The 57671-nt window shown below is 66.6% G+C and carries 52 protein-coding genes and 1 pseudogene; 39 read left to right on the top strand and 14 right to left on the bottom strand.

Annotation, left to right across the window (positions count from 1 at the left end; all coding sequences use genetic code 11):
* Positions 1-34 precede the first annotated feature (34 nt).
* Both A5636_RS18665 and A5636_RS18660 read right to left on the bottom strand, forming a co-directional pair.
* Positions 35-577, bottom strand: a complete 543-nt coding sequence (locus tag A5636_RS18665) for a fasciclin domain-containing protein (protein WP_253900641.1) — start codon at positions 575-577, stop codon at positions 35-37.
* A 121-nt stretch (positions 578-698) separates the two neighbouring features.
* Positions 699-2414: a cytochrome c biogenesis protein DipZ gene (locus A5636_RS18660; protein ID WP_065160119.1), complete on the bottom strand. Its 1716-nt coding sequence runs from the start codon at positions 2412-2414 to the stop codon at positions 699-701.
* Between the two features lie 186 nt (positions 2415-2600).
* On the opposite strand from A5636_RS18660, the gene dxr reads away from it, so the two are divergent.
* From dxr to A5636_RS18595, 13 genes and pseudogenes are all read left to right on the top strand, one after another.
* Positions 2601-3803: a 1-deoxy-D-xylulose-5-phosphate reductoisomerase gene (gene dxr, locus A5636_RS18655; RefSeq protein WP_065160118.1), complete on the top strand. Its 1203-nt coding sequence runs from the start codon at positions 2601-2603 to the stop codon at positions 3801-3803.
* Positions 3804-3822: 19 nt separating this feature from the next.
* Positions 3823-5037, top strand: a complete 1215-nt coding sequence (locus tag A5636_RS18650; RefSeq protein ID WP_065160117.1) for a M50 family metallopeptidase — start codon at positions 3823-3825, stop codon at positions 5035-5037.
* A gap of 19 nt (positions 5038-5056) precedes the next feature.
* Entirely contained in the window at positions 5057-6238 is a 1182-nt protein-coding gene (gene ispG / locus A5636_RS18645) for a flavodoxin-dependent (E)-4-hydroxy-3-methylbut-2-enyl-diphosphate synthase (protein ID WP_065160116.1), read from the top strand.
* 48 nt (positions 6239-6286) lie between these two features.
* Complete coding sequence (locus A5636_RS18640; RefSeq protein ID WP_065160115.1) at positions 6287-7141, top strand: GNAT family N-acetyltransferase; 855 nt, start codon at positions 6287-6289, stop codon at positions 7139-7141.
* Between the two features lie 139 nt (positions 7142-7280).
* Positions 7281-9092 carry a penicillin-binding transpeptidase domain-containing protein gene (locus tag A5636_RS18635; protein ID WP_065160114.1) on the top strand — a complete coding sequence of 604 codons (1812 nt, stop codon included), beginning with the start codon at positions 7281-7283 and terminating at the stop codon, positions 9090-9092.
* 57 nt (positions 9093-9149) lie between these two features.
* The gene (locus A5636_RS18630; protein WP_065160113.1) at positions 9150-9737 is read left to right on the top strand and encodes a DUF1707 SHOCT-like domain-containing protein; all 588 of its coding nucleotides are present in this window, start codon (positions 9150-9152) and stop codon (positions 9735-9737) included.
* 237 nt (positions 9738-9974) lie between these two features.
* On the top strand, positions 9975-10832 hold the full coding sequence (map, locus tag A5636_RS18625; protein WP_065160112.1) for a type I methionyl aminopeptidase: 858 nt from the start codon (positions 9975-9977) through the stop codon (positions 10830-10832).
* 15 nt (positions 10833-10847) lie between these two features.
* Entirely contained in the window at positions 10848-12353 is a 1506-nt protein-coding gene (locus A5636_RS18620; RefSeq protein ID WP_065160111.1) for a cobyric acid synthase, read from the top strand.
* A 118-nt stretch (positions 12354-12471) separates the two neighbouring features.
* Positions 12472-13023: an alpha/beta hydrolase gene (locus tag A5636_RS18615; protein ID WP_065160110.1), complete on the top strand. Its 552-nt coding sequence runs from the start codon at positions 12472-12474 to the stop codon at positions 13021-13023.
* A 7-nt stretch (positions 13024-13030) separates the two neighbouring features.
* Positions 13031-14391, top strand: a pseudogene (locus A5636_RS18610) (glutamine synthetase family protein).
* Positions 14372-15118 carry a gamma-glutamyl-gamma-aminobutyrate hydrolase family protein gene (locus tag A5636_RS26255; protein ID WP_155763889.1) on the top strand — a complete coding sequence of 249 codons (747 nt, stop codon included), beginning with the start codon at positions 14372-14374 and terminating at the stop codon, positions 15116-15118. The pseudogene A5636_RS18610 and the gene A5636_RS26255 overlap by 20 nt, the downstream one beginning before the upstream one ends.
* A complete protein-coding gene (locus A5636_RS18600; protein ID WP_065160109.1) occupies positions 15115-16491 on the top strand; it encodes an aldehyde dehydrogenase family protein in 1377 nt (458 codons plus the stop codon). Before A5636_RS26255 ends, A5636_RS18600 begins: the two co-directional genes overlap by 4 nt.
* A gap of 8 nt (positions 16492-16499) precedes the next feature.
* The gene (locus tag A5636_RS18595) at positions 16500-17273 is read left to right on the top strand and encodes a 3-oxoacyl-ACP reductase (RefSeq protein WP_065160162.1); all 774 of its coding nucleotides are present in this window, start codon (positions 16500-16502) and stop codon (positions 17271-17273) included.
* Here the strand turns inward: A5636_RS18595 and A5636_RS18590 are convergent.
* The 5 genes from A5636_RS18590 to A5636_RS18570 form a co-directional block, all read right to left on the bottom strand.
* A complete protein-coding gene (locus A5636_RS18590; RefSeq protein ID WP_065160108.1) occupies positions 17270-18208 on the bottom strand; it encodes a PPE family protein in 939 nt (312 codons plus the stop codon). The two genes, A5636_RS18595 and A5636_RS18590, sit on opposite strands and share 4 nt — an antisense overlap.
* A gap of 116 nt (positions 18209-18324) precedes the next feature.
* On the bottom strand, positions 18325-19440 hold the full coding sequence (locus tag A5636_RS18585; protein WP_065160107.1) for an alkaline phosphatase family protein: 1116 nt from the start codon (positions 19438-19440) through the stop codon (positions 18325-18327).
* 5 nt (positions 19441-19445) lie between these two features.
* Entirely contained in the window at positions 19446-20222 is a 777-nt protein-coding gene (hypB, locus tag A5636_RS18580; RefSeq protein ID WP_065160106.1) for a hydrogenase nickel incorporation protein HypB, read from the bottom strand.
* A 117-nt stretch (positions 20223-20339) separates the two neighbouring features.
* A complete protein-coding gene (mtr, locus tag A5636_RS18575; protein WP_065160105.1) occupies positions 20340-21719 on the bottom strand; it encodes a mycothione reductase in 1380 nt (459 codons plus the stop codon).
* Positions 21720-21727: 8 nt separating this feature from the next.
* Positions 21728-22720 carry an alpha/beta hydrolase gene (locus tag A5636_RS18570; protein ID WP_065160104.1) on the bottom strand — a complete coding sequence of 331 codons (993 nt, stop codon included), beginning with the start codon at positions 22718-22720 and terminating at the stop codon, positions 21728-21730.
* 115 nt (positions 22721-22835) lie between these two features.
* On the opposite strand from A5636_RS18570, the gene mqo reads away from it, so the two are divergent.
* The 8 genes from mqo (at position 22836) to A5636_RS18530 (ending at position 33634) form a co-directional block, all read left to right on the top strand.
* Positions 22836-24320, top strand: a complete 1485-nt coding sequence (mqo, locus tag A5636_RS18565) for a malate dehydrogenase (quinone) (RefSeq protein ID WP_065160103.1) — start codon at positions 22836-22838, stop codon at positions 24318-24320.
* Positions 24321-24422: 102 nt separating this feature from the next.
* The gene (locus A5636_RS18560) at positions 24423-24893 is read left to right on the top strand and encodes a GNAT family N-acetyltransferase (RefSeq protein WP_065160102.1); all 471 of its coding nucleotides are present in this window, start codon (positions 24423-24425) and stop codon (positions 24891-24893) included.
* On the top strand, positions 24890-26737 hold the full coding sequence (locus A5636_RS18555) for a magnesium chelatase subunit D family protein (RefSeq protein ID WP_065160101.1): 1848 nt from the start codon (positions 24890-24892) through the stop codon (positions 26735-26737). The genes A5636_RS18560 and A5636_RS18555 overlap by 4 nt, the downstream gene beginning before the upstream one ends.
* Position 26738: 1 nt before the next feature.
* Positions 26739-27362, top strand: coding sequence for a cob(I)yrinic acid a,c-diamide adenosyltransferase (cobO, locus tag A5636_RS18550; RefSeq protein ID WP_065160100.1), 624 nt, complete (start codon positions 26739-26741; stop codon positions 27360-27362).
* Positions 27359-28729, top strand: a complete 1371-nt coding sequence (locus A5636_RS18545; protein ID WP_155763888.1) for a cobyrinate a,c-diamide synthase — start codon at positions 27359-27361, stop codon at positions 28727-28729. Before cobO ends, A5636_RS18545 begins: the two co-directional genes overlap by 4 nt.
* Positions 28730-28891: 162 nt before the next feature.
* Positions 28892-30118 (top strand): uroporphyrinogen-III C-methyltransferase, encoded by a 1227-nt coding sequence (gene cobA / locus A5636_RS18540; RefSeq protein WP_065160098.1) that lies wholly within the window; start codon positions 28892-28894, stop codon positions 30116-30118.
* A gap of 22 nt (positions 30119-30140) precedes the next feature.
* Entirely contained in the window at positions 30141-31733 is a 1593-nt protein-coding gene (locus A5636_RS18535; protein WP_065160097.1) for an MFS transporter, read from the top strand.
* A 149-nt stretch (positions 31734-31882) separates the two neighbouring features.
* The gene (locus A5636_RS18530; protein ID WP_065160096.1) at positions 31883-33634 is read left to right on the top strand and encodes a proline--tRNA ligase; all 1752 of its coding nucleotides are present in this window, start codon (positions 31883-31885) and stop codon (positions 33632-33634) included.
* A 65-nt stretch (positions 33635-33699) separates the two neighbouring features.
* On the opposite strand, the gene A5636_RS18525 is transcribed toward A5636_RS18530, so the two are convergent.
* Together A5636_RS18525 and A5636_RS18520 are read right to left on the bottom strand one after the other, a co-directional pair.
* Complete coding sequence (locus A5636_RS18525) at positions 33700-34188, bottom strand: ferritin-like domain-containing protein (protein ID WP_065160095.1); 489 nt, start codon at positions 34186-34188, stop codon at positions 33700-33702.
* On the bottom strand, positions 34185-34721 hold the full coding sequence (locus A5636_RS18520) for a hypothetical protein (RefSeq protein WP_437339844.1): 537 nt from the start codon (positions 34719-34721) through the stop codon (positions 34185-34187). The genes A5636_RS18525 and A5636_RS18520 overlap by 4 nt, the downstream gene beginning before the upstream one ends.
* Positions 34722-34883: 162 nt before the next feature.
* Here A5636_RS18520 and rimP point away from each other — a divergent pair, with 162 nt between their 5' ends.
* From rimP to A5636_RS18485, 7 genes are all read left to right on the top strand, one after another.
* Positions 34884-35426: a ribosome maturation factor RimP gene (gene rimP, locus A5636_RS18515; protein ID WP_065160094.1), complete on the top strand. Its 543-nt coding sequence runs from the start codon at positions 34884-34886 to the stop codon at positions 35424-35426.
* Positions 35423-36460 carry a transcription termination factor NusA gene (nusA, locus tag A5636_RS18510; RefSeq protein WP_065160093.1) on the top strand — a complete coding sequence of 346 codons (1038 nt, stop codon included), beginning with the start codon at positions 35423-35425 and terminating at the stop codon, positions 36458-36460. Before rimP ends, nusA begins: the two co-directional genes overlap by 4 nt.
* Before the next feature lie 101 nt (positions 36461-36561).
* Positions 36562-36927, top strand: a complete 366-nt coding sequence (locus tag A5636_RS18505; RefSeq protein ID WP_216638855.1) for a YlxR family protein — start codon at positions 36562-36564, stop codon at positions 36925-36927.
* A 72-nt stretch (positions 36928-36999) separates the two neighbouring features.
* On the top strand, positions 37000-39816 hold the full coding sequence (infB, locus tag A5636_RS18500; protein WP_065160092.1) for a translation initiation factor IF-2: 2817 nt from the start codon (positions 37000-37002) through the stop codon (positions 39814-39816).
* 44 nt (positions 39817-39860) lie between these two features.
* Complete coding sequence (gene rbfA / locus A5636_RS18495) at positions 39861-40364, top strand: 30S ribosome-binding factor RbfA (RefSeq protein WP_065160091.1); 504 nt, start codon at positions 39861-39863, stop codon at positions 40362-40364.
* Positions 40339-41352 carry a DHH family phosphoesterase gene (locus A5636_RS18490; RefSeq protein WP_065160090.1) on the top strand — a complete coding sequence of 338 codons (1014 nt, stop codon included), beginning with the start codon at positions 40339-40341 and terminating at the stop codon, positions 41350-41352. Before rbfA ends, A5636_RS18490 begins: the two co-directional genes overlap by 26 nt.
* Positions 41345-42658: an MATE family efflux transporter gene (locus A5636_RS18485; protein WP_065160089.1), complete on the top strand. Its 1314-nt coding sequence runs from the start codon at positions 41345-41347 to the stop codon at positions 42656-42658. The genes A5636_RS18490 and A5636_RS18485 overlap by 8 nt, the downstream gene beginning before the upstream one ends.
* A gap of 126 nt (positions 42659-42784) precedes the next feature.
* On the opposite strand, the gene A5636_RS18480 is transcribed toward A5636_RS18485, so the two are convergent.
* On the bottom strand, positions 42785-43837 hold the full coding sequence (locus tag A5636_RS18480) for a beta-propeller fold lactonase family protein (RefSeq protein ID WP_172827269.1): 1053 nt from the start codon (positions 43835-43837) through the stop codon (positions 42785-42787).
* Between the two features lie 170 nt (positions 43838-44007).
* Here A5636_RS18480 and A5636_RS18475 point away from each other — a divergent pair, with 170 nt between their 5' ends.
* From A5636_RS18475 to A5636_RS18460, 4 genes are read left to right on the top strand one after another with little or no spacing between them, the layout of a single operon-like run.
* Entirely contained in the window at positions 44008-44904 is an 897-nt protein-coding gene (locus A5636_RS18475) for a carbohydrate ABC transporter permease (RefSeq protein WP_253900640.1), read from the top strand.
* On the top strand, positions 44901-45719 hold the full coding sequence (locus A5636_RS18470; protein ID WP_065160087.1) for a carbohydrate ABC transporter permease: 819 nt from the start codon (positions 44901-44903) through the stop codon (positions 45717-45719). Before A5636_RS18475 ends, A5636_RS18470 begins: the two co-directional genes overlap by 4 nt.
* Before the next feature lie 2 nt (positions 45720-45721).
* The gene (locus tag A5636_RS18465) at positions 45722-47035 is read left to right on the top strand and encodes an ABC transporter substrate-binding protein (RefSeq protein ID WP_065160086.1); all 1314 of its coding nucleotides are present in this window, start codon (positions 45722-45724) and stop codon (positions 47033-47035) included.
* Complete coding sequence (locus tag A5636_RS18460; RefSeq protein ID WP_065160085.1) at positions 47028-48116, top strand: ABC transporter ATP-binding protein; 1089 nt, start codon at positions 47028-47030, stop codon at positions 48114-48116. Before A5636_RS18465 ends, A5636_RS18460 begins: the two co-directional genes overlap by 8 nt.
* A 103-nt stretch (positions 48117-48219) precedes the next feature.
* Here the strand turns inward: A5636_RS18460 and A5636_RS18455 are convergent, their stop codons facing one another.
* Complete coding sequence (locus A5636_RS18455) at positions 48220-48969, bottom strand: enoyl-CoA hydratase (protein WP_065160158.1); 750 nt, start codon at positions 48967-48969, stop codon at positions 48220-48222.
* Between the two features lie 104 nt (positions 48970-49073).
* On the opposite strand from A5636_RS18455, the gene A5636_RS18450 reads away from it, so the two are divergent.
* Together A5636_RS18450 and A5636_RS18445 are read left to right on the top strand one after the other, a co-directional pair.
* On the top strand, positions 49074-49343 hold the full coding sequence (locus A5636_RS18450; protein ID WP_065160157.1) for a DUF2277 domain-containing protein: 270 nt from the start codon (positions 49074-49076) through the stop codon (positions 49341-49343).
* A complete protein-coding gene (locus A5636_RS18445) occupies positions 49340-49885 on the top strand; it encodes a DUF1802 family protein (RefSeq protein WP_155763886.1) in 546 nt (181 codons plus the stop codon). Before A5636_RS18450 ends, A5636_RS18445 begins: the two co-directional genes overlap by 4 nt.
* On the opposite strand, the gene A5636_RS18440 is transcribed toward A5636_RS18445, so the two are convergent.
* Both A5636_RS18440 and A5636_RS18435 read right to left on the bottom strand, forming a co-directional pair.
* A complete protein-coding gene (locus A5636_RS18440; RefSeq protein ID WP_065160083.1) occupies positions 49844-51538 on the bottom strand; it encodes a CocE/NonD family hydrolase in 1695 nt (564 codons plus the stop codon). The genes A5636_RS18445 and A5636_RS18440 overlap by 42 nt on opposite strands.
* A gap of 22 nt (positions 51539-51560) precedes the next feature.
* Entirely contained in the window at positions 51561-52142 is a 582-nt protein-coding gene (locus A5636_RS18435) for a DUF3558 domain-containing protein (protein WP_065160082.1), read from the bottom strand.
* A 127-nt stretch (positions 52143-52269) separates the two neighbouring features.
* Here A5636_RS18435 and A5636_RS18430 point away from each other — a divergent pair, with 127 nt between their 5' ends.
* The 4 genes from A5636_RS18430 (at position 52270) to A5636_RS18415 (ending at position 56242) form a co-directional block, all read left to right on the top strand.
* The gene (locus A5636_RS18430; RefSeq protein ID WP_065160081.1) at positions 52270-53238 is read left to right on the top strand and encodes a metallophosphoesterase family protein; all 969 of its coding nucleotides are present in this window, start codon (positions 52270-52272) and stop codon (positions 53236-53238) included.
* The gene (pptT, locus tag A5636_RS18425; protein WP_155763884.1) at positions 53235-53915 is read left to right on the top strand and encodes a 4'-phosphopantetheinyl transferase PptT; all 681 of its coding nucleotides are present in this window, start codon (positions 53235-53237) and stop codon (positions 53913-53915) included. The genes A5636_RS18430 and pptT overlap by 4 nt, the downstream gene beginning before the upstream one ends.
* Positions 53912-54799 carry a tRNA pseudouridine(55) synthase TruB gene (gene truB, locus A5636_RS18420; RefSeq protein ID WP_065160080.1) on the top strand — a complete coding sequence of 296 codons (888 nt, stop codon included), beginning with the start codon at positions 53912-53914 and terminating at the stop codon, positions 54797-54799. The genes pptT and truB overlap by 4 nt, the downstream gene beginning before the upstream one ends.
* 243 nt (positions 54800-55042) lie before the next feature.
* Positions 55043-56242, top strand: coding sequence for a lipid-transfer protein (locus A5636_RS18415; RefSeq protein ID WP_065160079.1), 1200 nt, complete (start codon positions 55043-55045; stop codon positions 56240-56242).
* Here the strand turns inward: A5636_RS18415 and mntR are convergent.
* Positions 56239-56943, bottom strand: a complete 705-nt coding sequence (gene mntR, locus A5636_RS18410; RefSeq protein ID WP_065160078.1) for a manganese-binding transcriptional regulator MntR — start codon at positions 56941-56943, stop codon at positions 56239-56241. The genes A5636_RS18415 and mntR overlap by 4 nt on opposite strands.
* 100 nt (positions 56944-57043) lie before the next feature.
* Between mntR and A5636_RS18405 the strand changes: the two genes are divergently transcribed.
* Positions 57044-57671 (top strand): bifunctional riboflavin kinase/FAD synthetase (locus A5636_RS18405; protein ID WP_155763883.1); only part of this gene is annotated, 628 nt, incomplete at its 3' end.

The following is a 57671-nucleotide window of genomic DNA, read 5'->3' as shown; positions in this document are numbered from 1 at the left end:
GCAGGTCTGCTCCCGGGGGACCGCCGCGACCGGACTATGCAGGCGGCATCAGCACCGTGTCGATCATGTACACCTGCGCGTTGGCCGTTGACACCCCGCCGCAGACCAGGCCGGCGTTGTTGACCCGGATGTTGTTGCCCTGGCCCGTCACGGTCACGCTGGCGCCCTGCAGGGTCCGGTGCGTCCCGAGCACCCGGGCCGGACTGGCCTGACCTGCCACCACGTGGTAGGTCAGGATGTTGTTCAGCATCGCCGAATCCGTCTTGAGCTGGTCAATCGTGGCCGGCGGCAGCTTGTTGAACGCGGCGTCGGTGGGCGCGAACACCGTGTACTGGCCGCTGTTGAGGGTGTCGACCAGGTTCACCTGCGGGTTGAGCTTGCCGGACAGCGCCGAGGTCAGCGTAGTCAGCATGGGGTTGTTCGCCGCTGCCTCGGTGACCGGCACCTGCGACATGCCCTGCACGGACGCCGGCCCGCTGGGATTCATCGCGGCGTAGTCCGCGCAGCCGGGCCCCACCAGGTCACTGGCCGACGCGGTGGGGGCCAGGGCCACGCCGAAGGCCACCCCGCCGGCCATCAGTGCGGCCGCGAAACCGGTTGGTGCAATTGACTTTCTAGCGTTCATGGTCGTTCTCCTCGCTGAGTGCTGGCTATCCCCGACATAGCTGCTTCGGAGCGAACCCCGTTCCGGATGGGTGTCAGCCGTAAGTGAACGAAAAAAGCTGCAGTCCTTTGGTCGGACGCACCTCGATGGTTCCGCCGGACTGCGCGGCATCGCCGACGATCTGGTGAGAGGTCGGCGGCCCGCTGATGGGCAACACGGTGGGTTTGCCGTTGCGCAGCACCGTGAGCGTGCCGGTGCCACCGACGACGGCATAGATGTTCTTGGCGTGGTAATTGAGTTTGAGGCCCGAATTGTCTCCAGCCGCAGTCGCGCCCTGGTAGTCCAACGACCACTGACCGTTCAACGCGAAGCTGTCCGAGGACAGGCTCGGCGGATAGCTGAACGTCGCCGTTCCTTCGTCGTAGCCGCCGCCACCGCCGTAGTTGACGGCCTTGCCCACGGCCAAGTAGGTCTCGGCGGTGGTGAACGATTTCGGTGTCAGATCGGGCGCACCCACCGGGGGCGGCAGCTTGACGCCCGGGTTGGCGTCGGTGAGCAGTTGTCGGATCAGCTGCTCAGTGGTGTCGTAGTCGCCTTCGCCGAACTTCAGGTGCCGCACTGTGCCGCCGGCGTCGATCAGGTATTCGGCGGGCCAGTAACTGTTGTGGTAGTTCGTCCATGTCGAGAAGCTGTTGTCCAGTGCGACTGGGTATCTGATGCCCAGATCGGCTGCGCCTTTGGCGACATTTTCCGGCACTTTCTCGAACGCGTACTCCGGGGTGTGCACGCCGACGACTTCCAGACCGCTGTCGTGGTACGCCTGATACCAGCCCACCACGTGCGGTATGGCCCGCTGGCAGTTGATGCACGAATAGGCCCAGAAGTCGATCAGAACCACCTTGCCGCGCAACGCATTCAACGCGATCGGCTGACCGCCGGGAGTGTTCAGCCAGTCGGTAATGCCTCTGAGATCCGGTGCGGTGCCGCAATTCATCAGCCGGGGGCCGCCATTGGTGCAGGTGGACAGCAGTGCGTTTGCGTCGATTCCGCCGCCGAGCTGTTGCCGGATCTGTTCGGTGCCACCCACCTTGTCCTGCAGCGGCGCGGTGTAATCCGGGAGAGCGCGTTGCAGCGCGGCCGGGAGGTTGAACACCAGCGCGACCGCAAGCAGTATCGTCACGATTCCGGCACCGATCCGAATTTCGCGTTGATGACGTCGAAACGCACTGACGCGCTGGGCTACCCGTTGCCCGGCCAGTGCGAAAAACAGCAGTGGCAATGCCGCGCCGCAGGCGAACGTAGCGGTGAGCACGACGGTTCCCACGCCGATCTGTGCGGTTGCGCCGGCCACGACGATCGCGGCCAGCACTGGCCCCGCGCACGGCACGTACAGCACTCCGAGTGCCAGGCCGAGGCCGAAACCGTTGCCGCGAGTGATGATTTGCTGCCGCGGTATCCGCGCGAACGGCCGCTCGATCAACTGCTCGAAGCGCGGGAAGATGAGTCCGACACCGATCGCCACCAATGCGATCAGTGCCACCCAGCGGATCACGTCCTGCGGGAGGTGCAGTGCCGACAGCATCGCCGAACCGAGCAGGGTGACCACACTGAAGCTGAGCACCAAACCACCGATCACCCGGTAAGGGCGAGACGCCTCCGGTTTGGTCTGGACGGCTACCGCACCCTCGGATTGCGTTGGCGCAGCGCTGTTTGCGCCGGAGAAGAAGATCACCGGAAGCACGGGCAGGATGCACGGCGATATCCCGGTGATGAGTCCACCGAGAAAGCCGATCAGCGCGAGAGTCCACATGTCGTTTATTCGTTACGGCGCGCGCTTCGGATTGGTTCAGCAGCCGGCCGAAACGTCGGTGACCGATCTCCGGCCGGTGGGTTCTGCGTGGCGTATTCAGAGCATTGGGAGTGGGGCGCGGCCACAGGGAAGCAATCGATAGAAAGCGGCACAAGCGGAATTGAAAGAAAGCGGCACAATGGGTGGGTGACTATCTCTGGCGACCGGTCCCCGCAAGGCCGGGTGCGCGTGTTGGTGCTGGGCAGCACCGGCTCCATCGGTACCCAGGCACTGCAGGTCATCGCCGAAAACCCGGACCGCTTTGAGGTCGTCGGACTCGCCGCCGGGGGTCGCAATCTCGACACCCTACTTCGGCAACGCGCCGCCACCGGGGTGAGCAATATCGCCGTGGCCGATTCCGCGGCCGCCGAACACGTCGGTGACATCCCGTTCACCGGCCCCGAGGCCGCGACCCGCTTGGTAGAAGAGACAGAGGCCGAAGTAGTGCTCAACGCGCTGGTAGGGGCGCTGGGTCTGCGCCCCACGCTGGCCGCGCTGGAATCCGGCGCCCGGCTGGCATTGGCCAACAAGGAGTCCCTGGTCGCCGGCGGACCACTGGTGCTGCGCGCGGCCCGGCCTGGCCAGATCGTGCCCGTCGACTCCGAGCACTCCGCGCTGGCGCAATGCCTGCGCGCGGGCGCCGCCGGCGAAGTCGCCAAATTGGTACTGACCGCGTCCGGCGGTCCGTTCCGCGGCTGGTCGGCCACGGAACTCGAGCACGCCACCCCCGAACAGGCCGGCGCCCATCCCACCTGGTCGATGGGTCCGATGAACACGCTGAACTCGGCGTCGCTGGTCAACAAAGGTCTCGAACTCATCGAGACACACCTGTTGTTCGGCATCCCGTACGACGCCATCGACGTCGTCGTCCACCCGCAGTCGATCGTGCATTCCATGGTGACCTTCAACGACGGGTCAACGATCGCCCAAGCCAGTCCGCCGGACATGAAACTGCCGATCTCGCTGGCGCTGGGCTGGCCGCACCGGGTCGCCGGCGCGGCCTCAGCTTGCGACTTCAGCACCGCCGCAAGCTGGGAATTCGAGCCGCTGGACAGCGACGTCTTCCCAGCCGTCGAGCTCGCGCGGCACGCCGGAGAGGCCGGCGGTTGCATGACCGCGGTCTACAACGCGGTGAACGAGGAGGCGGCGCAGGCCTTTCTCGAGGGTCGGCTCAAATTCCCGGCGATTGTTGCCACCATCGCCGACGTGCTGCACGGCGCCGACCAATGGGCCGCTGAACCAGCTACCGTGGATGACGTACTCGAGGCGCAGCACTGGGCCCGCTCGCGGGCGCACCGTGCGGTCGCGACAGCAAGCTCGGCGCCCATCAGAGTCTCCGGCTTGGCATGAGAAAGGTCGTAACAGGCGGATGATGTTCGTTATCGGCATTGTGCTGTTTGCGCTGGCCATCCTCATTTCCGTAGCACTGCACGAATGCGGACACATGTGGGCGGCGAGGGCTACCGGTATGAAGGTGCGGCGCTACTTCGTCGGCTTCGGTCCCACGCTGTGGTCCACCCGGCGCGGGGAAACCCAATACGGCGTCAAAGCCATCCCGGCCGGCGGTTTCTGCGACATCGCCGGCATGACCCCGGTCGAGGAACTGGCGCTCGACGAGCAGGATCGCGCCATGTACAAGCAGGCGACGTGGAAGCGCGTCGCGGTGCTGTTCGCCGGGCCGGGCATGAATTTCGTGATCTGCCTCGTGCTGCTCTACGCCATCGCGCTGATCTGGGGGCTGCCGAACCTGCATCCGTCCACCCAGGCCATCGTCGGCGAAACCGGCTGTGTCGCCCAGGAGGTTTCCCAGGGCAAGCTGGACCAATGCAACGGACAGGGCCCCGCGGCGCTGGCCGGAATCCGGGTCGGTGACGTCGTCGTCAAGGTCGGTGACACCCCCGTCACCACCTTCGAGGAGATGGCGACCGCCGTGCGCAAGCAGCACGGCACCGTTCCGGTCGTCGTCAACCGGGACGGCAAGACCATCACCACCTACGTCAGCGTCGAGAACACCCGCCGCTACGTTCCCACCGGGCAGGGCAAGCAGTTCGAGCCCGCCACCGTCGGTGCCATCGGGGTAGGGGCGCCGCGCAACGAGCCGACGCAGTACAACGCGCTCACCGCGGTGCCCGGCACCATCGCGTTCACCGGCCAGTTGACCGTCGAGGTCGGCAAGTCGCTGGCCGCCATCCCGACCAAGGTCGGCGCGCTGTTCAATGCGATCGGTGGCGGGGAGCGTGACCCGCAGACCCCGATGAGCGTGGTCGGGGCCAGCATCATCGGCGGCGACACCGTCGACCACGGGCTGTGGGTCGCGTTCTGGTTCTTCCTGGCGCAGCTGAACCTCATCCTCGGTGCCATCAACCTGCTGCCGTTGTTGCCTTTCGACGGCGGCCACATCGCGGTCGCGGTGTACGAAAAGATCCGCAACATGATCAGATCGGCGCGCGGCAAGGTGGCCGCGGCGCCGGTGAACTACCTCAAGCTGATGCCGGCGACCTACGTGGTGCTGATCTTCGTGGTCGGCTACATGCTGTTGACCGTCACCGCTGACCTGGTCAACCCCATCCGGCTCTTCCAATAGAGAGAGAAGGCGAAATCAAGTGACCGTTGGCCTGGGCATGCCGCAATCGCCGGCGCCCACGCTGGCCCCTCGGCGCACCACCCGTCAGCTGATGGTTCGCGACGTCGGGGTGGGCAGCGACTACCCGATCTCGGTGCAATCGATGTGCACCACCAAGACGCACGACGTCAACGCGACCTTGCAGCAGATCGCCGAACTGACCGCTACCGGCTGCGACATCGTCAGAGTGGCCTGCCCCCGGCAGGAGGACGCCGACGCGCTGGCCGAGATCGCCCGGCATAGCCAGATACCCGTCATCGCTGACATCCACTTCCAGCCGAAGTACATCTTCGCCGCCATCGACGCCGGGTGCGCGGCCGTCCGCGTCAACCCGGGCAACATCAAGGAATTCGACGGCCGGGTCGGCGAAGTCGCCAAAGCCGCTGGCGCCGCGGGCATCCCGATCCGCATCGGCGTCAACGCGGGGTCGCTGGACAAGCGGTTCATGCAGAAGTACGGCAAGGCCACCCCCGAGGCGCTGGTCGAATCGGCGCTCTGGGAGGCCTCGCTGTTCGAAGAACACGGCTTCGGCAACATCAAGATCAGCGTCAAGCACAACGACCCGGTGGTGATGGTCGCCGCTTATGAGCAACTCGCCGCCCAGTGCGACTACCCGCTGCACCTGGGCGTCACCGAGGCTGGGCCCGCGTTCCAAGGCACCATCAAGTCCGCGGTGGCCTTCGGTGCGTTGTTGTCGAAGGGCATCGGCGACACCATCCGGGTCTCCCTGTCGGCCCCGCCGGTCGAAGAAGTCAAGGTGGGCACCCAGATACTCGAGTCGCTCAACCTGCGACCGCGGTCGCTGGAGATTGTGTCGTGCCCGTCGTGTGGGCGCGCCCAGGTGGACGTGTACACCCTGGCGAACGAAGTCACCGCGGGCTTGGACGGTCTGGACGTTCCGCTGCGGGTCGCCGTGATGGGTTGCGTCGTGAACGGTCCGGGCGAAGCTCGCGAGGCCGACCTGGGTGTTGCCTCCGGCAACGGCAAGGGTCAGATCTTCGTCAAGGGTGAAGTGATCAAGACCGTGCCCGAGGCGCAGATCGTCGAGACCCTGATCGAGGAAGCCATGCGACTGGCGGAGCAGATGGGTTCGGAAGTCGAAACATCCGAAACCGATCCCGGGACGGCAACAAGCGGTTCGCCTATTGTGACCGTAAGCTGAGAACCGCCAAGTTCACTGCCTTCGGTTCGCACCACAGAGAGTTATGCGATGTCGGCTCCGCCCATCTTGCGCCTTGTCGGCGAGCGACGGGTCTCGGTGGTGCGTGACGCCGCCGCCGTGTGGCGGGTGTTGAACGACAACCCGGTCGAATCCTGCATGGTGGCCGCGCGCGTGGCCGACTACGGCGTCGAACCGAATTCGATCGGTGGCGAACTCTGGACGGTTCGCGGCGCGCACGAGTCGCTCTGTTTTGCCGGTGCCAACCTGATTCCGCTGCGCGGCAACCTGATCGACCTCAACGCGTTCGCCGACGAGGCGAAGAGCACGGCGCGTCGCTGTTCATCGCTGGTCGGCCGAGCGGACTTGGTGCTCCCCATGTGGCAGCGGCTGGAGCCGGCCTGGGGGCCGGCGCGTGACGTGCGCGCCGACCAACCCCTGATGGCACTCAACACCCATCCCAACTGTGCGCTCGACACCGAGGTCCGACAGGTGCGTCCGGAAGAACTCGACGCTTACCTGGTCGCCGCGGTGGACATGTTCATCGGTGAAGTCGGGGTCGACCCGCGCCTCGGCGACGGGGGCCGTGGCTACCGCCGCCGGGTGGCCAACCTGATCGCGGCCGGGCGCGCCTGGGCCCGCTTCGAGCACGGGCAGGTGGTCTTCAAGGCGGAGGTCGGATCTCAGTCGCCGTCCGTCGGGCAGATCCAGGGTGTGTGGGTGCACCCGGAGCGGCGCGGGCTGGGCATGGGCACCGCGGGGACTGCGACGCTTGCCGCCGTCATTGTCGGCAGCGGGCGGATCGCCAGCCTTTACGTCAACGACTTCAACGCGGTGGCCCGCGCCGCCTACGCGCGAGTGGGTTTCAAAGAAGTCGGCACGTTCGCCACGGTCCTGCTCGACTGAGCCGACCGCGAATCGCCGTCCGAACCGCACCGGCAAATCCGGCTGAGAACCGCAGCCATGTTCGGTTGGTGGCGCATAACGGTTGCATCTCGGTGTGTCGGCGCTGTTGTAACCGAATAAGTTCTTAACATCAGTAACGATGGCAACTAAGACAACTCTGGCCTCATCTGTCGCAGGCATGATGCTGCTCGCAGTCGTCGCGCTGCCAGGATGTACGCCCAAGCCCGAGGGTCCCGGTCCGGCAGCCGAGAAGTTCCTGTCCGCGCTGTCCGTGGGTGACACAGCCACGGCCGCCCAGCTCAGCGACAGCCCCAACGACGCCCGCGAAGCGCTCAACGCCGCCTGGTCGGGTCTGCAGGCCACGCATCTGGATACGCAGGTGCTCAGCTCGAAGTACGCCGAGGACACCGGCTCGGTCCGGTACCGCTTCACCTGGCACCTGCCGAAAAACCGGACGTGGACCTACGACGGCCAGCTGAAAATGGCTCGTGACGAGGGGCACTGGCACGTGCGGTGGGCAACTACCGGGTTGCATCCCAAACTCGGCGAGCACCAGACGTTCGCGCTGCGGGCCGACCAACCGCGGCGAGCCTCGGTGAATGAACTCGGCGGCTCCGACGTACTGGCGCCGGGCTACATCTATCACTACGCGTTGGACGCCAGCAAGGCCGGACCCGCCCTGATCGGGACGGCGCATGCGGTGGTGGACGCGCTGCGCCCGTTCAACGACACCCTGAACGACCCGCAACTCCTCGCCGAAACGGCCAGCTCGGCGACCGAACCGGTGGATCTGGTGACGCTGCTGCCCGACGACAGCAATCGGGTCTTCCCGGCCATCGGCACCCTGCCCGGCGTGGTGATCACCCCCCAAGCCGAACTGCTGCCCACCGACCCGCACTTCGCGCCGGCCGTGATGGCCGAAGTGAAGAAGGCTGTTGTCGACGAACTCGACGGCCAGGCAGGATGGCGGATCGTCAGCACCAACCAGAACGGTGTCGACGTCGCGGTGCTGCATGAGGTGGAGGGGTCGCCGGCACCCTCGGTTTCGATCACGCTGGACCGGGCGGTGCAGGACGCCGCCCAGCATGCGGTCGACACCAGGGGCGGCAAAGCGATGCTGGTCGTGCTCAAGCCGTCGACCGGGGAAATCCTGGCGATCGCGCAGAACGGCGGCGCGAACGCCGAGGGCCTGCCCGCCACCATGGGCCTCTATCCGCCAGGGTCGACGTTCAAGATGGTCACCGCGGGCGCGGCTGTCGAACGCGACATGGCCACCCCCAACACGATGCTGGGCTGCCCCGGCCACCTCGACATCGGCCATCGCACCATTCCCAACTACGGCGGTTTCGACCTCGGCGTGGTGCCGCTGTCACGAGCGTTCGCCAGTTCGTGCAACACCACGTTCGCCGAGCTGAGCAGCAAAATGCCGCCGCGCGGACTGACCCAGGCCGCCGCCCGCTACGGGATCGGACTGGACTATCAGATCGAGGGCCTCACCACGGTGACCGGTTCGGTGCCGCCGACGGTCGACCTGACCGAGCGCACCGAGGACGGTTTCGGCCAGGGCCGCGTGCTGGCCAGCCCGTTCGGCATGGCACTGGTGGCTGCCACCGTCGCCGCGGGTCAGACCCCGGTGCCCCAGCTGATCGTCGGCCGGCCGACCACCGTCGCCGGCGACAACACCCCGATCAGCCCGAAAATGGTCGAGGCGTTGCGGCCGATGATGCGGCTGGTGGTCACCAACGGCACCGCCAAAGAGATCGCGGGCTGCGGCGAGATCTACGGAAAGACCGGTGAAGCCGAATTCGCCGGCGGATCCCACTCCTGGTTCGCCGGATACCGCGGCGACCTGGCTTTCGCGGCGCTCATCGTCGGGGGTGGCAGCTCCGAATACGCGGTCCGGATGACCAAGGTGATGTTCGACTCGCTGCCACCCGGCTACCTGGCTTAACGCAGCTACCAGCCCTGCATTGCGGGTAAATTGCGAGGGTGAGTTGCGGGGACGGCGATGACTGAGACCGGCGGGGACATGCTGCCAATGCGGGTGTCGGACGCCGACCGCAACGGCACGATGCGGCGGCTCAACGACGCTCTGGCGCTCGGCTTGATCGACATCGACGAATTCGAGCAACGGTCACGGCAGGTCTCCTTCGCCCGGACCCGAGACGAACTGGACGGGTTGGTCGGCGACCTGCCCAGGCCGGGGTCGATCGTCACCTCTGCCACCGACCGGGTGGAACTGCGTGGCTGGGCGGGTTCGCTCAAACGTCATGGCGAATGGACCGTGCCCACCAGGCTGTCGCTGGTACGACGCTTCGGCAACATCGACCTCGACCTGACCAAGGCCCGCTTCGCCGGACCCGTGGTGGTAATCGAGATCGACATGAAATTCGGCTCTTTGGACCTGCGGCTTCCCGACGGCGCCAGCGCCTCGATCGATGACGTCGAGGCCTATGTCGGCAGTGCCACCGACCGCCGCAGAGATCCACCGGCCGAAGGCAACCCGCACGTGGTCCTGACGGGTCAGCTGGTGTTCGGGTCGGTGATCATCCGCGGTCCCCGCCGGGCGCTGCTGCGGCGCCCTCGCTTCAGTTAGCGCCGTCAGTTCGTCCGAGCGCACAGGCGCTTTCGCCGAGGCTGAAAAGCTGCAGGGAAAGTGCGAGTGCGACGCTGCTGGATTTCAGTCTCGGCGACGCAGGCGGTTCAGTCTCGACGACGCATGCGATTCAGTCTCGACGACGCTGCTGGATTTCAGTCTCGGCAGCGTTTGCGTTGAGCAGCTGCGACGGTCGACGTGCGACGGTGCCGGCTGAAGCTCGCTAAGCTGTCTGCCATGCCTGCCCGTACCGCGCTCGCTCCCGGCGTGATCGCCCCGACGCTGCCGGTTCCCACGTGGATCGCGCGCCCGGAATACGTGGGCAAGCCCACCGCCAAAGAGGGCAGCGAGCCGTGGGTGCAGGAGCCCGAGGTGATTGAGAAGATGCGCGTCGCCGGCCAGATCGCGGCGCGCGCGCTGCAGGAGGCGGGCAAGGCCGTCGCACCCGGCGTCAGCACCGACCAACTCGACCGCATCGCGCACGAATACATGGTGGACAACGGCGCCTACCCATCGACGCTGGGCTACAAGGGCTTTCCCAAATCGTGCTGCACGTCGCTCAACGAGGTCATCTGCCACGGCATCCCGGACTCGACCGTGATCGAAGACGGCGACATCGTCAACATCGACGTCACCGCCTACATCAACGGGGTGCACGGCGACACCAACGCGACCTTCCTGGCCGGCGATGTCTCCGAAGAGCACCGGCTGCTGGTGGAACGCACCCACGAGGCCACAATGCGCGCGATCAACGCCGTCAAGCCCGGACGAGCGCTGTCGGTGGTCGGCCGCGTCATCGAAGCGTACGCAAATCGGTTCGGCTACAACGTTGTTCGTGACTTCACCGGCCACGGTATCGGCACCACGTTCCACAACGGTCTGGTGGTCTTGCACTACGATCAGCCCGCCGTCGAGACCATCATCCAGCCGGGCATGACCTTCACCATCGAGCCGATGATCAATCTCGGCGCACTGGACTACGAGATCTGGGACGACGGTTGGACGGTGGTGACCAGGGACCGCAAGTGGACCGCTCAGTTCGAGCACACGCTGCTGGTCACCGACACCGGCGCCGAGATCCTCACGTTGCCGTGAGGTGCCGCGGTTAGGGTGACCGGGGCGCTGCTGGTTGCCGGCACCACGTCCGATGCCGGGAAGTCCACGGTGGTCGCCGGTTTGTGCCGCCTACTGGCCCGCCGGGGGGTCAAAGTCGCGCCGTTCAAGGCGCAGAACATGTCCAACAACTCGGCGGTCACCATCGAGGGTGGCGAGATCGGCCGGGCCCAGGCGATTCAGGCTCGTGCTGCCGGGTTGGAGCCCAGTGTGCGCTTCAATCCCATCCTGCTCAAGCCGGGTAGCGACCGCACGTCCCAACTGGTGATCAACGGTCAACTAGCCGAGTCGGTCACGGCGACAAGCTACTTCGCCCATCGAGAGGGCCTTGCCGACATCGTTTACCGCGAATTGGCTTCCCTGCGCACGGATTTCGATGTGGTGATCTGCGAGGGCGCCGGATCTCCCGCCGAAATCAATTTGCGATCCACCGATTTGGCGAACATGGGGCTGGCCCGCGCGGCGCGGTTACCGGTGATCCTGGTCGGTGACATAGATCGCGGCGGCTTGCTGGCTCACCTCTTCGGAACGGTCGCGGTGCTCGAACCCGAGGATCAGGCACTGATCACCGGCTTCGTCGTCAACAAGTTTCGCGGTGATCGCGCTCTGTTGGAACCCGGCTTGAAGCAACTGCAGGAATTGACCGGCCGCCCCACCTACGGGGTGCTGCCCTACGCCGACGACCTGTGGCTGGATGCCGAAGACTCGCTGTCGGTCGTAGCGCACCGCATCGTGGGCACCCCGGCGCCACCGCGCGGGCAGGAATGGCTGCGGGTGGCGGCCGTTCGGCTGCCCCGGATCTCGAACTCCACCGACGTCGAGGCGCTGGCCTGCGAACCAGGTGTGCTGGTCCGCTGGATTACCGACCCTGCCGATGTCGCGGATGCAGACCTGGTCGTGCTACCTGGCAGCAAAGCAACCGTTGCCGACCTGTCCTGGCTGCGGGAGCGGGGCCTGGCCGCCGCGATCGGCCACCACGCCGGCGCCGGGAAGCCCGTGGTGGGCATTTGCGGGGGATTCCAAATGCTGTGCCGGCGCATCGAGGATGCGGTGGAGTCGCGCGCCGGTGTGGTGCCGGGCCTGGGACTGCTGGACGCCGACGTCACCTTCGGGCCGCAGAAGGTGCTGCGCCGCTGGCAACCACCACTGACCGGATACGAGATACACCACGGGCGACTCAGCCGGTGCGCCGAAAACAGCTGGTTCGAGGTCGGCTCGGAACCGCAGGGCATCAAGGCTGGGGCCGTGTTCGGCACCCACTGGCACGGGCTGCTCGACAACGACGGATTCCGGCGTGCGCTGCTGTCCGAGGCCGCCGCAGCGGCCGGGCGCACCCGATTCGTGGTGGCCGACGACGTCGATGTCGCGGCGCGTCGCGACGCCCAACTCGATCTGGTGGCCGACCTGCTGGCCGCGCACCTGGACATCGACGCCGTCCTGACCCTGCTGGACGGGCCGCCGCCCGGGCTTCCGCAGCTGGCCAGCGAATTGCGTTTCGGGTGAAGCGCCGTCGATTACGTGCCTGTGACGTGGGTTAACGCTGATGGAAGCATCGGTAGACGATGTTTTGGGTCGCCCGCGGGCAGTCAAACTGCGGTAGCTTGCGGTAGTGCCCACATTGATGACGACACTTGATGGATTCGCCGTTCCGGTGAGTGTGTCCGGGCCGGAAAACGGCACCGTCGTTGTCGTGCTAGCCGCGGAGCAGCGCCCGCCCGGCGCGTACGACGCACTGTGCGAGCGCCTTCATAATGCGTCGCTGCGCACCGTCGTCATCGGCGCAGACCCTCGCCTGACCGCCAAATCGGTTATCGGCCTGCTGGACTCGTTGGGCGTTTCCTGGGCGGTGGTGGTGGGCGACCGCGCCAGCGCCGACCTGGCCTGGGAGCTGGCCGCGACCAGATTGGGCCGGTTCGCTGGTCTGGTCGCGATCGACCGGCCGCACCCCCGGGTTCCTGATCCGCACGGCGCAATCCGGGACGACAACTGCCCGCCGGTGGAGATCGCGACCACTGTCCTGGTGAGCTCGCCGGCCGCGCGGGACGCGGCACGGGAAGGTCAGCGGTTCGTCTTCGGCGACTACCGGGTGGTGGACCTGCTCGGGCGGCGCAACGCGCACGAGTCCACCGCACAGCTGGCCACCGAGATCGTGCTGCGCACCAGCGGCTGGTAGCCGGCTCATGGCTGGACAGCTCACGCGGGACGACCTGGAACACCTGGTCGCGGCCGGTGAGATAGACACGGTCATCGTGGCGTTCACCGACATGCAGGGCCGGCTTGTCGGCAAACGGGTGGCAGGTCAGTTCTTCGTCGACCAGGTGGCCGCTCACGGTGCCGAGTGCTGCAGTTACCTGCTGGCCGTCGACGTCGATGTGAACACCGTGCCCGGCTACGCCATGTCCAACTGGGAAACGGGCTACGGCGACATGGTGATGACGCCGGACCTGTCCACCCTGCGCCGCATTCCCTGGTTGCCGGGCACCGCGCTGGTGGTCGCCGACCTGTCCTGGGCCGACGGCAGCCCGGTCGTCATGTCACCGCGGGCGATTCTGCGCCGTCAGCTGGACCGGCTGCGGCAGCGGGGACTGTTCGCCGACGTGGCCACCGAGCTGGAGTTCATCGTGTTCGACCAGTCCTACCGGCAGGCATGGGCCGGGGGTTACCGCAACCTGACGCCCGCGAGCGACTACAACATCGACTACGCGATCATGGCGTCGTCGCGGATGGAGCCGTTGCTGCGCGACATCCGCCTGGGTATGCAGGGCGCTGGTCTGCGGGTCGAGGCCATCAAGGGTGAATGCAACACCGGTCAGCAGGAGATCGGATTCCGCTACGACGAAGCCCTGGTCACGTGCGACAACCACGCCGTCTACAAGAACGGCGCCAAAGAGATCGCCGACCAGCACGGCAAGAGCCTGACCTTCATGGCCAAATACGATGAGCGCGAAGGTAATAGCTGCCACATTCATCTCTCGCTACGCGATGCCGACGGCGCAGCGGTATTCGACGGTGCTGACGAGCCGCACGGCATGTCGGCCACGTTCCGCAGCTTCGTTGCCGGCCTGCTGGCCAGCCTGCGCGAACTCACCCTGTTCTTTGCGCCGAATATCAACTCCTACAAGAGGTTTGCCGACGGTAGCTTCGCCCCAACCGCCGTCGCATGGGGATTGGACAACCGCACCTGCGCGTTGCGGGTGGTGGGTCACGGACGCAGCATCCGGGTGGAGTGCCGGGTCCCCGGCGGCGACGTCAACCAGTACCTCGCGGTGGCGGCGCTGCTTGCCGCTGGTCTGTACGGTGTCGAGCAAGAGCTCGAGCTGGGTGAGCCCTACGCGGTAACGCGTATCAGGCCGATGATGTCGACCGGCTGCCCACCACGCTGAGCGAATCCGCGGCTCAGTTCGGCGCCTCGAAGCTGGCGCACAGCGCTTTCGGCGACGACGTGGTCGCCCACTACCTGAACAACGCGCAGGTGGAACTGGCGGCGTTCAACGCCGCGGTCACCGACTGGGAGAGGACTCGTGGTTTTGAACGCCTCTAGGGGCGACGGCAATTCGCCGGTCGTCGGATTGACGTCGTATCGCGAGCAGGTGCGGACCGGAGTCTGGGACATTCCCGCGGCCTACCTGCCCGCTGATTACTTCGAGGGCGTGTTGCTCGCCGGTGGCATCCCCGTCCTGCTGCCCCCGCAGCCCTTCACCGCCGACACCATCCACCGATTGCTGGACAGCCTGGACGCGTTGGTGATCACGGGCGGATACGACCTCGACCCCGCCGCCTACGGGCAGCAACCTCACCCCAGCACCGATGAACCGCGCGGGGACCGCGACGCGTGGGAGTTCGCGCTGTTACGCGCGGCGCTGCAGCGTCGGCTGCCGATCCTGGGCATCTGTCGCGGCGCCCAGCTGCTCAATGTCGTATGCGGGGGCACCTTGCACCAGGACCTCCCGGAGGTGCTGGGCCATTCCGGGCATCGCGCCGGCAACGGGGTGTTCAGCAGGCTGCCGGTGCGCACGGTGTCCGGAACCAGGGTGGCGGCGCTGATCGGTGAGTCCGCCGAGGTGCCGTGTTACCACCACCAGGCGATCGACCAGGTCGGGGAGGGGCTGGTGGTCAGTGCTTGGGACGTCGACGGAGTGGTGGAGGCGGTGGAGTTGCCCGGGGACACCTTTGTGCTTGCGGTGCAATGGCATCCCGAAAAGGCACTGGACGACCTGAGGTTGTTCACCGGCTTGATCGACGCCGCACGATCACCCGCACTCCGATGACCGCCATCGAGTTGGTCAATCCCGCCACGGAGGAAGTGCTGGGTTCGGTCGAACACGCCGACGTGGCCGCCGTGGATGACGCCGTTGCTCGGGCGAAGTCGGCGCAGCGGCGCTGGGCGCGTCTGGCGCCGGCCGAACGCGGCGCCGCCTTGCGTGCCTTCGCCGCCGTCGTCGACGCCCATGTCGACGAATTGGCCGCGCTGGAAGTAGCCAATTCCGGCCATCCGATCGGCTCGGCTGAGTGGGAGGCCGGCAACGTCCGTGACGTGCTGCAGTTTTACGCTGCAAGCCCGGAACGCTTGTCCGGCAAGCAGATTCCGGTCGCGGCCGGGATCGATGTCACCTTCCACGAGCCGATGGGCGTGGTCGGGGTGATCACACCGTGGAACTTCCCGATGGTGATCGCGACGTGGGGGATCGCGCCGGCCCTGGCCGCCGGCAATGCCGTGCTGGTCAAGCCCGCTGAATGGACACCCCTGACCACCATCCGGCTCGGCGAGTTGGCGGTCGAAGCCGGGCTGGACGCCGACCTGCTGCAGATACTGCCCGGCCGGGGATCGGTTGTGGGGGAACGCTTCGTCACCCACCCAGACGTCCGCAAGGTGGTGTTCACAGGGTCCACGGAAGTCGGCAAGAAGGTGATGGGCGGTGCGGCGGCGCAGGTGAAGCGAGTGACGCTGGAACTCGGCGGCAAGAGCGCCAACATCGTCTTCGCCGACTGCGACCTGGCGCGCGCGGCCGCGACTGCGCCGGCAGGGGTATTCGACAATGCCGGGCAGGACTGCTGCGCACGCAGCCGAATTCTGGTGCAGCGCAGTGTCTACGACCAGTTCATGGAGTTACTCGAGCCGGCGGTCAAGAGCGTCGTGGTGGGAGATCCGGCGGCGCGCGCCACCGAGATGGGTCCGCTGGTCTCCCGTGCGCACCGGCAGAAGGTGGCCTCCTACGTGCCCGCCGATGCACCCGTCGCCTTTCGCGGCACCGCGCCGAGTGGTCCCGGGTTCTGGTTTCCGCCAACGGTTCTCACTCCGCAGCGCACCGATCGCAGCGTCGCCGACGAGATTTTCGGACCCGTCGTCACCGTCTTGCCGTTCGATGACGAGGCCGATGCCGTCGCATTGGCCAACGACACCGAATATGGTTTGTCCGGGTCGATCTGGACCAACGACCTGTCTCGGGCATTCCGGGTGTCACGTGCGGTCGAATCCGGGAACCTTTCGGTGAATTCGCATTCCTCGGTGCGTTACAGCACCCCGTTCGGTGGTTTCAAGCAGTCGGGTCTGGGCCGTGAACTCGGTCCGGACACGCCCTTTCACTTCACCGAGACCAAGAACATCTTCATCGCGATTCAAGAGTTAAAAGAGGAGGCGTAGTGGTTGCGGTGGACCTGACCCAGCGGCTGGCGGGGCGCGTGGCGGTGATCACCGGTGGTGGCAGCGGTATCGGTCTGGCGGCTGCGCGGCGCATGCACGCTGAGGGCGCACGGATAGTCATCGGTGACATCGACGTCGAGTCGGGGGGCGCCGCCGCCGAACAACTCTCGGGTTTGTTTGTGCCGGTAGATGTTTCCGACGAGGACTCGGTGAACAGATTGTTCGACTCCGCGGCCGGCACCTGCGGCGCAGTTGATATCGCATTCAACAATGCCGGGATTTCGCCGCCCGAGGACGACCTGATCGAGAACACCGAACTTGCCGCATGGCAGCACGTGCAGGACATCAACCTGAAATCGGTGTATTTGTGTTGCCGGGCGGCGTTGCGGCACATGGTGGCGGCCGGCCGCGGGTCGATCGTGAACACGGCATCGTTTGTCGCGGTGATGGGTTCGGCAACCTCGCAAATCTCTTACACCGCGTCCAAGGGCGGGGTGCTGGCCATGTCGCGGGAACTCGGGGTGCAGTTTGCCCGCCAGGGGATCCGCGTCAATGCGCTGTGCCCGGGTCCGGTCAACACGCCCCTATTGCAGGAGTTGTTCGCCAAGGATCCCGAGCGGGCCGCACGACGACTGGTGCACGTGCCGTTGGGCCGCTTCGCCGACCCCGACGAAATCGCCGCTGCGGTAGCTTTTTTGGCGAGTGACGACGCGTCGTTCATCACGGCCTCGACCTTCCTGGTCGACGGCGGCATCAGTTCGGCCTACGTCACCCCGTTCTAGGAGTAGACGAGACTGCCGTTCACCGCCCGTCCGCTGATCTGCCGCATTCGCCGGGCCGACTGGTGGAAATCCACGGTGACGGGACTGGGCGGTTCCAGCTCGCCCCACACCGGGGGCACCGACAGCCTGCCGATCTTCGTCCCGCCGCCCCAACGCGCCTGCACGGTGGTGGCGTCCACGGCCTTGCGGCCTACTCCCAGAAAAGTCAGCAGGTGCATCGGAAACTTCACCGGGATCGCAAGGGAACTCAGTCGCGCCAGCGACGAGGAGACCGAGGCAAGCGCGACCTCGAATGCCGTCAGCGGCGATGCCGAGAGTGCTTGGAGCGCATGAGGGAGCGCGGAAATCAGTTGCGCGCCAACCGCTAACACTTCCGGGTCGCCAACCGCACCCTGGTGGGCGAATACCGGCAAGTCGACGGTGAGCGGCGCCGAAGTGAAGGGTGACACCCGCGAGGCGGCCGCGGCGGCGTCGGCGTAGCTGTACATGGCGTCGACGTCCTGAGCCCACATCTGCTCGTAGACGGCGTCCAAGGCCGCGATCGAATGACTACCCTGAGCCAGCGCGTTCGTCCTGGCCAGCGACATGCGCCGATCCCGGTTCGCCGCGATCATCGGTGGGGGAACCACCGCCGCGTGTGCCTCTTCGTACGCGCTCGCGGCGGCCCTGGCGTGGGCGGCGGCCTGCTCGCCCTTGGCTGCGGCGGCGTGCAACCAGCCCAGGTAGGGTGCCGCGGCCTGGGTCATGGCGATTACCGCGGTGCCTTGCCATCCGCCGTTCAGCTTCGCGGTGACGCCGCGAAATCCGTCTGCGGCGTCATCCAGGGCGTCGGCTAACGCATTCCACGCGCGGGCAGCGGCTACAAACGATTCCGAACCCGGCCCTGCGTACAGCCGGCCGCTGTTGACCTCCGGTGGTACGAGCCCGTAATCCATTGTCAGGCCTCCTGATACGGACAGGCCCGGTTGGGACCATTGCCGGTCCAGCGATCTATAAACCCAACCTATCGCAGGCCCGATAGGTCAACTACAGAAAAGAGATTTGAGTTCGCTTAGAGCAGTTCGATCAATGGGATCGCCATTTCGCTGTCGGTGCCGGCGCCGTGAAAGCCGACCAGGCGAGCCGTCTCCGGGGGTTCGTGTTCGGTGGCCAAAACGGCCGACTCGCCGGTGCAGACGACGACGACATCACCGATCCGGGGGAGATGCCGATGATCCATCGGCCCGAACATGCCCGACGCGACGGCCTCGTCCCGGGTGTACACGTGCGCGCGACCGCCTAGGAGTTCACCCCAGGTGGCGAACACGTCGGCTGCCGCACCCGGTTGGGTGTGCAGGTAGCGCACCCGCGGTTCGCCGGCGACCACCCGGATGCCCGCCTTCAGCCGCGGATCGGTGTCCAGGTCGATGCGCGCGTCCGGCGGGACGTTCAGACCGCCGTGGTCGGCGGTCACCAGCAGGGCCGCGTTTGCCGGCAGCGACTCCACCAACCTGGTCAACAGCGCATCGATGCGAACCGCCGCCTCGTGCCACTGCGCGGACCCGACGCCGAACACGTGCGCGGCAGTGTCCAGATCAGGGGTGTACCCGTACACCAGTCCCGGTGCGGCACGCAGGTCATCGGTCAGGCGCTGGGCATAGGCCTCGTCCGGTGGGGTGGGCACGAAATGCGCGCCGCGATAAGCCGCTTCGGTCAGGCCACTGCCGATGAACCACTGCGGCAGCAGCGCACGCGCGCTCACTCCCGCGTGCGCCATCCGCTCGAACCAGGTGGGCACGGGCTGCCATTCGCCCGGGGGAGGCTCGTCGCGCCACCGGATGTGACTGAGCACGCGGTCGGTGCCCGGGACGTTGAGTGTGAACCCCAGGATGCCGTGTTCACCGGGCTGAACGCCGGTGCCCAGCGACACCAGGCTGGTCGGCGTGGTGGACGGGAACGTGCAGGACAGCTGACGCAACCGGCCGGTCGCGCCGGCCAGTACGGACGCGAGCAGCGGCGCGTCATCCGCCAGTTCCGGCAACAGGTGCCAGCCCATCCCGTCGACCAGCACTAACACGACGCGGTCTACGGCACCGAGCGACGCCGTCAGGCCGAGCGTGTCGGCCGCGTCAGGCACGCCGAGCAGAGCTGCCGCGCTGGGCAGCACTTCGCAGATCGAGTGGGGCACGACGGTCAGTGTGACACGGCACCCGGCGCGCTCGAACCCTGCACGAACCGGCGCAACCAACCGAACCAGGCGGCCATGCCGGTGCCGGTGCGGGCACTCACCGGCAGGATGGCGGCGGTCGGATTTACTTCACGCACGTGCGCGATGTATGCGTCGACGTCGGCGTCCAGATACGGCACCAGATCGATCTTGTTGAGCAGCACCACGTCCACCGAACGGAACATGACGGGGTATTTCAGCGGTTTGTCCTCGCCCTCGGTAACCGAATAGACCATCGCCTTGGCATGTTCGCCGACGTCGAACTCCGCTGGGCACACCAGGTTGCCGACGTTCTCGATGACCACCAGGTCCAGACTCGGCAGGTCCAAACCGGGCAGGGCGCGGTTGACCATGGGCGCGTCGAGGTGGCACTCACCGCCAAAACCGTTGCTGGTGTTCAGCAGTGACACCTGAGCACCGCGGCCGCTTAGCTTGACGGCGTCCAGGTCGGTCGCGATGTCCCCTTCGATCACGCCGATCGCGAATTCTCCGGCGAGTTCGTCCAGCGTCGCCTGCAGTACGGTCGTCTTGCCAGATCCCGGTGCACTCATCAGGTTCAGGGCCCGAATACCGTTGCTGTCGAACGCGGCACGGTTGAAGTTCGCCCGCACGTCGTTCTCGGCGAAAATCTCCTCCAGCACTTCTTCGCGCTGATCACCGGTGTCGTAGTGCCGGTGATCGGCGTGGTCGCCCTCGTGGGTGTGTGCCGTGGTCGCGTCGTCGTGCCGGTGAAACTTACCCATTCGACCTATCTTTCACGATCCCAGGCGTCGTGCCTATCTCGATGCTTCGGCCCGAGTGCCGGTAGAAATTCGACGGCGTCGATCAGCAATGCGACGTCTCGGCGGGCCTCATCAGGCTCAGTCCAGCCCCAGCAGCGCGTTCTCGACCACCTCGGGCAGCGCCGGGTGGATCCAGTACTGACCGCGGGCCATCTCCGGAGCGGTGAGCCCGAAGCTCATCGCCTGGATCAGCGGTTGGATCAGGGACGATGCCTGGTAACCCATGAAGTGTGCTCCCAGCAAGCGGCCGGTGCCGCGCTCGGCGATCAGCTTGACCACTCCGGTGCTGTCCTCCATCGCCCACCCGTAGGCCACGTCGCCGTATTCCTGGACCTTCACCGAGAGGTCGTATCCCTGTGCCAATGCCTGGTTTTCAGTCAATCCGACACTGGCCAACTGAGGATCGGTGAATACCGCCGATGGAACGAACCGGTGGTCGGTGACCGCCATCGAGGCGGTGTCGTCCCAGTCGCACAGCAGGTTGTGTTGCACCACCCGCGCTTCGTGGTTGGCCACGTGCTTGAGTTGATAGGGTGAGGAGACATCGCCAAGCGCGAAAACCCCACGCGCCGATGTTCTTTGATACTCGTCGACCACCACCTGGCCCTGTTGGACGTCGACGCCGGCCTGCTCTGCGTCCAGGAGATCGGAGTTGGCCACCCGGCCGGTGGCCACCAGCAGCAGGTCGGCGTCGAGCGTGCTGTCGTCATCCAACTTGAGTGATACACCGTTGCCGCGGTTTTCGGCGTCGACCACATTGCGCAACGCCCGCAGCTCCCACTTGTTGGACACGATGCGGGTGAAGCGTTCACAGATCTCGTCGTCTGCGTGCTTGAGCAGGGTGCCACCGCGCATGACGAGGGTGACCCGCGACCCGAGCGCGGAGAAGACATGCGCAAATTCTGTTGCTACATAACCACTTCCGACGATTACCAAGTGTTCGGGCAGTTTCGGTATGCGCATCACCGTGTCGCTGGTGTGGTAAGTGACACCGGAGGACTGAATGGCGGGCGGGATGGTGGGCCGCGAACCGGTAGCGATCACCACCTGCTCGGCGGTGAACTCCTCGCCTTTGTCGGTGCGCAGCAGGTAGCGCCCGTCGGATTGCACCGGTCCGAAGCGCGTGTGCTGGCTGTACACGTCGACGTTGGGCAGCGCACGCCGATAGTCTTCGCCGCTGTGCGCGATCGGGTCGATGCGCCCGAAAACGCGGGAAACGATGTCATCCCAACGCACCCCGTCCAGGTGCGCGTCCACGCCGTACCTCGCGGCTTCCCGGACGTTCTTGGCGACCTCGGCGGCATAGACGAACATCTTGGTCGGAATGCATCCGACGTTGAGGCAGGTACCACCGAACGTGCCCTGCTCGCAGATGGCCGCCCGCTTGTCGCTGAACCGTTGGTCGAGAATGGTGTTTCCCGAACCGGTTCCGATGATGGCGATGTCGTAGGTCTCCATGTGGGCGTTTACCCTTTCCCTGACGATGCCGCGGTGCTGAGGTAATCGTCCAGCCAGTGGTCGAGATGGCGATAGGCTATCTGGCGCGGTCTTTCCAGGGACAAAAACACATCGTGTTTGGCATCGGCCACCGGAATGATGGTGCTGCGGTTCCCGATACAACCCGCCCAGCGGGCGATCTGGCGCACGTCGAGCACCGCGTCACCGCGCTGCAGTGCGTCCGGTCCAGCGTCCTCGCTCACCGTGTGATCCGAACGCAGAATCAGGTTTGGCACGCCCACGTCCAGGCCGCGGTGCAATCGCGCATGACCGCGGCGCATGGCGTGCAGCCACCCGAAGGTGACCGGGAACCCGCCCAGCGGCTTCCAGTCCAGGTTGTAGTCGAACTCGCCGTGGTGGTCGCTGTGCAGACTGGCACCGTAGCCCCCGGCACCCGCAGCCCGTGCGATGCCCTTACCGCGAATACGCGACAGCGCCGCGATGGTCGCCGAGGTCACGCCGAGGCGCAGGATCGCCCGACCGTGCAGATCGAGAAACGGGCTATTGAGCACCAGACCGGTGACACCGTTCAACGTGTCCTTGCGCCGCAAACGGTCCAGCCACAGCGACACGATCAGGCCGCCCGCCGAATGCCCGTACATCAACACCGGCGCGGCAGGGGAGTGCTCGCGGATGAGCCGTAGGGCCCGGCTGAGTTCGGTGTCGTAGCAAGCGAGGTCAGAAGTGAAGTGCGGAGTCTGGCCCGGCCGCTGGGACCTGCCGCATTTGCGCAGGTCAAGTGCGTAGAACGCGAAGCCGCGGTCGGCGAAATGATCGGCCAACGCGGTGTTGAAGAAGTAGTCGGTGTAGCCGTGCACTGCCAGCACCGCCCGGTCCGTGGCCGGGGAGTCGCCCCGCCGGATCAGCGTTGCGACGATGTGGCCCTCGCCGTCGGGATCGGGTCCCAGCGGGATGGTGCGTTGCACGTAGCCGGGCAGGACGTCCGGCACCCAGCCAGTCACGCAGGTCAGCTTAGAGCGCCGCGGCAGCCGCCGTCGGTCCGCCGCCCGTCCCGGCCGTCGTCACCGGCGATAGCCTTGGGGAACCGCCACATCGCGAGGAAGGACCCGCCACCCGGTGGCAGCATTGACCCGAACCGACGTTGTCCTGGTGGGTGCCGGCATCATGAGCGCCACTCTGGGAGCGATTCTGCGGCGGCTGGAACCCGATTGGTCGATCACCGTGATCGAGCGTCTGGACGGTGTCGGCGGCGAAAGCAGCGGCCCGTGGAACAACGCCGGAACCGGCCATGCGGGACTCTGCGAACTGAACTACACCCCGGCTCGGCCCGATGGCACCGTCGACATCAGCAAAGCGGTCTCGGTCAACGAGCAGTTCCAGATAACCCGCCAGTTCTGGGCATACGCGGTGGAAAACGGCATCCTGACCGACGTCCGGGGTTTCCTGCATCCGGTGCCGCACGCGAGCTTCGTCCGGGGCGCAGACGGTGTCGACTATCTGCGCCGGCGCCGCGAGGCGTTAGCCCACAACCCGTTGTTCGCCGCCACCGAGTTGATCGAAGATTCCGACGAGTTCGCGCGCCGGCTGCCATTGATGGCCGCCCGCCGCGACTTTGCCGAACCGGTGGCGCTGAACTGGGCGGCCGACGGCACCGATGTCGATTTCGGCGCACTGTCCCGACAGCTGATCGGCTACTGCGTGCGTACTGGTGTCGGCGTGTGGTTCGGTCACGAGGTGCAAAGCTTGTCGCGGCAGTCCGACGGCAGCTGGACGCTGACCGTCGCCAACCGCCGTACCGGGGCGAAACGCAAGCTCAACGGCAAGTTCGTCTTCGTCGGAGCCGGCGGTGACGCGCTGCCGTTGCTGCAGAAGGCCGGGATCGCCGAAATACGGGGCTTCGCCGGCTTCCCGATCGGCGGCCGGTTCCTGCGCGCCGCCAAGCCGGTGCTTACCGGCGGACATCGGGCCAAGGTGTACGGCAGACCGGCGCCGGGGGCCCCGCCGTTAGGCGCGTTGCACCTGGATCTTCGGTTCGTCAACGGCAAATCCTGGCTGGTGTTCGGACCTTATGCCGGGTGGTCGCCAAAGTTCCTGAAACACGGGCACTTCAGCGATCTGCCGCGCTCGCTCCGGTTGCACAATCTGGTGCCCGTGCTCGGGGTCGGCGTAACCGAACTGACCTTGCTCAACTACCTGATCGGCCAATTGCGGCTCGGTGCACCCGCCCGGATTGCCACACTGCGCGAATTCGTGCCCAGCGCCGTTCATGCGGACTGGGAGCTGACGGTGGCGGGCCAGCGGGTGCAGGTGATTCGGCGTGCCAAGCGCAGCGGCGGGCTGTTGGATTTCGGCACCACGATCGTGGCGGACGCCGACGGCAGCATCGCCGGACTGCTCGGCGGTTCACCCGGTGCCTCGACCGCCGTGTCGGCGATGTTGGACGTGCTGCAGCGTTGTTTCGGCGCCCGGTATCAGTCCTGGTTGCCGAAGCTGAAAGAGATCGTGCCGTCATTGGGAGCGCGGTTGTCCGACGAGCCCGCGTTGTTCGACGAGTTGCGATCGTGGACCGGTAAGACTCTGCAATTGGACGCCGCAGCATGAGCCGCGCCGGCGACGATGCAGAGCGAAGTGATGAGGAGGAGCGGCGCCAATGTGCCGCGCCGGCGACGATGCAGAGCGAAGTGATGAGGAGGAGCGGCGCCAATGACTGAAGCTTTGCGCCGCGTCTGGGCCAAAGATCTTGATGCGCAGATACTTTACGAGCTGCTCAAGCTCCGGGTGGAGGTATTCGTGGTTGAACAGGCGTGCCCGTACCCGGAACTCGACGGACGCGATCTGCTCGCCGAAACCCGGCACTTCTGGCTGGAAACAGCTGAGGGAGAGGTGATCTGCACGCTACGTCTCATGGAGGAACACGCCGGCGGCGAGAAGGTGTTCCGGATCGGCCGGGTGTGCACCAAACGCAACGCCCGCAATCAGGGCCACGCCACCCGGTTGCTGCGTGCCGCCCTCGGCGAAGTCGGCGACTACCCTTGCCGCATCGACGCGCAGAAGTACCTCAGCGAGATGTATGCCCAGCATGGATTCGTCCGCGACGGCGCCGATTTTCTCGACGACGGAATACCGCACGTGCCGATGCTCAAGCCCGGTACCGGCCCGGCGGGTGCGCGGTGAAGCCGTATCCATTCAGCGCGATCGTCGGGCACGACCAGCTGCGACTGGCGCTGCTGTTGTGCGCGGTGCGCCCGGAGATCGGCGGCGCGCTCATCCGCGGCGAGAAGGGCACCGCGAAGTCGACGGCCGTGCGCGGGCTGGCCGCCCTGCTCTCCGCCGCTACCGGTTCTGACGGCACCGGGCTGATCGAGATGCCGCTGGGGGCCACCGAGGACCGGGTGGTGGGTTCGCTGGATCTGCAGCGGGTGCTGCGCGACGGTGAGCACGCCTTCTCGCCCGGTCTGCTGGCCCGCGCTCACGGCGGCGTGCTGTACGTGGACGAGGTAAACCTGCTGCACGATCACCTGGTCGACATCCTGCTCGACGCCGCCGCGATGGGTCGGGTGCACATCGAACGTGACGGTATCTCCCACTCGCATGAGGCGCGCTTCGTGCTGATCGGAACCATGAACCCCGAGGAAGGTGAACTGCGTCCGCAGCTGCTGGACCGGTTCGGTCTGACTGTCGACGTCCAGGCATCCCGGGATGTCGACGTGCGGGTGGAGGTGATCCGCCAGCGGATGGCTTATGAGGCTGATCCGGACGGGTTCGCCGCGCGTTATGCCGACGCCGACGCCGAGTTGGGCCGGCGCATCGCCGCGGCCCGGGCCATCGTCGACGATGTTGTGTTGCCCGACAACGAGTTACGGCGGATCGCGGCGCTGTGCGCGGCGTTCGATGTCGACGGGATGCGAGCCGACTTGGTGGTAGCGCGTACCGCCGCCGCGCACGCCGCGTGGCGGGGCGCGAAAGCCATCGAAGAACAGGACATCCGGGTGGCGGCCGAGTTGGCATTGCCGCACCGTCGCCGGCGCGATCCGTTCGACGATCCCGGGATCGACCGCGATCAACTCGAGGAAGCGCTGGCACAGGCCGGTGACTCGAAGCCGGCAGAATCTGAGCCCGATCCGGAGCCCGACCCGCCCGGAGGCGGTCAGTCCACTAATGACACTGCGCCGCAACAAGACTCACAGGCCAAGCCAGCCCCGCAGCCGCCGCGCCAAAGCGCCCCGCCCTCGAAGGTCTTTCGCGCCAGAGCATTAACTGTCCCGGGTGTCGGGGAAGGGGCACCCGGACGGCGCTCACGTGCCCGCAATGCCTCCGGCAGCGTGATAGCCCCCGCCGACCCGGCCGCCCCGGACGCCCACGGTCTGCACTTGTTCGCCACCGTACTGGCTGCTGCCGAAAATGCTTGCGGTGCAGGGCGATTACGCCTGCAGCCGGACGATATCCGGCGGGCAGTCCGCGAAGGCCGCGAGGGCAACCTGGTGATCTTCGTCGTCGACGCATCCGGATCGATGGCAGCCCGCGACCGGATGGCGGCGGTCAGCGGCGCCACCATGTCGTTGTTACGCGATGCCTACCAGCGGCGGGACAAAGTCGCGGTCATCACCTTCCGGCAGCACGGGGCGAGGGTTCTGCTACCCCCGACCTCCTCGGCGCACATCGCCGGGCAGCGGCTGGCCCGGTTCGACACCGGCGGCAGGACGCCACTGGCCGAAGGTCTGCTGGCCGCGCGCGAACTCGTGATCCGGGAACGGGTGCGGGACCGGGCACGGCGGCCCTTGGTCGTGGTGCTCACCGACGGTCGCGCCACTGCCGGTCCGGACCCGTTGAGCCGCAGTCGAATCGCGGCGAAGCGGTTGGTCGCCGAGGGGGCCGCCGCGGTGGTGGTGGACTGTGAGACGTCCTACGTCCGGCTGGGACTGGCCGGACAGCTGGCCCGCCAGCTCGGGGCGCCGATCATGCGGCTGGAGCAGCTGCATGCCGACCAGCTGACCCGGGCCGTCCGGAGCGTGGCCTGATATGCCCAAAGGCAAACCAGTCGAGGTTCCAGACGATGGTCTGACCACTCGGGCCAGGCGCAACACCCCCATACTCGCCGTGCACACCGGCGAGGGCAAAGGGAAGTCGACGGCCGCGTTCGGAATGGCGTTGCGCGCCTGGAATGCCGGCCTCGACGTGGGGGTCTTCCAGTTCGTCAAGAGCGCGAAGTGGAAGGTGGGCGAGGAATCGGCTTTTCGCCGCCTCGGTGACCTGCACGATCAGCACGGCGTCGGCGGCAAGGTGGAATGGCACAAAATGGGTGCCGGTTGGTCCTGGATACGCAAGTCAACGAAGGCCGGCAGCGAGGACGATCACGCGGCGGCTGCGGTCGACGGGTGGGCCGAGATCGCCCGCCGGTTGTCCCAGCAATCTCACGACTTCTATGTGCTTGACGAGTTCACCTACCCGTTGAAATGGGGCTGGGTCGACGTCGACGACGTGGTCGAGGTCCTGCTCGGCAGGCCCGGCCATCAGCATGTGGTGATCACCGGCCGCGACGCCCCGGCACGACTCGTCCAAGCCGCCGACCTGGTCACCGAGATGACCAAGGTGAAGCACCCAATGGACGTCGGCCGAAAAGGGCAGAAGGGCATCGAGTGGTGAGTACGCCGGCCGTGGTGATTGCCGCGCCTGCGTCGGGCAGTGGAAAGACCACGGTGGCAACGGGTTTGATCGGAGCCCTGCGTCAAGCCGGCCACCGCGTGGCGCCGTTCAAGGTGGGTCCGGACTTCATCGATCCGGGCTACCACATGCTGGCGGCGGGCCGACCCGGACGCAACCTCGACCCGGTGCTGGTGGGGGAGGGGCTCATTGGGCCGCTCTTCCAGCATGGCACCCGCGGTGCCGACATCGCGGTGATCGAAGGAGTGATGGGCCTGTTCGACGGGCGTATCGGCCCGGCGGCCCATGGTGTGGCGGAGGGTTCCACCGCGCATGTCGCGGGGCTGCTGCGGGCGCCGGTGATTCTCGTCGTCGATGCGCGCGGCCAAAGTCATAGTGTCGCCGCACTGTTGCACGGCTTTTCCACGTTCGACAACCAAACCCGCATCTGCGGGGTGATTCTGAACCGGGTCGGGACGGTCCGACACGAGCAGGTGCTGCGGCAGGCGTGTGAGCAGGCCGGTGTCCCGGTGCTCGGGGCTATTCCGCGCAATGGCGAACTGGAGCTCCCGTCGAGGTATCTGGGGCTGGTCACCGCCGTGGAATACGGGCGGCACGCGCAACGGGCGATCCAGGCGATGACGGCGCTGGTGGCTCGGCATGTCGATCTGACCGCCGTTCTCGCCGCCGCCGGGGGCTGGGTCGACGACCCGCCATGGGATCCGGCGGTCGCAGTCGGGGAGGGGTCGACGGATCGACGTCCCACGGTCGCTCTGGCCTCGGGGAAGGCATTCAGCTTCGGCTATGCCGAGCACGCAGAGTTGTTGCGCGCCGCCGGCGCACAGGTCGCCGAATTCGACCCGCTGTGCGAAGCACCGCCCGAGGGCACGGCCGCGGTGTTGCTGCCGGGTGGGTTCCCCGAACAGTTCGCGGCGGAACTGTCCGCCAACGACGCTGCTCGGCGGCGGATCGCCGAACTGGCGGCGGCCGGCGCGCCCGTGCATGCCGAATGTGCGGGACTGATCTATCTGGCTGCGGACCTCGACGGATACCCGATGTGTGGCGTCCTGGCCGGATCGGCGCGGTTCACCCAACAGCTCACTCTGGGGTACCGCGACGCGGTCGCGGTAGCCGAATCCTCGCTGTACTCGGTCGGTGAGCGGGTGGTGGGGCACGAATTCCACCGCACCGCAGTTAGCTTCACCGACAGTTATCAGCCGGCGTGGGTGTACCGCGGCCAGCAGGTCGACCGGGTGCGGGAGGGTGCCGTGCACGGCGGCGTGCACGCCTCCTATCTCCACACGCATCCGGCGGCCACACCGGGTGCGGTGGCGCGCTTCGTTGCGCACGCCGCAAATCTGGTTGCTTGACTCCCGGGCGGTGGGCCTGCGTGGGTAGCGCCGACACCGCGCTCAGGCACGGTTTCGCGACGCAGAGACGCTCTCGGCGCAGTCTCGAAGCCGTCATCGCGCAGTCCCGATGCCGTCATTGCGGTGTCAGCGGCGGCGCCAGCCAAACATTAAACTTGCCCGGTGACTGAGAGCCCCTACCTGGTCGGACTGCGACTGACCGGCAGAAAGGTCGTCGTCGTCGGCGGGGGCAGCGTCGCGCAGCGCCGGCTACCACTGCTCATCGCCAGCGGGGCCGACGTGCACGTCATCTCCCGTAGCGCGACGCGCTCGGTCGAGGCGATGTCCGGAATCACCTTGTCACTGCGCGAATACGCCGACGGCGACCTGGAGGGCGCCTGGTACGCGCTGGCGGCCACAAACAACCCCGACGTCAACGCGGCCATCGTCGCGGAGGCCGAACGAAACCGTATCTTCTGTGTCCGGGCCGATATCGCCGTCGAAGGCACCGCAGTCACCCCGGCTTCCTTCGAGTACGCGGGGCTGTCGGTGGGTGTGCTGGCCGGTGGCGAGCACCGCCGTTCGGCGGCCATCCGCTCGGCGATCCGCGAGGCGCTGCAGACCGGCGTGATCACCTCGGACGGACAGGTGGGCTCCGACGTCGTCCGGGGCGGCGTCGCACTGGTCGGCGGCGGGCCGGGGGACCCCGAACTGATCACCGTCCGCGGCCGTCGGCTGCTCGCGCAGGCCGACGTGGTGGTCGCCGACCGGCTTGCACCGCCCGAACTCCTCGCCGAACTGGGGCCGCATGTCGAGGTGATCGACGCCGCCAAGATCCCGTACGGCCGGGCGATGGCCCAGGACGCGATCAACGCCGTTCTGATCGAACGGGCCAAGGCGGGCAAGTTCGTCGTCCGCCTCAAAGGGGGCGATCCGTTCGTGTTCGCGCGGGGCTATGAGGAAGTGCTCGCGTGCGCCGAAGCCGGCATCCCGGTATCTGTGGTGCCAGGTGTGACAAGTGCCATAGCGGTGCCAGCCCTGGCGGGTGTTCCGGTTACCCACCGGGCCACAAATCACGAGTTCGTGGTGGTCAGCGGCCATTTGGCGCCCGACCATCCCGAATCGTTAGTCAATTGGGATGCTTTGGCAGCAATGTCCGGCACCATCGTTTTGCTGATGGCGGTCGAACGCATCGAACTCTTCGTCGCGGCGCTGTTAAAGGGCGGCCGACCTGCGGATACTCCGGTGCTGGTGGTGCAACACGGGACGACGGCAGCGCAACAAACGTTGCGAGCGAGGTTGGCTGACACGCCGGAGCGGGTACGTGCAGAAGGGATCCGACCTCCCGCAATCATCGTTATCGGCCCAGTGGCGGGCCTCACGGCCGCTGAGGCTTTAAACGATTCTTAAGATTACTGTAAGGTAACCTGCTATGACGGCTCTCAACGACTCAGAGCGCGCGGTTCACACTTGGACCGAAGGACGCTCAGAACGTGCGGCCCAGGAGCGTCCCACGCGTTCAGTGGAGACCCCATTCCAACGCTTGAGCAGGTATTATCCTGCCTGGATGCCTTCGTACCGCTTCATTGCGGCGGTCATCGCGATCGGCGGGATGCAGCTGCTGGCCACCATGGACAGCACTGTCGCCATTGTGGCGCTTCCTAAGATTCAGGATGAGCTCAGCCTGTCCGACGCCGGTCGGAGCTGGGTGATCACCGCCTACGTGCTTACTTTCGGCGGGCTGATGCTGCTCGGTGGCCGCCTCGGCGACACTATCGGGCGCAAGCGCACGTTCATCGTCGGTGTCGCCCTGTTCACCATCTCCTCGGTGCTGTGTGCGGTCGCCTGGGATGAGGTGACCCTGGTCATCGCCCGGCTGTCGCAGGGCATCGGGTCGGCCATCGCGTCGCCGACCGGTCTGGCGCTGGTCGCAACCACTTTCCCCAAGGGTCCGGCGCGTAACGCCGCGACCGCGGTGTTCGCTGCGATGACGGCCATCGGTTCGGTGATGGGCCTCGTGGTGGGCGGCGCGCTGACCGAGTGGTCGTGGCGGCTGGCATTCCTGGTCAACGTCCCGATCGGTCTGGTGATGATCTACCTGGCCCGTACGGCGCTGCGGGAGACCAACCGCGAGCGGATGAAGCTGGACGCCGCCGGAGCTGTGCTGGCCACGCTGGCGTGCACCGCCGCGGTGTTCGCGTTCTCCATCGGGCCGGAAAAGGGCTGGATCTCGCTCACCACCATCGGTTCGGGGGTGGTGGCGTTGGTGGCGGCCATCGCCTTCGCCATCGTGGAGCGCACCGCGGAGAACCCCGTCATCCCGTTCGGCCTGTTCCGCGACCGCAACCGGTTGGTCACCTTCGGTGCGATCTTCCTCGCCGGTGGCGTCATGTTCAGTTTGACCGTGTCCATCGGCCTGTATGTGCAGGACATCCTGGGCTACAGTGCGCTGCGCGCCGGCGTGGGCTTCATACCGTTTGTGATCGCGATGGGAATCGGCCTGGGTATCTCTTCTCAGCTGGTGTCGCGGTTCTCGCCGCGGGTGCTGACCATCGGCGGTGGCTGGCTGCTGCTGGCGGCGATGCTGTACGGCTCGTTCTGCATGCACCGCGGCGCGCCCTATTTCCCGAACCTGGTGGTCCCCATCGTGGTCGGCGGCATCGGCATCGGCATGGTGGTTGTGCCGCTGACCCTGTCCGCCATCGCGGGGGTCGGTTTCGACCAGATCGGACCCGTCTCGGCTATGACGTTGATGCTGCAGAGCCTCGGCGGACCGCTGGTGCTGGCCGTCATCCAGGCCGTGATCACCTCGCGAACGCTGTATCTGGGCGGTATCACCGGGCCGGTCAAGTTCATGAACGAAGCGCAGCTGCACGCGCTTGACCATGGCTACACCTACGGTCTGCTGTGGATCGCCGGAACCGCCGTCATTGTCGGCTGCGCAGCGCTGTTCATCGGCTACACCCCCGAGCAGGTGGCGCACGCGCAGGAAGTCAAGGAAGCGATAGACGCCGGAGAGATCTGACTCTCCGGCGCACAAGGCTCCGTCACCGAGACTGAAAATCTGCAGACCCTTACTCGTACTTTGTCTGCAAATCCTCAGTCTCGATGCCCCCGCCGTTCGCGATGCCCGGCTGATCGCCCCCCTCGCCCACGCCACTAGGCTTGCCGCCTGTGATCACCCGGATGTCCGAGCTGTTCCTGCGCACGCTGCGCGACGACCCCGCCGATGCTGAGGTGCCCAGCCACAAGCTGCTGATCCGGGCCGGGTACGTCCGGCCCATCGCGCCCGGGTTGTACAGCTGGCTGCCGCTTGGCCTGAAAGTCCTGCGCAACATCGAACGCATCGTCCGCGAGGAGATGAACGCCATCGGCGGCCAGGAGATCCTGTTTCCCGCCTTACTGCCCCGTGCGCCGTATGAGACGACGAACCGGTGGACCGAATACGGCGACGGCGTGTTCCGGCTCAAAGACCGCCGCGGCAACGATTACCTGCTTGGTCCCACCCACGAAGAGCTGTTCACCCTGACCGTCAAGGGCGAGTACAGCTCCTACAAGGACTTCCCGCTCACGCTGTACCAAATCCAGACCAAGTACCGCGACGAGGCGCGCCCGCGCGCCGGCATCCTGCGTGGCCGCGAGTTCGTCATGAAGGACTCCTACTCCTTCGACATCGACGCCGCCGGCCTCAAGTCCGCCTATCACGCACACCGCGAGGCCTACCAGCGCATGTTCGAGCGTCTGCAGGTGCGCTACGTCATCGTGTCGGCCGTTTCCGGTGCGATGGGCGGCAGCGCCTCAGAAGAGTTTCTGGCCGAGAGCCCGATCGGCGAGGACACCTTCGTTCGCTGCCTGGAATCCGGGTACGCCGCGAACGTCGAAGCGGTGATCACCGCCCAGCCCGAGGCCAAACCCGTCGACGGGCTGCCCGAGGCGCAGGTCCACGACACCGGGGACACGCCGACTATCGCCACGCTGGTGGCCTGGGCCAACGAGGCGGGTCTGGGCCGGACCGTCACCGCCGCGGACACTTTGAAGAACGTTCTGGTCAAGGTGCGCCAGCCCGGCGGGGAGTGGGAGTTGCTCGCGATCGGCGTGCCCGGTGACCGCGAGATCGACGACAAGCGACTGGCTGCGGCGTTGGAGCCGGCCGAGTACGCCCTGCTCGCCGACGCAGACTTCGCCCGGTACCCGTTCCTGGTCAAGGGGTATATCGGTCCGAAAGCTCTGCGCGACAACGGCGTTCGCTATCTCGTCGACCCGCGGGTGGTGGACGGAACCAGTTGGATCACTGGTGCGGACGAACCCGGCCGGCACGTCGTCGGGCTGGTGGCCGGCCGTGACTTCACCGCCGACGGCACGATCGAAGCCGCCGAGGTACGCGAGGGGGATCCCTCGCCTGACGGGGCCGGCGCGCTGGTCATGGCGCGGGGCATCGAGATCGGGCACATCTTTCAGCTCGGCCGCAAATACACCGACGCCTTCACCGCCGATGTGCTCGGCGAGGACGGCAAGCCGGTCCGGCTGACGATGGGCTCCTACGGCGTAGGGGTGTCGCGTCTGGTCGCCGTGGTCGCCGAGCAGCACCATGATGAACTCGGGCTGCGCTGGCCGTCCTCGATCGCCCCTTTCGACGTCCACCTGGTGATCGCCAACAAGGACCCCGAAGCGCGCCTGGGAGCAGCCAAGTTGGCCGCCGACCTGGACAAGGTGGGGATTGAGGTGCTGTTGGACGACCGCACCGCCTCGCCGGGCGTGAAGTTCAAAGATGCCGAGTTGCTGGGCGTGCCGTGGATCGTCGTGGTAGGTCGGGGCTGGGCGGATGGCCGGGTCGAACTGCGCGACCGCTTCTCCGGCCAGACGACCGAGTTGGCCGTGGACGACAGCCTGGTCACCGACCTAGTAGCAGCCATCACCACTCGTTGACTCTGCGCTGTGGGCGGCCTCTGCTCTGACAAATAGGCCATGGCCGCAGAGTCAGTGCGCGAGAGCTACTCGTTGCCGCCGGGAAAAGGACTGGTGATCGGCCAGCCGCCCAGGACCTTGTTCCAGCGGGCGGCCATCACCGCGCTCTGCGTCAGCGCGGTCGAGGCGAAGGCGCGGTCGTCGGCGGAATCGGCATACTCCACGACCGCCCGCCATGCCGTCGCTCCGTCGTTCTCCATCCGTGCCGCCAGTCGCGCCGCTTCGACGGGGCTGCCCACCGGCGACGGCAACTGGTAGCCGGGGGCCGCGACCACCGCGGTGGCCTTGCGGGCACTGAGCATGGCGATGACGTCGTCGCGACGCTGGCGGTGCTGGTTGAGCGCTTCCACCACCAGGTCGTTGACGCTCGGCGGCGACATCGCCGAGACGATGCCGTAGCCGTAGACGGTGGCGTGCTCGACCGCCAGAGCGTCGTTCAGGGCGGTGACATCGGCGTCCTTGCCCGCAGGTGACCGCTTCGGGCTGGCGCCGAAGCTGGGTTCGGAGGACGTCATATCGAGGGTCCTCCGGCCACCAGCGCCACCTCGTAAGAGGCGGTGCAGGACGCAACGATCGAGGCCAGCAGTCCGGCCCGGTATCCGGACGAGGTTGCGACGAGGCGGTTGGCGTCATCCGCGGACTTGCGCAGCGAGTCGATGACGTCCGATACCGGGGGCGGCGGTGGCGGCGGGGCTTCCGGTTCGTTGGAGTTGGGGTTGGCTGAGGTGCTCGTTTCGGTGGCCGACGAGACTAACTTGCCGGCAGCGCGTGCTATTTCGGTGGACAGCGCCCGGGCGTGCGCACCACGCTGCGAGGCCACCACGGTCAAAGCGGCGGCAATCTGAGGCGGACTGCCGATGGCCCCTGCGGCCGCAGCGGCCAGCGCGCTGTCGCGCCGGGCCTGATCCAGCGGGCCTAACAACTCCTCGACGCCGGGGGGCTTTGGCGCCGGCTCACCGCAGGCAGTGGCCGCAAGGCCAAGGGCAGCGAGCACAGCACCACCGGCGAGCACACCTCGCCGGCTGATGACGGGTACTGCTCTGGGCACGTTCCACATCCTGCCATCACCGAACTGGACCGGAACGCCTGCCACGACGGGGGAGTGACCTGACACCGGCGGTCTTTTGATAAATCCTCCAAGACTGAATCCTGGCGTATCGTGGATAGCTGGCTAGCCAGTGACCGGACAACTCAAGATGAGGAGCTCGCCGTGACCACCGGGCTACCTTCGCAAACGCAGGTGATCGAGCTACTCAGTGCTGAGTTCGCGCGCGCTGGCTATGAGATCGAAGACGTGGTGATCGACGGCCGCACCCGTCCGCCGCGGATCACTGTGATCGCTGACGGCGACACCGCCCTGGATCTGGACACCATCGCCGACCTGTCCCGTTCGGCATCGTTACTGCTGGACGACCTCGACAAGCTGGGCGACCGGTACGTGCTGGAGGTCAGCTCGCCCGGCGTGGAGCGCCCCTTGACCAGCGAGAAGCATTTCCGGCGCGCCCGCGGCCGCAAGGTTCAGGTCACGCTCTCCGACGGCAGCGCGCTGTCCGGCCGAATCGGTGATACCCGTGACGGCACCACGGCGCTGGTGGTCCGACGGGGCCGGGACTGGGCCGTACGCGAGGTCCCCCTCACCGACATCACGACCGCCGTGGTGCAGGTCGAGTTTTCCCCGCCGGCTCAAGCCGAGCTCGAGCTGGCAACGTTGGCTCAGGTGGGTCGGGCTCAAGAGACGGAGGCCGAAACGTGAACATCGACATGGCCGCACTGCACGCGATCGAGGTGGACCGGGGCATCTCGGTCAACGAACTGCTCGAGACGATCAAGTCGGCGCTGCTCACCGCATACCGGCACACCGAGGGCCACCAGACGGACGCCCGTATCGAGATCGATCGCAAAAGTGGGGTAGTGCGGGTCATTGCCCGCGAGACCGACGAAGACGGCAACCTGATCAGCGAATGGGACGACACGCCGGAGGGTTTCGGCCGGATCGCCGCCACCACCGCCCGCCAGGTGATGCTGCAGCGCTTCCGCGACGCCGAGAACGAGCGCACCTTCGGCGAGTTCTCCACCCGCGAGGGTGAGATCGTCGCCGGTGTCATCCAGCGTGACAGCCGGGCCAACGCCCGTGGTCTGGTCGTCGTCCGGATGGGGACCGAAGCCAAGGCCTCCGAGGGCGTGATTCCGGCCGCCGAACAGGTCCCCGGCGAAAGCTACGAACACGGCAACCGGCTGCGCTGTTACGTCGTCGGCGTGAGCCGCGGCTCCCGCGAACCGCTGATCACGCTGTCGCGTACCCACCCCAACCTGGTCCGCAAGCTGTTCTCGCTGGAAGTGCCCGAGATCGCCGACGGTTCGGTCGAGATCGTCGCGGTGGCCCGGGAGGCCGGCCACCGATCCAAGATCGCCGTCGCGTCGCGGACGCCCGGACTCAACGCCAAGGGCGCTTGCATCGGACCGATGGGGCAGCGCGTCCGCAACGTCATGAGCGAGTTGTCCGGCGAGAAGATCGACATCATCGACTTCGACGAGGACCCGGCCCGCTTCGTCGCCAACGCGTTGTCGCCGGCCAAGGTGGTGTCGGTGTCCGTGATCGACCAAACCGCCCGGGCCGCGCGTGTGGTGGTGCCCGATTTCCAGTTGTCGCTGGCGATCGGCAAGGAAGGCCAGAACGCCAGGCTGGCCGCCCGGCTCACCGGCTGGCGCATCGACATCCGGGGCGACGCGCCCGGGCATTCCGCCGACCACCCCGAACACGGCGCCAGCCACGGGATGGCCCACTAGCGCCAGTTCCTGGCCGCCGCGCGATCGTGAGCTTTTGGGTCTGCTCGCGGATTCCGCACCGGGTGGTTCGGACTGGTGTCGGAGTGACGCTAGACTTAGCCGTGATCCAGCGCGAGCCTTCGGCCTCGGCGCACCGACAACCGGACAATCCCAGTGGACCCGTGCGGACGTGCGTCGGATGCCGGAAGCGAGAGTTGGCCGTCGAACTGCTTCGAGTGGTGGCTTCGTCTACCGGGAACGGCAACTATGCCGTGATCGTTGACACGGCCGGAAGCCTGCCGGGGCGAGGTGCATGGCTGCATCCCGCGCTGCAGTGCGTACAACAAGCGATCCGGCGGCGAGCTTTCACCCGTGCGCTGCGCATCACCGGTTCACCGGACACATCCGCGGTGGTCGAGCATGTGAGCTCGTCCCCGCGCAACAGAACAGGTTGCAACGAACATGAGCACACCGTGAAGTCCCGATGACTCCCACCTCTATGCGTTACAGCTAGACCCGAGGCGCGGCCCACGACTGTCGCCTCTTAGACAGGAGATGTAGTGGCAGGTAAGGCCCGCGTACACGAGTTAGCCAAAGAACTCGGCGTCACCAGCAAGGAAGTCCTCGCCCGACTGAATGAACAGGGCGAATTCGTCAAATCCGCATCCTCGACGGTAGAAGCCCCGGTTGCCCGGCGGCTCCGCGAGTCCTTCGGTGGCAGCAAGCCCGCCGCCGACAAAGCTGCGGCTAAAAGCCCCGCAGCCGGCGCGCAAGCCGGCAAGGCGCCCGAGAAGGTCGGCGCCGTTCCCGGCCCCAAGGCCGATTCGGCCCTGGACCGGGCGCTCGACAAGGCCATCGACCCGGCCGGCAACGGCGCGGCGGCCAGCGCACCCGCCAAGCCCGCCGCACCCGGCCGGCCCGGCGATGCCGCCCCCGCGGCCCCGGCCGCCAGTGCCGCCAAGCCGGCGGCGCCGGCCCCGCCCACGCCTCGGCCGGGCGCACCGACTCCCGGACAGCAGCCCAACCCGCAGGCCCCGGCACCCGGCATGACACCTGGTCCGCGCCCGGGTCCGGCACCCAAGCCCGGCGTGCGCACCCCGCGCGTCGGCAACAACCCGTTCTCGTCGGCGCAGCCCGTCGACCGACCCATTCCGCGTCCGCACCCCCAGGCCCCGCGTCCCGGCGCACCCAGGCCAGGTGCACCGCGGCCCGGCGGAGCCTCGCCCGGCAGCATGCCGCCGCGTCCCGGCGGTGCCGCAGGTGGGCCTCGCCCGGCGCGTACCGGTGGGCCGCGGCCCGGCGGTGCCCGGCCAGGTGGCCCCGGCGGCGCTCGTGACGGCGGCGGCGGCAACTACCGCGGCGGCGGTGGTGTCGGAGCCGCACCTGGTGCCGGCGGCGGCGGTTTCCGCGGTCGTCCCGGCGGCGGTGGCGGTGGTGGACGCCCCGGCCAGCGCGGCGGCGCCGCAGGTGCGTTCGGCCGCCCGGGCGGTGCGCCGCGGCGCGGTCGCAAGTCCAAGCGGGCGAAACGCGCCGAGTACGAGAACATGCAGGCACCGGTCGTCGGTGGCGTGCGGTTGCCGCACGGCAACGGTGAGACCATCCGGCTGGCCCGCGGTGCCTCGCTGAGCGACTTCGCCGACAAGATCAACGCGAACCCGGCCTCGCTGGTGCAGGCGCTGTTCAACCTCGGTGAGATGGTGACCGCTACCCAGTCGGTCGGCGACGAGACGCTCGAACTGCTGGGCAGCGAAATGAACTACGTGGTTCAGGTCGTCAGCCCCGAGGACGAGGATCGTGAACTGCTGGAGTCCTTCGACCTGACCTACGGCGAAGACGAAGGTGGCGAGGAAGATCTGCAGACTCGCCCGCCCGTGGTCACCGTGATGGGTCACGTCGACCACGGCAAGACCCGGTTGCTGGACACCATCCGTAATGCCAGCGTCCGCGAGGGCGAGGCCGGCGGCATCACCCAGCACATCGGCGCCTACCAGGTCGGTGTCGACTTCGAGGGCAGCGAACGGCTCATCACCTTCATCGACACCCCGGGTCACGAGGCGTTCACCGCCATGCGTGCCCGCGGTGCCAAGGCCACCGACATCGCCATCCTGGTGGTGGCGGCCGACGACGGCGTAATGCCGCAGACGGTTGAGGCCATCAACCACGCGCAGGCCGCCGACGTGCCGATCGTGGTGGCGGTCAACAAGATCGACAAGGAGGGCGCCGACCCGGCCAAGATCCGCGGTCAGCTCACCGAATACGGTTTGGTGGCCGAGGACTTCGGCGGCGACACGATGTTCGTCGATATCTCCGCCAAGCAGGGCACCAACATCGCCGCGCTGGAAGAGGCGGTGCTGCTCACCGCCGACGCCGCCCTGGACCTGCGGGCCAACCCCGACATGGAGGCCCAGGGTGTCGCCATCGAGGCGCACCTGGACCGCGGGCGGGGTCCGGTGGCCACCGTGCTGATTCAGCGTGGGACGCTGCGGGTCGGCGACTCGATTGTCGCCGGTGACGCCTACGGCCGGGTGCGCCGCATGGTCGACGAACACGGCGAAGATGTCCACGAGGCATTGCCGTCGCGTCCGGTGCAGGTCATCGGCTTCACCTCGGTGCCCGGTGCCGGCGACAACCTGTTGGTCGTGGACGAGGACCGGATCGCCCGACAGATCGCCGATCGGCGCAGCGCCCGCAAGCGCAACGCCCTGGCGGCCCGCAGTCGTAAGCGGATCAGCCTGGAGGACCTGGACTCGGCGCTGAAGGAAACCAGTCAGCTGAACCTGATCCTCAAGGGCGACAACGCCGGTACGGTCGAGGCGCTGGAAGAGGCCTTGATGGGTATCGAGGTCGACGACGAGGTGGCGCTGCGGGTTATCGACCGCGGTGTCGGTGGCATCACCGAAACCAATGTCAACCTGGCGTCTGCATCGGATGCGATCATCATCGGGTTCAACGTGCGTGCCGAGGGCAAGGCGACGGAGTTGGCCAACCGCGAGGGTGTCGAGATCCGGTACTACTCGGTGATCTACCAGGCGATCGACGAGATCGAGAAGGCCCTGCGTGGCATGCTCAAGCCGATCTACGAAGAGAACCAGTTGGGTCGCGCCGAGATCCGCGCGATCTTCCGGTCCTCGAAGGTCGGCATCATCGCCGGCTGCATGGTCACTTCCGGAGTGGTACGCCGCAACGCCAAAGCCCGGCTACTGCGGGACAACATCGTGGTCACCGAGAACCTCTCGATCCACTCGTTGCGCCGGGAGAAGGACGACGTGACCGAAGTCCGGGAGGGCTTCGAATGCGGTCTGACGCTCGGGTACTCCGATATCAAAGAAGGCGACATCATCGAGTCATTCGAGCTCGTCCAAAAGGAGCGGTCATGACGGCGGTCATGACGACCGTGGTGAGACCGTGGTGAGCCGTACCCATGGCTGATCCCGCCAGAGCACGCCGCCTCGCCAAGCGGATCAGCACCATCGTCGCATCGGCGATCGAGTACGAGATCAAGGATCCGCGGCTGGCCGGGGTGACCATCGTGGACACGAAGGTCACCAACGACCTGCACGATGCGACGGTCTACTACACGGTCATGGGACGCACGCTGGATGACGAACCTGACCTCGCCGGTGCGGCCGCAGCGCTGGATCGGGCCAAGGGGGTGCTGCGCACCAAGGTCGGTGCGGGCACCGGCGTGCGGTTCACGCCCACCTTGACTTTCGAACGTGACACCACGACCGACGCGGTGAATCGGATGGAGGAGCTGCTGGCCCGCGCCCGCGCCGCCGACGCCGATCTGGCACGGGTCAGGGTGGGTGCGAAGCCGGCTGGGGAGGCCGACCCGTACCGTGAGAGTGGGACAGCGGAACCGCCGGCTTCCGGGGGACTTGGCGAGGCTAAGGACACCGATGACGACAACCGACCGCAAGACTGAGCTGACGGCTATGTCGCGCCTTAACGGGGCGCGCGTCGACGCGGTCGGCGCCGCCGAGCTGCTGTCGGCAGCGGACACCGTCGCGGTGATCTGCCATGTTCATCCCGACGCGGACACCATCGGTGCCGGTCTTGCGCTTGCCTTGGTGCTGGACGGTTGCGACAAGAAAGTGCAGGTCAGTTTTGCGGCGCCGGAGCAGTTGCCGGAATCGCTGCGCTCACTTCCCGGTTGCGACCTGCTGGTCGGACCCGAGGAATTGCGACGAGACGTCGATCTGGTAGTGACAGTCGACGTCCCGAGCCTGCATCGGCTCGGCACGCTGCGCGATCTGGCCGAGCCCGACCAGCAGATACTGGTCGTCGACCACCACGCGTCCAACGGCCTGTTTGGCACGGCGAACTTCGTCGATGCGTCCGCGGATTCGACGACGATGCTGGTCGCAGAGATTCTCGACGCGTGGGGCAAGCCGATCAACCGGGCGGTGGCGCACTGCATCTACGCCGGACTCACCACAGACACCGGGTCGTTCCGCTGGGCCAGTCCGCGCGCGTTTCGGTTGGCGGCGCGACTGATCGAAATCGGCGTCGACAACGCCTCCGTCAGCCGGTCTTTGATGGACAGCCATCCCTTCGCCTGGCTGCCGATGCTGTCGCGGGTCCTGGGTTCTGCGCAACTGGTACCCGAGGCGGCCGGCGGCCGCGGGCTGGTCTATGCCGTTGTGGACCAACATGATTGGCTCGGTTCGCGCCCCGAGGAGGTCGAGAGCGTGGTTGACATCGTGCGCACCACGCAGGAGGCCGAGGTCGCGGCGGTGTTCAAGGAGGTCGACCCGCAGCAGTGGTCGGTTTCGATGCGCGCTAAAGCCGATGTGGATCTCGCCGCCGTTGCGTCGGGGTTCGGCGGTGGCGGCCATCGGCTTGCGGCCGGCTACTCGACTACCGGCTCAATCGACGACGTCGTGGCGGCGCTGCGCGCGGCTCTTGGCTGACTTTCGCCAGATCACCAGTCTGGCTCTGCCGGCGCTGGGCGTGTTGGTGGCCGAACCGCTGTATCTGTTGTTCGACATCGCCGTGGTGGGCCGGCTTGGGGCGGTGGCCTTGGCGGGCTTGGCGATCGGTGCTTTGGTTCTCGGCCTGGTAAGCACCCAGCTGACCTTTCTGTCCTACGGCACGACGGCCCGCGCGGCCCGCTATTTCGGGGCGGCCGACCGGACGGCGGCAGTCAACGAGGGAGTGCAGGCAACTTGGCTGGGGTTGGGCCTGGGCGCGGTGATCGTGGCCGTGGTGCAAGCCGCGGCGGTGCCGGTGGTCTCGGCGATCGGCGGTTCGGGCGCTGACGGAGCCAGCACTGCCGCCGCGGCCCTGCCGTGGCTGCGGATTGCGATCCTGGGTGTGCCCGCAATTCTGGTGTCGTTGGCGGGGAACGGGTGGATGCGCGGGGTGCAGGACACCGTTCGGCCGCTGCGCTACGTGATCGCGGGCTTCGGGCTGTCTGCGCTGCTGTGCCCGTCACTGGTCTACGGTTGGTTCGGCCTGCCCAGGATGGGGCTGGCCGGGTCTGCGGTCGCCAATCTGGCAGGCCAGTGGTCGGCGGCGCTGCTGTTCGGCGGTGCGCTGCTGGCCGAGCGGGTGCCGCTGCGGCTGGACCCCGGGGCGTTGCGGTCCCAGCTGGTGATGGGGCGTGATCTCATCCTGCGCAGCCTGGCGTTCCAGACCTGTTACGTCTCGGCGGCCGCGGTCGCCGCCAGGTTCGGCGCCGCCGCGCTCGCGGCCCACCAGATCGTGTTGCAGCTGTGGTCTTTCCTGGCGCTGGTGCTCGATTCGTTGGCCATCGCCGCGCAATCCCTGGTGGGGGCGGCGCTCGGAGCCGGCGACGCCGCCCACGCCAAATGGGTCGCGTGGCGGGTGACGCTGTTCTCGCTGCTGGCCGCCGGGTTGTTGGCCACCGTGTTCGGGGTCGGCGCCTCGGTGCTGCCGGGCCTGTTCACCGACGACCCGTCAGTGCTTGCCGCGGTGGCTGTGCCGTGGTGGTTTCTGGTGGCCCAATTGCCCGTCGCCGGAATCGTTTTCGCGTTGGACGGGGTGCTGCTGGGAGCAGGTGACGCCGCATTCATGCGGACCGCAACCGTGGTCAGCGCGCTGATCGGATTCCTACCGCTGATCTGGTTGTCGCTGGCCTACGGCTGGGGGCTGACCGGCATCTGGTCGGGCCTAAGCACGTTCATGGTGCTGCGGTTGGTCTTTGGTGGCTGGCGGACGCTGAGTGGACGGTGGGCGGTGACCGGCACGGCGTAATCTCAGTTTGGGACGGCACAACGTCATCTGCTGCCCCTAACGACCTCCGAGACAACAGCATTGGCATGCCGCCCGACATGCGTTGCCGGCAGCCGACACTTGCTCAGGCGCCGATGCAAACCCCTATCAATGTTCGATCACCGACACCGTTTTGTCGCCGGTGTTGGTGACGTAGGCGGTGTGGTTGCCCGGCTCCACGGCCACCCCTTGCGGGGCCCCGCCGACGGGCACGGTAGCGGCGACAGTGTGCGTCGAGACGTCTATGACCGACACCGTGTTGTCTGCCCAGTTGGTGACGTAGGCAGTGTGGGTGCCGGGGTCCACTGCCACCGCGGTCGGAAACTTGCCGACGGGCACGGTGGCGGTGACGGTGCGCGTCGAGGCGTCGATTACTGACAGGGTGCCGTCGCCGAGGTTGGTGACGTAGACGGTGTGAGTGCCTGGGTCCACTGCCAATCCGGTCGGGCTCGCGCCAACGGGCACAGTAGCGGTGACGGTGCGCGTCGATTCGTCGATAACTGACACTGTGCCGTCGCCGGTGTTGGTGAGGTAGGCGGTGTGGTTGCCCGAATCCACGGCCACTCCGCTCGGCTCCTTGCCGGCAGTCACGGCGGCAATGACAGTGCGCGTCGAGGTGTCGAGCACCGACATTGTGCTGTCGCCGAAGTGAATGACGTAGACGGTCCGGTTGCCCGGGTCCACCGCTACCCCCATCGAGCCCTTGCCGCCGGGCATGGTGGCGGTGACGGTGCGCGTCGAGGCGTCGATTACTGACACCGTGCCGTCACCGAGATTGGTGACGTAGACGGTGTGGGTGCCTGGGTCCACTGCCAACCCGGTCGGACTCGCGCCAACGGAAAGGGTAGCGGTGACGGTGCGCGTCGAGCCGTCGATTACTGACACCGTGTTGTCGTCGCGGTTGGTGACGTAGACGGTGTGGGTGCCTGGGTCCACCGCCACCCACTGCGGGTCCGCGCCGAGGGGCACCGTGCCGGTGACCTTGTAGGTCGAACCGGTCGGCGGCTCGGCCGAGCGGGAACTCGTCGCCGCACCCTGCCGGCCAAATAGGAGAAAGGCCAACACGACAGCGCCTATCACCGCCAGCACGCCGGCGATCACGGGTATCGGCACCAGCCGAACGCGCTTATGGATTTGTCGATCATCGCCACCGGCGGTCACATACCCTCTCCTGTCTTCTTTGTTCTTGCAAAGTGTGCGTCTAGCGCCCAACCGCGGCATACGAAATCGTCGAAGTTGTGGTTGTCAAACGCTCGGAACCTGCTGATCAAGGATGTTGGTGGGACCAAAACTCTGACATCTATTGGCGAAACCGGCGCTACACTGCGCCGGTGACGACCCAACGGACCAGGCGTCGGTCGTGGGGCGACTACGCGCTGTTCGTTGTCCTGGTGGGGCCGAATCTGGCGCTGCTGATGTTGTTCATCTACCGCCCGTTGGCAGACAATATCCGGCTGTCTTTCTTCGACTGGAATATTTCGGACCCAGAAGCGGAGTTCGTCGGGTTCTCCAACTATGCGGAGTGGTTCACCCGCACCGACACACGCCAGGTAGTGCTCAATACCGCTATCTTCACCGTTGCGGCGGTGGTCGGCTCGATGGTGTTGGGGTTGGCGTTGGCCATGCTGCTGGATCAGCCGCTGCGCGGACGAAACGTGGTGCGATCCATGGTATTCGCCCCGTTTGTGATATCCGGCGCGGCCATTGGTCTGGCCGCCCAGTTCGTCTTCGATCCGCATTTCGGGTTGGTGCAGGATCTGATGCACCGCCTCGGTGGCCGGGTGCCGGACTTCTACCAGGACCCGCGCTGGGCGATGTTCATGATCGTCGTCACCTACGTCTGGAAGAACCTCGGCTACACGTTCGTCATCTACCTGGCAGCCCTGCAAGGCGTGCGTCGAGAGCTGTTGGAGGCGGCGGCAATTGACGGAGCCGGCCGGTGGACCACGTTTCGCAGCGTGCTGTTGCCGCAACTGCGTCCAACCACGTTCTTCCTGTCGATCACCGTGCTGATCAATTCTTTGCAGGTGTTCGACGTCATCAACGTGATGACCCGGGGCGGCCCGGGCGGCACCGGGACCACCACCATGGTGTACCAGGTATATCTGGAAACCTTCCGGAATTTCCGCGCCGGCTACGGCGCCACCGTCGCCACCATCATGTTCCTGGTGCTGCTTGCCATCACCTATTACCAGGTGCGAGTGATGGATCGGGGTCAGCGGCAATGAAATCCGCACGGCTGCTGGGCTACCTCGCAATGCTGTTGGTGGTGGCGCTCGTCGCCGGGCCGCTGATCTTCGTGTTCTTCACCTCGTTCAAGGATCAGCCGGACATCTATTCACAGCCCACCACCTGGTGGCCGCCGCAGTGGCATCCACAGAATTACCGGACTGCCACGCAACAGATTCCGTTCTGGACGTTTCTGCGCAACTCGGTCATCCTGACTTCCGCGTTGGCCTTGGTGAAGTTCGTCCTGGGTGTGCTCAGCGCGTTCGGTCTGGTGTTCGTCCGGTTTCCCGGGCGAAACGCGGTGTTCCTGTTGATCATCGCGGCACTGATGGTGCCCAACCAGATCACGGTCATTTCGAACTATGCGTTGATATCCCAACTGGGACTGCGCAACACCTTCCCGGGCATCATCCTGCCCCTGGCCGGCGTCGCATTCGGAACCTTCCTGATGCGCAACCACTTTCTTTCCTTGCCGTCCGAGGTGATCGAAGCGGCCCGCATGGATGGCGCCCGGTGGTGGCAGCTGCTACTGCGGGTCGTGCTGCCGATGTCGGGGCCCACCATGGTGGCGTTCGGCATCATCACTGTGGTCAACGAATGGAACGAATACCTTTGGCCGTTCCTGATGGCCGACGACGAATCGGTGGCGCCGTTGCCGGTGGGGCTGACCTTCCTGCAGCAAGCGGAGGGGGTGACCAACTGGGGCCCGGTGATGGCGGTGACGCTGTTGGCCATGCTGCCGATCCTGCTCATCTTCATCGCGCTGCAGCGGCAGATGATCAAGGGCCTCACGTCGGGCGCGGTCAAGGGTTAGCCGTGGATACCTGGAACCGCAGGCAGTTTCTGATGCTGATAGGCGCGGCGGGGACGGCAGCCGGCTGCGCCGGGATGGGCGGTAACGACGCGGTCAAATCCGGGAACAGCCCAATTTCGTTCTGGTCCAATCATCCCGGCCTGTCCACCCCGGTGGAGAGGGAGTTGATCAATCGCTTTCAGCACGAGTTTTCCGGGCTGCAGGTCAAGTTGATCGACGCCGGCAAGGACTACGACGAAGTGGCGCAGAAGTTCAACGCCGCACTCATCGGCACCGACGTTCCCGACGTCGTTGTCCTGGATGACATTTGGTGGTTCCATTTCGCGCTCAGCGGTGTCCTCACCCCGATCGACGAGCTGATGCGGCACGTAGGCGTGGACACCTCGGATTATGTGGATTCGTTGTTGGCCGACTACGAGTTCGACGGTCACCACTACGCGCTGCCCTACGCGCGTTCGACGCCGCTGTTCTACTACAACAAAGCGGTGTGGGAGCGTGCTGGTCTGCCCGATCGCGGTCCCGTCTCCTGGCAGGAGTTCCACGACTGGGGCCCGCGGTTGCAGCGGGTAGTCGGTGACCGGAACTGGGCGCACGGTTGGGCGAACTCCGAAGCGATTTCGTGGACATTCGAAGGGCCGAATTGGTCCTTCGGTGGGGCTTATTCCGACAAGTGGGAGTTGAAGTTCAGTGACCCGGCGACCATTGCAGCCGGCAACTTTCTGCGCGACTCGACCCATGGCAGCCGCTACGCCGCCGTCGCGAACAACATCGCGAACGAGTTCGCCACCGGCATCCTCGCGTCGACGGTGGCCTCGACGGGCGCGCTCGTCGGCATCACCGCCGCCGCCCGGTTCGACTTCGGGGTGGCACCGCTGCCGACCGGGCCTGGCGGAGCGCCCGCCTGCCCGACTGGAGGCGCCGGACTTGCCATCCCGGCCAAGCTGTCCGACGAGCGAAAGATCAATGCCGCCAGGTTCATTGCCTACCTCACCAACCCACAGTCCACCGTTTACTTCAGCCAGCGCACCGGCTATCTCGCGGTGCGCAAGTCCGCAGTCAACGACCCGAGCGAACAGCGGTATCTGACCGAAAACCCCAATGCCCGAGTCGCTTTCGATCAGCTTCCGCATACCCGTCCGCAGGACTACGCGCGTGTCTTCCTGCCCGGCGCTGACCGCATCATCGCGGCCGGACTGGAAACCATCGGGTTGAAGGGATCCGACGTGAGGGCGACCTTCAACGGCATCGACAAACAGTTACAAGTCATCTACGACCGCCAGATCAAGCGGAAACTCAAGGATTTTAGCCATGGCTGAAGTGCAGTACCGCGCGGTCACCCATCGCTACCCTGGCGCTCCTGGACCAGCGGTGGACAACCTGGATCTCGATATCGCCGACGGCGAATTCCTGGTACTCGTCGGACCGTCGGGATGCGGCAAGTCCACCACCCTGCGAATGCTGGCCGGATTGGAACCGGTTGAGAGCGGCCGCATCACGATCGGCGGCGTGGACGTCACCGATCTCCCGCCGCGGGCGCGCGACGTCGCGATGGTGTTCCAGAACTACGCGCTGTACCCGAACATGACGGTGGCGGCCAACATGGGTTTTGGGCTGCGCAATGCCGGCATGTCGCGCACCGACACGCGCCAGCGTGTCCAGGAAGTGGCCGCAATGCTGGAATTGACTGAGCTGCTTGATCGTAAGCCGGCCAAGCTGTCCGGCGGGCAACGCCAACGGGTGGCGATGGGCCGCGCGATAGTGCGCCGGCCTCAGGTGTTCTGCATGGACGAGCCGCTGTCGAATCTGGACGCCAAGCTACGCGTCAGCACCCGGTCCCAGATCTCCGGGCTGCAGCGTCAACTCGGCACCACCACCGTCTACGTCACCCACGACCAAGTGGAGGCGATGACCATGGGGGACCGGGTCGCGGTGCTCAAAGACGGCGTGCTGCAACAGGCTGACACGCCGCGCGTGTTGTACGACAAGCCGGTCAACACCTTCGTCGCGACGTTCATCGGGGCCCCATCGATGAACCTCATCGACGTCGCAGTGGTCGACGGTGCGGTGCAGTCGCCCGCCTTGGGGATACCGGTGCCCCGCGGCACGGCCGAGCGGGTGCTGGTCGGTGTCCGACCGGAATCGTGGGACGTGGCGGCCGCGGGTGCCGCGGGTTCGGTGACCGTGCGCGTCGAACTCGTCGAGGAACTCGGCTTCGAGTCCTTCGTCTACGCCACCCCGGTAGAACGGGACGGGTGGTCACCACAAGCGCAACGCATCGTGTTCCGCACCGATCGCCGCACGACGGTGCAGGTGGGTGAGTCGCTGGCGATCGTGCCGCACCCGCACGAGGTGCATTTCTTCGACCGCGCAACGGGAAACCGACTGGGCGCGGTCTGATGGCGGCGACCCGCTGCGCCCGGCTTCGCCGTGCTTGCGATCGCCGCGGTCTCATGGCGGCGACCCGCTGCGCCCGGCTGGGCCGCGCTTGCGATCGCCGCGGTCAGCGCACCTGCGAGCGGCCCCGCTCGAGCACTTTTTCCCGGTTGGCGGCGATGTCGTCACCGCTGGTCCGGAACTGCCGCGCCGCGGCGGCTTCCAACCACAGTCCGCCGCCGGTCTGGGCATCGTCGATCCGGTGATAGGACGACAGCAGCGCGCGCACCGCGTCCTGGTTGTTGCCGACTATGGACGCCGCGACCTGCCGGGCGGTAGGCAACAGCTCCTGGTGCGGAACCACCTCGGTGACCAGCCCGGCACGCAGGGCGTCGGTGGCCGACAGGTAGTCGCCGGTCATGCTCATCCGCCGAGCCATACCCACGCCCACCTTCTGTGGGAGCCGAACGCTGAGTCCCCAGGTCGGCAGTAACCCCACCCGGGCGTGCGTGTCGGCGAACCGGGCCTGCTCCGAGGCGATCAGGATGTCGCAGTACAGCGCCAGCTCGAGTCCGCCGGTGACTGCGGCACCGTTGATCGCGCCGATCACCGGCTTGGTCAGGGCCGGCCATCGCGGCGAGATGTCGGGCAGGGCGGTCTGGCCGCCCAGTTCCTTGAGGTCCAGCCCGGCACAGAACACGGGGTCGGCGCCGGTGACGATGACGACGTCGACGCCGTCATCGCCCTCCGCGTCGGCCAGCGCGCCGAAGAACAGATCCCGCAGCGCGGAGGACAGCGCATTGCGAGACTGCGGTCGGTTCAGGGTCAGGGTGCGTACCCGCTCGTCGGTGTCGATCAGCAGGATGTCGTCGGTCATGAAGTTCACCGTAGCCAGAGACCTGCAGGGGTTGTCAGCCACACCTCGCGCTGGGCCGGTCAACCCGGGCGGCTCAGACGGCCCAGAAGCCTATCGTGAACAGCATGTGCCGAAACATCACCGAACTGCGTGGGCTGGAGCCGCCTGCTACAGCCCAGGAGATCGCGGCCGCGGCGCGCCAATACGTGCGCAAAGTCAGCGGGATCACCCATCCGTCGGCGGCCAACGCGGACGCGTTCGAAGCGGCCGTCGCCGAGGTCACGGCCACCACGGCACGGCTGCTCGACGCACTGCCGCAACGCCGGCAGCCGCCCAAGACCGTCCCGCCGCTGCGCCGGCCCGAGGTCGTGGCACGGCTCGCTAGATCACAGTGAAACCTGCCCTCAAGGAATGGAGCGCGGCCGTGCACGCCCTCCTCGACGGGCGCCAGACCATCCTGCTGCGCAAGGGCGGCATCGGTGAAAAGCGTTTCCAGGTGGCGGCCCGAGATTTCCTGCTGTTCCCGACGACCGCGCACAGCCATGCGCAGCGGGTCCGGCCCGAGCATCGGGACCTGCTGGCCCCTGCGGCTAGCGACAGCACCGAGCACCATGTCACGGTGCGAGCCGCGGCGAAAGTCGTTGCCGCCGTGCCGGTCAACCGGATAGACGGACTGAAACAGCTTGCGGATCTGCACATCTGGACCGACGAATCGGTGCGCGCGGACCGCATCGACTTTCGGCCCAAACACAAACTGGCCGTGTTGGTGGTCTCCGCGGCCCCACTCACCGAACCGGTGCGGCTAGAGCGCACCCCGGCCTACGCGGGCTGCACCAGTTGGGTTCAGCTGCCCGTCGACGCACCCATTGCGCAGCCGGTGCACGACGACGCCGCACTAGCCGACATCGCCGCCCGGGTCCGCGACGCCGTCGGCTGAACCTTGCGGCAGCAGCAGCCTGGAATCCCCGAAATGCACCGAATGGGTGGCGGGCCGCGACTCGCGTCCGGTCAGCAACGGTTCTCCGGTGCCCAGGTTGCGGGCATAGCGGGGGAACCAACTGCCGGCGATCAGGACTCGGATGCGTGAGCCCGCCTCGAACCGGTGCGCGATCGGGTCCAGTTCGATGCGCACGTCGCGCTCGCCGTGGCCGAGGCGGCGGTAACCGTCGCTCACATTTCGTGACCGGCCCTTCGCGTCGACCTCGCTGACCCGGACAAACAGATCGGCGTGAGGATTGTCCGAACTGTGCGACAGCTCGAGCACGGGGCTGCCGTACACGTAGAGGTCGTCGTCCAGGGCGGCTCCGGTGAAGCTGAGGACGTCATCGCGCAGCGCCAGCTGGGTGTCGTCGCGGTAGCCCCCTTTGGGCGACAGCAGCGGGCCGCCCGTGCTGGGCGTCGGATGTGCGGGGTCGTAGCGGAAATTCGCCGGCCGTGTGTTGAGCTCGGGCGGATTGTCACCCAGATGACCGAAGGGTTGCAGGTACAACGACCGCTCAATGGTGGGCGGCGGCCAGTCCGGCAGGTGGCGCCAACCCTGGCCGGTGACGAAGACGTGCACCCGGGTAGGGCGTCTTGCCGCCGGTGCGTCGCCCAGGTGGGTGTCCAGCCAATCCAGGGTTTCCCGCACGCACATCGCCAGGCCCTTGGTCAGCATCTGGATGTGCGTCCAGGGACCCATGGTCAGCGCGACGTCGACATCCCGGTCGCGCAGATGCCGATATTGCTGCATGGTTTGGCGCAGGAAGATGTCCTGCCAGCCCGACAGCAGCAGCACCGGGACCGAGACCCGGTCCAGTGCGGCCGGGAATCGCATTCTGTCCCAGAACGGATCGGTGGGTTCGTCGTGTTCCATCCACGATTCGAACCACGGCGCGCCCGTTCCGAGCAGTTTCCTCGTCGACCTGCCCAAGGGCACCTCGGCGACCGCCCGCGCAACTTTCCGTGGAGCGCGAATTCGGCGGATCACGGCCCGGATGCGCCTGCGGTCCTCCTGCCGGGAAACCATTTCGCTCCAGCCGAGGAAGTCATTGACCGAGAACGTCCCGGTGCCCCATACCGATTCCTGAAAATCGTGCGGCCCCACCGTGATCACCGCGGCGGCCAGCTCGGGCGGCGGATCATCGAGCAGCGCCCACTGGGTGAAGCCCAGGTAGGACACCCCAATCGTGGCGAAGCTCCCGGTAAACCACGGCTGCTGCCGCAGCCACTCCACCGTGTCGGCGCCGTCGGCGGCTTCGTTGACCATCGGCTCGAACTCGCCGCCCGACCCGAAGGTGCCCCGCACGCTCTGCAGGACGACGTGATAGCCGCGGGCCGCGTACAGACGGGCGAAGGCCAGCGAGAACGGAAATCCGCGGCCGTACGGGCCCCGAGCCAGCAGGGTCCCGGCGGCGACGCTCTGCGGAGCGTAATGGTCGGCCGCCAGGCGTACGCCGTCGCGCATCGGAATCTCGACGCGGTTCACGGTGTAACGGGTGCGGGCGCGAGGCAGGCCCAGCGCCGCACCCAGTGCGCCCAGCGCGATCCTGCCACCGGTGCTCAGCGGACGCAGTTTGGCCTGGTCACGTCGCAGGGAAGTGATGCTCACATTCCCAGGTTAGGAAATCGGCTCAGAACTTGTAGAAGGGAGCGAGGTCGTTGGCGCGCTGCAGATTGGTGGACGGGCAGTCGACATCGGGCTCGGAGTAGACGGTGGAGTAGAACAGCGACTGCTGAATCAGCCCGTAGCTGGTCTTGAAGGCGACCATGCAGGAGATGTACCAGAAGCTGTTGTGGTAGGTCGGCTTGAGCACCCAGTACTGGGCGGCGCGGTGGCCCTGGATCGTGGTCTCGATGGCGTCGGGGGGCAATGTCTGGGCGTAGGTGCGCCAGATGATCGGCTCCACCGCGAGCTGGTAGTTGCCGGCGTCGAGCTGGCAACGCAACCCCTCCTGCGGTTCCGGAGGCGTGTAGGCAAGCCCGAGCCGCTGCACGGCGTCGTACGGGATGTCGGTACACGGGTCGAACGGGCTGGGGTCGCTGGTGGCCACGATGGGGCTTTTCATGGTGGTTTCCATGGGTTGTGCGGTCGACCGCAATTCGACGGCGCCGCGGGGAGCGGACGGCGCCGCGTAGTGCCACCCCGCTACGCCAACCATGATCGCGGTAACCAGCGCGCTCAGTGCTGCCGCCAGACGTACCTTGGCAAACACGACACCCCCTGCTCTCGGCAGTCCCATTGCCGGGAGTGTACAAGCAGCGTTCGCGCAGTCACAGCGAAACCATCGAGCTCATAATCGCTGGGGCGGGTCGTTAGGGCGGTCGCTAGGGTGGATAGTCGTGGCAGGGCATGAGTCGGGCGGTGGTGGCGGACAGCCGACCCTGTGGGCGGTCTCCGACCTACACACCGGACATCTCGGCAACAAGCCGGTCGCCGAGTCGCTGCATCCCTCGTCGCCGGACGACTGGCTGATCGTGTGCGGCGACGTCGCCGAACGCACCGACGAGATCCGCTGGGCGCTGGATTTGCTACGGAAGCGCTTCGCGAAGGTGATCTGGGTGCCGGGCAACCACGAGCTGTGGACCACCACCCGGGATCCGATGCAGATCTTCGGTCGCGCGCGTTATGACTACCTGGTCAACATGTGCGACGAAATGGGCGTCGTCACGCCCGAGCATCCCTTTCCGGTGTGGACCGAGCGCGGTGGGCCGGCCACCATCGTGCCGATGTTCCTGCTCTATGACTACAGCTATTTGCCGGCCGGCGCGGCCAGCAAAGCCGAGGGCTTGGCCATCGCCAAAGAGCGCAACGTGGTGTGCACAGACGAATTCCTGCTCTCGCCCGAGCCGTATCCGACCCGCGACGCCTGGTGTCGCGAACGCGTAGCCAAGACCCGGGCCCGCTTGGAAGAGCTGGACTGGATGCAACCCACTGTGCTGGTCAACCACTTCCCGCTGGTGCGCCAACCCTGCGATGCGTTGTTCTACCCGGAATTCGCGCTGTGGTGCGGAACCACCAAGACCGCCGACTGGCACACCCGCTACAACGCGGTCTGCTCGGTCTACGGACACCTGCACATTCCGCGTACCACGTGGTATGACGACGTCCGCTTCGAAGAGGTTTCGGTCGGTTACCCGCGAGAGTGGCGGCGCCGCAAGCCATACAGCTGGTTGCGCCAGGTGCTGCCGGACCCGCAGTACGCGCCCGGCTACCTCAATGACTTCGGCGGTCACTTCGTCATCACCCCGGAAATGAAGGCGCAGGCCACCCAGTTCCGGGAGCGGTTGCGGCAGCGGCAGTCCCGGTGACGCCGCACATGCTGGTGTCGTCGCTGCTGCCGAACACCCTGCTCGATGCCATGGGTTACGCCGAGGTGTACTCGGACCCGCCGGGGCTGGCCCCGCTGCCCGAGGAGGAGCCGCTGATCGCCAAATCGGTGGCGAAGCGGCGCAGCGAATTCATCACCGTTCGGCACTGCGCCCGCATCGCGCTCGCCGAGCTGGGTGTGCCGCCGACACCAATTCTCAAGGGCGACAAGGGCGAACCGTGCTGGCCGGACGGTATCGTCGGCAGTCTCACCCACTGCACCGGCTACCGCGGCGCGGTAGTCGGACGCAGCGGGGTGGTGCGGTCGGTCGGCATCGACGCCGAACCGCATGACGTGCTGCCCAATGGGGTGCTGGATGCGATCAGCCTGCCCGCCGAGCGCGCGGAGACGCCCGGCGTGATGCCTGAGGGGCTGAACTGGGACCGAATCCTGTTCTGCGCCAAGGAAGCTACCTACAAGGCCTGGTTTCCGCTGACGAAACGGTGGCTGGGGTTCGAGGACGCGCACATCACGTTTCAGTCTGATTCCGCCACCGCCGGCCGTTTCGTCTCTCGCATCCTGATCGATCCGGCGACCAAGACCGGGCCGCCGTTGACGTCGCTGTCCGGGCGCTGGTCGGTGGAGCGCGGGTTGGTGTTGACGGCGATCGTGCTGTGACCGATACCGGCCCCGGGCTGGTGATCGTGGACAAGCCGGCCGGAATGACGAGTCACGACGTGGTGGGTCGGTGCCGCCGCATCTTCGCCACGCGCCGGGTGGGTCACGCGGGGACGCTGGACCCGATGGCCACGGGTGTGCTGGTAATCGGTATCGAACGGGCCACCAAAATCCTCGGTCTGTTGACCGCCACCGACAAGTCCTACTCGGCTACCATTCGGCTGGGCCAGTCGACTTCCACCGAGGATGCCGAAGGTGAACTGCTGCAATCGGTTTCGACAGAGCACGTCACCGACGCGGCCATTGCCGAGGCGATCACCGGATTGCGCGGCGAGATCCAGCAGGTGCCGTCGGCTGTCAGCGCGATCAAGGTCGGCGGTCGTCGGGCCTACCAGCTGGCGCGCGAAGGCCAGGCCGTGGCGCTGCAGGCCCGACCGGTGCGCATCGACCGTTTCGACGTCCTGCGGGTGCGGCGCGGACCCGACGTGATCGACCTTGATGTGGAGGTGGACTGTTCATCGGGCACCTACATCCGGGCGTTGGCGCGTGACCTCGGCGACGCGCTGACGGTGGGCGGCCACCTGACGTCGCTGCGACGGACCCGGGTGGGCCGCTTCGACCTGAGTCAGGCGCGTGTGCTCGACGAACTGGCGGAGCGGCCGCAGCTGAGCCTCAGTCTCGACGAGGCCTGCCTGATGATGTTCCCGCGCCGAGTCCTGGACGCCGGGGAGGTCGACGCCGCCGCCAACGGCCGCGCACTGCCGTCTGCGGGTATCGACGGCGTCTACGCGGCCAGCGACGCCGACGGCCGGGTGGTCGCGCTGCTGCGGGATGAGGGCGCGCGGACCAAGTCGGTGGTGGTCATTCGCCCGGCGACGCTATAGCGCCTTATGCCTCCGCTATAACTCGAATGTCCTCGCCGAGACTGAAAATCGGCAGCGAAAGTTCGAGTGCAGACCTGCAATTCTTCAGTCTCGGCGAAAGTCTCGGTGAGCAGATTGCGGCGAGGTCTCGGTGAACAGATTCCGGCGAGGTTGTAACGGCACCCGGTCTGCGGCCCCGCGCGGCCGCACTGCACACTGAATCGGGGTGTTCTCCGCCTTCGAGAACACTGAGAAGGAGTCGTCATGCCAAAAGCAGCCAACAAAGTTTTCGTCGTCGGTGTCGGCATGACGAAATTCGAAAAGCCCGGCCGTCGCGAAGGCTGGGACTACCCGCAGATGGCCAAGGAGTCCGGCACCAAGGCCCTCCAAGACGCCGGAGTGAACTACTCCGAGATCGAGCAGGGCTACGTCGGCTACTGCTCAGGTGACTCCACCTCCGGACAGCGCGCCCTCTACGAACTGGGAATGACGGGCATTCCGATCGTCAACGTCAACAACAACTGTTCGACGGGTTCCACCGCGCTCTACCTGGCCGCGCAGGCGATCCGCGGCGGCCTGGCCGACTGCGTGCTGGCGCTTGGCTTCGAAAAGATGCAGCCCGGGGCGCTGCAGGGTGGCGCCCAGGACCGGGAGTCGCCGTTGGGCAACCACATCAAGGCTCTCGCCGCGATAGACGAATTCGCTTTCCCGGTGGCGCCGTGGATGTTCGGGGCGGCCGGCCGCGAGCACATGAAGAAATACGGCACCACCGCCGAGCATTTCGCCAAGATCGGCCTGAAGAACCACAAGCACTCGGTCAACAACCCTTACGCGCAGTTCCAGGAGGAATACACCCTGGATGACATTCTGGCCGCCAAGATGATCTCCGACCCCCTCACCAAACTGCAGTGCTCGCCCACCTCCGACGGCTCGGCCGCAGTGGTGCTGGCGAGCGAGGAGTACGTGGCCTCGCACGACCTGGCCGGGCAGGCTGTGGAGATCGTCGGGCAGGCGATGACCACCGACTTCGCTTCCACCTTCGACGGCAGTGCCCGCAACGTCATCGGGTACGACATGAATGTGCAAGCGGCACAACGTGTTTACCAGCAGTCAGGCCTCGGCCCGGAGGACTTCCAGGTGATCGAGTTGCATGACTGCTTCTCCGCCAACGAGCTGTTGCTCTACGAAGCCCTGGGCCTGTGCGGCGAGGGTGAGGCGCCCAAGCTCATCGATGACGACCAGACCACCTACGGGGGCCGCTGGGTGGTGAACCCCTCCGGGGGCCTCATCTCGAAAGGGCACCCGCTGGGTGCGACCGGACTGGCGCAGTGCTCCGAGCTGACTTGGCAGTTGCGGGGCACCGCCGACAAGCGTCAGGTCGACAACGTGACGGCTGCGCTGCAACACAACATCGGTCTGGGCGGTGCCGCCGTCGTCACCGCCTACCAGCGCGCCGACCGCTAAGCGACCACCCAGATCGCCTGGGCCGCCGGACTGCCCAACTCGACGGTGGTCGGTGCGCCGTCGTCGGATTGGATCGCGACCGAGATCATGCCGGCGAATTCGCGACGGGTCAGCACCCGTAGCCGCGAGTCCAGGCTGATGCCGACGCTGTCGAAATACCGCAACATCTCCGGGTCGGCGTCGGAGATGCGAGCCACCTTTCCGGTGTCGCCGTCGTTGCACACCCACAACTGCCTGGCCGGCGGCGTCGGCACCTGGCCGTCGGGAGCCGGGATCGGGTCACCGTGCGGGTCGCGCTGCGGGAATCCGAGCTTGGCGTCAATGCGGGCCATCAGCCGATCCGACACCGCGTGCTCGAGAATCTCGGCTTCGTCATGCACCTCGTCCCAGCCGTAGCCCAGCTCGTTGACCAGGAACGTTTCCAGCAGCCGGTGCCGACGCACCATCGCCAGCGCCGCTCGCCGACCCGACTCGGTCAGGGTCACCGCCCCGTACTTCTCGTGATCGACCAGGCCCTGCTCGGCGAGTTTGCGGATGGATTCCGAAGCGGTGCTGGCGGACACACCCAGCTTCTCGGCCAGCAGTTTGGTGCTCACCTTCTGCGGAGCCCCGTCCGAAGACCACTCCTGGACCGTCCAGATGACCTTCAGGTAGTCCTGGGCGACCGCGGTGAGCCCGCCAGGCTCTTCGTCAGCCCTCACGACACAAATCTTAGGCAACGCACGCCTAAATTTGCGTCCCGCCGGGCGGGTTGCCCGCCACGAGATTTGCCGCAACCGATCACGTCGTAGGCTTGCGGTCGTGCAGCGGTGGCGCGGTCAGGACGAGATCCCCACGGACTGGGGCAGATGCGTGTTGACCATTGGGGTTTTCGACGGCGTGCACCGGGGCCATGCCGAGCTGATCGCGCACGCGGTGAAAGCGGCCCGAGCCCGTGATGTCCCGTCGGTGCTGATGACATTCGACCCCCACCCGATGGAGGTCGTGTACCCGGGCAGTCACCCGGCGCAGCTGACTACGCTCACGCGCCGCGCCGAACTGGTCGAGGAACTGGGCATCGACGTCTTCCTGGTGATGCCGTTCACCCCCGACTTCATGAAGCTCACGCCCGAGCGCTACGTGCACGAGCTGCTGGTGGAGAACCTGCACGTGGTCGAGGTCGTGGTGGGGGAGAACTTCACCTTCGGCAAGAAGGCGGGTGGCAACGTCGAGACCCTGCGGCGGGCGGGGGAGCGGTTCGGGTTCGCTGTCGAGTCGATGTCGCTGCTGTCCGAGCACCACAGCAACGAGACCGTGACGTTTTCCTCCACCTATATCCGGTCCTGCGTGGATGCCGGCGACATGGGTGCGGCCAGCGAAGCCCTGGGCCGCCCGCACCGCGTGGAGGGAGTCGTGGTCCGGGGCTACGGGCGGGGCGTCAAACTGGGCT

The sequence above is a fragment of the Mycobacterium asiaticum genome (assembly GCF_001673315.1).
Lineage (GTDB): Bacteria > Actinomycetota > Actinomycetes > Mycobacteriales > Mycobacteriaceae > Mycobacterium > Mycobacterium asiaticum_B.
The sequence above is the reverse complement of the archived record's forward strand: the minus strand, read 5'-3'. Positions and strand labels throughout refer to the sequence as shown.

Excerpts from the sequence above, each read along its gene's own strand:
- map (WP_065160112.1), top strand. The coding sequence starts at position 9,975 with ATGCCTGCCCGTACCGCGCTCGCTCCCGGCGTGATCGCCCCGACGCTG.
- A5636_RS18450 (WP_065160157.1), top strand. The coding sequence starts at position 49,074 with ATGTGCCGAAACATCACCGAACTGCGTGGGCTGGAGCCGCCTGCTACA.
- A5636_RS18630 (WP_065160113.1), top strand. The coding sequence starts at position 9,150 with ATGACTGAGACCGGCGGGGACATGCTGCCAATGCGGGTGTCGGACGCC.
- A5636_RS18615 (WP_065160110.1), top strand. The coding sequence starts at position 12,472 with ATGACGACACTTGATGGATTCGCCGTTCCGGTGAGTGTGTCCGGGCCG.
- A5636_RS18470 (WP_065160087.1), top strand. The coding sequence starts at position 44,901 with ATGAAATCCGCACGGCTGCTGGGCTACCTCGCAATGCTGTTGGTGGTG.
- A5636_RS18455 (WP_065160158.1), bottom strand. The coding sequence starts at position 48,969 with ATGACCGACGACATCCTGCTGATCGACACCGACGAGCGGGTACGCACC.
- A5636_RS18650 (WP_065160117.1), top strand. The coding sequence starts at position 3,823 with ATGATGTTCGTTATCGGCATTGTGCTGTTTGCGCTGGCCATCCTCATT.
- A5636_RS18525 (WP_065160095.1), bottom strand. The coding sequence starts at position 34,188 with ATGACGTCCTCCGAACCCAGCTTCGGCGCCAGCCCGAAGCGGTCACCT.
- A5636_RS18560 (WP_065160102.1), top strand. The coding sequence starts at position 24,423 with ATGACTGAAGCTTTGCGCCGCGTCTGGGCCAAAGATCTTGATGCGCAG.
- hypB (WP_065160106.1), bottom strand. The coding sequence starts at position 20,222 with ATGGGTAAGTTTCACCGGCACGACGACGCGACCACGGCACACACCCAC.
- A5636_RS18635 (WP_065160114.1), top strand. The coding sequence starts at position 7,281 with ATGGCAACTAAGACAACTCTGGCCTCATCTGTCGCAGGCATGATGCTG.
- cobO (WP_065160100.1), top strand. The coding sequence starts at position 26,739 with ATGCCCAAAGGCAAACCAGTCGAGGTTCCAGACGATGGTCTGACCACT.
- A5636_RS18600 (WP_065160109.1), top strand. The coding sequence starts at position 15,115 with ATGACCGCCATCGAGTTGGTCAATCCCGCCACGGAGGAAGTGCTGGGT.
- A5636_RS18660 (WP_065160119.1), bottom strand. The coding sequence starts at position 2,414 with ATGTGGACTCTCGCGCTGATCGGCTTTCTCGGTGGACTCATCACCGGG.
- rbfA (WP_065160091.1), top strand. The coding sequence starts at position 39,861 with ATGGCTGATCCCGCCAGAGCACGCCGCCTCGCCAAGCGGATCAGCACC.
- A5636_RS18665 (WP_253900641.1), bottom strand. The coding sequence starts at position 577 with ATGGCCGGCGGGGTGGCCTTCGGCGTGGCCCTGGCCCCCACCGCGTCG.
- A5636_RS18535 (WP_065160097.1), top strand. The coding sequence starts at position 30,141 with ATGACGGCTCTCAACGACTCAGAGCGCGCGGTTCACACTTGGACCGAA.
- mtr (WP_065160105.1), bottom strand. The coding sequence starts at position 21,719 with ATGGAGACCTACGACATCGCCATCATCGGAACCGGTTCGGGAAACACC.
- A5636_RS18640 (WP_065160115.1), top strand. The coding sequence starts at position 6,287 with ATGTCGGCTCCGCCCATCTTGCGCCTTGTCGGCGAGCGACGGGTCTCG.
- A5636_RS18490 (WP_065160090.1), top strand. The coding sequence starts at position 40,339 with ATGACGACAACCGACCGCAAGACTGAGCTGACGGCTATGTCGCGCCTT.
- A5636_RS18460 (WP_065160085.1), top strand. The coding sequence starts at position 47,028 with ATGGCTGAAGTGCAGTACCGCGCGGTCACCCATCGCTACCCTGGCGCT.
- A5636_RS18415 (WP_065160079.1), top strand. The coding sequence starts at position 55,043 with ATGCCAAAAGCAGCCAACAAAGTTTTCGTCGTCGGTGTCGGCATGACG.
- A5636_RS18590 (WP_065160108.1), bottom strand. The coding sequence starts at position 18,208 with ATGGATTACGGGCTCGTACCACCGGAGGTCAACAGCGGCCGGCTGTAC.